Raw genomic sequence first — 47,816 nt, 5'->3', positions numbered from 1 at the left:
GATTTAGGTTTGGTCTTTTAGCGATCATTGCTGTTTCGTTCTTTAACAATCTGGAAGAAGTAAAGATTATTTATTGATCGGTTTGCCGTAAAAAGTAAATCGATGGGTAATGATTGTATGTATCAACAAACAAGCAACAACGTTGTACTTTCTTATCCCTGTAGCGCTCTTTGTTCACTTAGGTAGACAGAGGCTAACGTTATAGGGACAAGCGAATAAGTGCACATGGTGGATGCCTTGGCGATTACAGGCGATGAAGGACGTAGTAGCTTGCGATAAGCTGCGGGGAGTGAGCAAACACACTTTGATCCGCAGATTTCCGAATGGGGCAACCCACCCTTTTAGGGTATTGCAACCTGAATACATAGGGTTGCAAGGCGAACGCGGCGAACTGAAACATCTAAGTAGCTGCAGGAAAAGAAATCAACCGAGATTCCCAAAGTAGCGGCGAGCGAAATGGGAAGAGCCTGTACGTGATAGTCGGACCGATAACAGAATCCTCTGGAAATAGGAGCCATAGTGGGTGATAGCCCCGTATGTGAAATTGGACCGGTGATACTAAGCGTACGACAAGTAGGGCGGGACACGTGACATCCTGTCTGAATATGGGGGGACCATCCTCCAAGGCTAAATACTCGTAATCGACCGATAGTGAACCAGTACCGTGAGGGAAAGGCGAAAAGAACCCCGGAAGGGGAGTGAAATAGATCCTGAAACCGTGTGCATACAAACAGTAGGAGCGGACTTGTTCCGTGACTGCGTACCTTTTGTATAATGGGTCAGCGACTTACATTCAGTGGCAAGGTTAACCATATAGGGAAGCCGTAGAGAAATCGAGTCCGAATAGGGCGATCAGTCGCTGGGTGTAGACCCGAAACCAAGTGATCTACTCATGGCCAGGATGAAGGTGCGGTAACACGCCCTGGAGGTCCGAACCCACTAATGTTGAAAAATTAGGGGATGAGCTGTGGGTAGGGGTGAAAGGCTAAACAAACTTGGAAATAGCTGGTTCTCTCCGAAAACTATTTAGGTAGTGCCTCAAGTATCACCATCGGGGGTAGAGCACTGTTATGGCTAGGGGGTCATTGCGACTTACCAAACCATTGCAAACTCCGAATACCGATGAGTGCGAGCTTGGGAGACAGACGTCGGGTGCTAACGTCCGGCGTCAAGAGGGAAACAACCCAGACCGCCAGCTAAGGTCCCAAAGATTGGCTAAGTGGAAAACGAAGTGGGAAGGCTAAAACAGTCAGGATGTTGGCTTAGAAGCAGCCATCATTTAAAGAAAGCGTAATAGCTCACTGATCGAGTCGTCCTGCGCGGAAGATGTAACGGGGCTAAGCCAGTCACCGAAGCTGCGGATATATGCACATCCTTCAAGCACATTCAATCGAAGTGGAAAGCGTGGACGATACTTACTTGCGTAGCAAGTTAGTAGAGGCCAAAGCGCTGTGTACATCGAGTTGCAAGTTGAGAGTGTGTTTTAAGGATGTGCATATATGGTAGGAGAGCGTTCTGTAAGCCTGCGAAGGTGTCTTGTAAAGGATGCTGGAGGTATCAGAAGTGCGAATGCTGACATGAGTAGCGATAATGGGGGTGAAAAGCCTCCACGCCGTAAGCCCAAGGTTTCCTGTTCAACGTTCATCGGAGCAGGGTGAGTCGGCCCCTAAGGCGAGGCAGAGATGCGTAGCTGATGGGAAGCAGGTTAATATTCCTGCACCGTCGTATGATGCGATGGGGGGACGGATCGCGGAAGGTTGTCCAACTGTTGGAATAGTTGGTTTTTGGCTCATAGAAGGCGCTTAGGCAAATCCGGGCGCGTAATTCAAGGGGTTGAGACGAGTGCACTCGTGCATGAAGCAATCGGAAGTGGTTCCAAGAAAAGCCTCTAAGCTTCAGTCATACGAGACCGTACCGCAAACCGACACAGGTGGGCGAGATGAGTATTCTAAGGCGCTTGAGAGAACTCGGGAGAAGGAACTCGGCAAATTGGTACCGTAACTTCGGGAAAAGGTACGCCCCGGTAGCTTGACTGGTTTACTCCAGAAGGGTGAAAGGGTTGCAATAAACTGGTGGCTGCGACTGTTTAATAAAAACACAGCACTCTGCAAACACGAAAGTGGACGTATAGGGTGTGACGCCTGCCCGGTGCTGGAAGATTAAATGATGGGGTGCAAGCTCTTGATTGAAGTCCCAGTAAACGGCGGCCGTAACTATAACGGTCCTAAGGTAGCGAAATTCCTTGTCGGGTAAGTTCCGACCTGCACGAATGGCGTAACGATGGCCACACTGTCTCCTCCCGAGACTCAGCGAAGTTGAAATGTTTGTGATGATGCAATCTACCCGCGGCTAGACGGAAAGACCCCATGAACCTTTACTGTAGCTTTGCATTGGACTTTGAACCAATCTGTGTAGGATAGGTGGGAGGCTTTGAAGCGGGGACGCCAGTTCTCGTGGAGCCAACCTTGAAATACCACCCTGGTTTGTTTGAGGTTCTAACCTTGGTCCGTTATCCGGATCGGGGACAGTGCATGGTAGGCAGTTTGACTGGGGCGGTCTCCTCCTAAAGTGTAACGGAGGAGTTCGAAGGTACGCTAGATACGGTCGGACATCGTGTTGATAGTGCAATGGCATAAGCGTGCTTAACTGCGAGACTGACAAGTCGAGCAGGTACGAAAGTAGGACATAGTGATCCGGTGGTTCTGTATGGAAGGGCCATCGCTCAACGGATAAAAGGTACTCTGGGGATAACAGGCTGATTCCTCCCAAGAGTTCATATCGACGGGGGAGTTTGGCACCTCGATGTCGGCTCATCACATCCTGGGGCTGTAGCCGGTCCCAAGGGTATGGCTGTTCGCCATTTAAAGTGGTACGTGAGCTGGGTTTAAAACGTCGTGAGACAGTTTGGTCCCTATCTGCCGTGGGCGTTGGAAATTTGAAGGGGGCTGCTCCTAGTACGAGAGGACCGGAGTGGACGAACCTCTGGTGTACCGGTTGTCACGCCAGTGGCATTGCCGGGTAGCTAAGTTCGGAAGAGATAACCGCTGAAAGCATCTAAGCGGGAAACTTGCCTTGAGATGAGATTTCCCAGAGCCTTGAGCTCTTTGAAGGGTCGTTCGAGACCAGGACGTTGATAGGCTGGGTGTGGAAGTGCAGTAATGCATTAAGCTAACCAGTACTAATTGCCCGTACGGCTTGTCCCTATAACCTTAGCAGGTACAGAGGATAAGACAGTACAACGTTGCGTGTGTGTTGATACCATTCATTACCCCAATCTTTGCTTCTTCCAGATTCAGGCTTTGTCGCTCCACCGAGGACAAACGCCAGTACAAGTTATGCCTGATGACCATAGCAAGTTGGTCCCACCCCTTCCCATCCCGAACAGGACCGTGAAACAACTTTGCGCCGATGATAGTGCTGCAACCAGTGTGAAAGTAGGTTATCGTCAGGCTTGTTATTCGCAGTAGAAAAACACCCCGCCAGCAATGGTCGGGGTTTTTTTTCGTCTGCAGCTTGCATGCCGCCAGATCAACAGATCAAAAAACAGATCAAAAAAAAGCCCTGCGCTGCGCGCAGGGCCGCATCGATTTACCAAGCAGATCAGAAGTGGTAAGCCACTTTGACCACGCCGTAGTTCACGCCACTGTTTGGCTTTTTGTAGCCGCCGTTCGAAAAGTGCTGGATCTTGGCGCTGACCTCCCAGTTGTTGTCGAACACATAGCCGATGCCGGCATGGTCGCCAAACTGGAAGTGGGTCGACAGGCGGTTGTCGTCGTTGTTGTACAGCTTCGAGAGCATGTGCACGCCGATGCCGGCTTCGGCGTAGAAGCCGCGCTTGCTGGTGTTTTCAAAGCGGAACACTGGCGTCAAGCCCAGGTCCCACAGCTTTTGATGCTGGCCAGGAACATTTTTGTAGCTCTTGCCGTCCCAGCCGCCAATGCTGGCATCCCAGTAACCGCTCAGCTGGGTGCCGTTCGACACAAACCAGGCTTTGTCCCAGTTCGAGGTGACGCCGGCGCGCACCATCTGGATTTTCACGCCCTTGGCGTATTCGCCATAGACGGAGTCGATCAGCTTGTCGTCAGCGGCAAAGCTGGAGCTGGCGGCCATCAGCGCGGTCACAGCCGCAGCGAGGGTGAGGAGATTCTTCTTGAAGAACATAGAGGCTTTCATCGTAAAATTGGCCGTTAGGCTTGTCTTGTTTGCACAGGCATGCGTTTTGCTGCCATTCTCGCCACTCGATACTCAGAGGTTCAATTGACATTTTCTACAAAAATCACATTTCTCGGTACTGGCCTGATGGGGGATCCAATGGTCCGGCGCCTGCTGCAGGCGGGTTATTCTGTCACAGTTTGGAATCGTACGCACAGCAAGGCCCAGGAATTGCGCGCGGCCGGGGCAAATGCGCCCGCATTGCTGCTTGACGCCGTCGCGGGCGCGCAAATCGTCATCTCGATGCTGGAAGCGGGCCCTATCGTGGCGCAAGTGCTGGAAGACGCCTTGCCAGCCATGGCGCCAGCCACATTGTGGGTCGACATGAGTTCCACCAAACAGTCGGAAGCGCAGCAATTCCATGCGGCGCTGCGGGCGGCGGGTCACTCTTTCATTGATGCGCCCGTTTCGGGCGGCGTGGGTGGTGCGCAGGCTGGCAGCCTGGCCATCATGGCCGGCGGCAGCGCCGAAGACTATGACAAAGTGGCCGCTATTCTCACCGCCATGGGACGACCAACCCTGGTAGGACCCGCCGGCAGCGGCCAAGTCGCCAAGCTGTGCAATCAATTGATCGTGGGCGCCACCCTCAATATCGTGGCAGAAGCCTTGCTGTTGGCCCAGGCGGCCGGCGCCGATGCGGCGGCCGTGCGCACGGCGATCCGCGGCGGATTTGCCGAGAGCCGTATCCTGGAAGTGCACGGTCAGAGGATGCTGGAGCGCAATTTCGTCGCCGGTGGCCAGGTGAAAAGCCAGATCAAGGACATGCACAATATTCTTGCCGCCGCCGAGGCAGCGAACATCCGCTTGCCGGTGACGCAACTGGTCACCCGGCGTTATGAATCCATCGCCGAGACCCATGCGACGGCCGACCACGCCGCCGCCTTGCTGGCCCTGGAAGCCATCAATCCCGGCCAGCGGCTGGGAAGCGGCCCCGATAAACTCAGTTAGCTTAGGCCAGCGGCAAGCTCGTTTCTGCCAGCTTGACCCAGAAGCTCGCGCCGATCGGCAGCAGGTTGTCGTTGAAATCGTAGCTGCCATTGTGCAGCACGCATGGACCCAGGCCATGGCCGCCATCGCGGTGGTCGCCATCGCCGTTGCCGATAAAGATGTAGCAGCCGGCTTTTTCCTGCAGGAAGAACGAAAAATCTTCCGCGCCCATGGTGGGCTCGACGTTGTCATTGACCTTGTCGGCGCCGACCACCTGTTTCATCACTTCCACGGCAAATGCGGTTTCTTTCGCATGGTTGACCAGCGGCGGATAGTTGCGCTTGAAGTTGAATTCCACTTCGGCGCCAAAGGCGGCCGCCGTATGCACGGCGATGTCGCGCATGCGCTCTTCGATCAGGTCCAGCACCGGGGTGTTGAAGGTGCGCACGGTGCCGACCAGACTGGCGTTGTCCGGGATCACATTGGTGGCGCTGCCGGCGTGGATTTGCGTGATCGACAGCACGGCCGTGTCGAGCGGGCTCTTGTTGCGGGTGATGACGGTTTGCCAGCTTTGCGCGATCTGCACGGCCACCATCACCGGGTCGATGCCCTTGTGGGGCTGCGCCGCATGGGCGCCCTTGCCTTTGACGGTGACGTGAAATTCATTGCTCGATGCCATCATGGGCCCGGCCACCACGCTCAGGGTGCCGGCGGCGGCGCCTGGCCAGTTGTGCATGCCGTAGATGGCGTCCATCGGGAACTGCGTAAACAGGCCGTCGGCGATCATTTCGCGCGCGCCGGCGCCGCCTTCTTCGGCTGGCTGGAAGATCACATACACGGTGCCGTCGAAATGGCGGTTATGTGCCAGATGGTGGGCGGCGCCCAGCAGCATGGCCGTGTGGCCATCGTGGCCGCAGGCGTGCATCTTGCCCGGATGGCGCGAGGCGTGTTCAAAGGTATTTATTTCCTGCATCGGCAGGGCGTCCATGTCGGCGCGGATGCCGATGGCGCGCTTCGAGCTGCCGTTGCGGATAATGCCGACCACGCCGGTGCGGCCCAGCCCGCGCACGACGGGAATGCCCCATTCGGCCAGCTTGGCGGCGACGACGTCGGAGGTGCGCTGTTCTTCGTAGCATAATTCCGGATGGGCGTGCAGGTCGCGGCGGATACGTCGCAGCTCGGATTGAAACGCCAGGATGGGTTCAACTAGTTTCATCGTATTCTCCTGTAGATGCAGGCGGGCATCAGTGTACGGCACGCCGGGACGGGCACGTTTGATCGAAAACATACGCGCGTATGGGCCATTGTAGCCCGTGTCCTGCTTCCAGATCCAGCGCACAGGCCGCTGGCGGATCCGTCGCTGGCTGACAGCGGCGCGATGGTTTACAGTATCGGTTTTCCCCGACACTTTTTGGACTGCACCATGACCACCACACAAGTGCGTGCGACCTGCCCGCTCGACTGCCCCGATACCTGCGCCTTGCTGGTGACGGTAACCGACGGGGTGGCGACAAGCGTCAAGGGCGATCCCGACCATCCGACCACGGCCGGCGTGCTGTGCACCAAGGTATCGCGCTTTACGGAGCGCACCTATCATGCGGACCGGCTGCTGCACCCGCTGCGCCGCGTGGGCAAGAAGGGCGAAGGCAAGTTCGAGCGCATCAGCTGGGACGAAGCGCTCGACATTATCGCCGCGCGCCTGGCACCGATCACGGCGCGCAACCCGCAGGCGATTTTGCCGTACAGCTACTGCGGCACCATGGGCCTGGTGCAGGGCGAGTCGATGTCGTCACGCTTTTTCAACCAGCTCGGCGCCTCCCTGCTCGACCGTACCATCTGCGCCTCGGCCGGAGCCACTGGCTACCGCTACACGGTGGGCGCGACGATCGGCACGGACATGGAACAGTTCCAGAACGCCAAATTGATCATAATCTGGGGCGGCAATCCGATTGCCTCCAACCTGCATTTCTGGATGCGGGCCCAGGAAGCCAAGCGCAATGGCGCGACACTGATCGCGATCGACCCCTACCGCTCGCTGACGGCCGAGAAATGCCACCAGCATATCGCCTTGTTGCCCGGCACCGATGCGGCGCTGGCCCTGGGGCTGATGCATGTGCTGATCGACGAAGACCTGGTCGACCACGACTATATTGCCCAGTACACCCTGGGTTACGAAGCGCTGAAACAGCGCGCGCTGGAATGGACGCCCGAGCGCACGGCCGAGGTATGCGGCATCAGCGCCACGGAAGTGATCGAGCTGGCGCGGCTGTACGGGACGACCTGCCGCAGCGGTGACGGCGTGGCGATTCGCGCCAACTACGGCGTGCAGCGGGTGCGCGGCGGGGGGATGGCCGTGCGCAATATCGCCTGCCTGCCGGCGCTGACGGGCGCCTGGCGCCACGCGGCCGGCGGCATGCAGTTGTCGAGCTCGGGTTCCTTCCCCGTCAACCGCAAGGCGCTGCAGCGGCCGGATTTACTGAAGGGCGCGCCGCGCACCATCAATATGAGCACCATCGGCGACGACCTGCTGAAAGAAACCTCGGCCGCATTCGGCCCGCAGGTGGAAGCCGTGATCGTCTACAACTCGAACCCGCTGGCGGTGGCGCCCGATTCGTCGAAGGTGGCGCAGGGTTTTGCGCGCGAGGATCTGTTTACCGTCGTGCTCGAGCACTTCCAGACCGATACCGTCGACTATGCCGATATCGTGTTGCCAGCCACCACCCAGCTCGAGCACGTGGACGCGCATTCCACTTATGGCCATCTGTACATGATGGCCAACAATGCCGCCGTGGCGCCGCTGGGCGAAGCGAAAGCCAATACGGAAATTTTCCGTCTGCTGGCGCAGCGCATGGGCTTTGACGATCCGTGCTTCCAGGACAGCGACGACGCGCTGGCGGCCCAGGCGTTTGACGCCAGCGATGCGCGCGCTGTGCATTTCGACTGGGAATCGCTGAAACGGACGGGCTGGCAAAAACTGGCGATGCCCGACGCGCCGTTTGCCCACGGTGGTTTTGCCACGCCCTCGGGCAAGTGCGAGTTTTATTCGCAAGCCATGCTGGACGCCGGTCTCGACCCGCTGCCCACGTATATTGCGCCGTATGAATCGCCGGCCAGCAACCCGGAACTGGCGGCGCGCTTTCCGCTGGCGATGATTTCGCCGCCGGCGCGCAATTTTTTGAATTCCACGTTCGTGAACGTGAAAAGCCTGCGCGCGGCCGAGGGCGAACCGCACCTGGACATGCATCCCGATGATTGCAGCGCGCGCGGCATTGCCGTGGGCGACATGGTGCGCATCTTCAACGACCGTGGCAGTTTCGTGGCCAAGGTGCGCGTGACGGACAAGGCGCGGCGCGGCCTGGTGGTGGGCTTGTCGGTTTGGTGGAAAAAGCTGGCCAGCGACGGCAAGAACGCCAATGAAGTGACCAGCCAGCGCCTGACCGACATGGGCCGCGCGCCGACTTTCTACGATACGCTGGTCGAAGTGGAAAAGGTCGCCTGACATGGCCCGCATGCCCGCCACCGCAGTGCCGGGCATGCTGTGCCTGCTGCTGCTGGGCGGCTGCATGCAGCTGCGCTATTACACGCAGGCGGCGCAAGGGCAGTATGCGCTATGGTCGTCCGCGCGCCCGATCGATGCCTGGTTGAACGACCCGATCACCGAGCCGCGCCTGAAAGCGCGCCTGCACAAGGCGCAGCAGATCCGCCAATTTGCCGTGACCGAGCTGGGCCTGCCCGACAATGGCAGCTATAAAACCTACGCTGCGTTGCAACGCCCCTTCGTGCTGTGGAATGTGGTGGCGACCCCGGAGCTGTCGCTGCAGCCGCTGCAATGGTGTTTCCCGATCGCCGGCTGCGTCACCTATCGCGGCTATTATGACAAGAGCGAGGCGCAAGCCTATGCCGACCAATTGCGCGCCGAACACTACGATGTACAGGTGGGCGGCGTGCCGGCGTATTCCACCCTGGGCTGGTTTGACGATCCGCTGTTGTCGACCTTTATCAACTACACCGACGCCGAACTGGCGCGCATGATCTTTCACGAGCTGGCGCACCAGGTGGTGTATGTGCCCGGTGACTCTGCCTTCAATGAGTCGTTTGCCGTCGCCGTGGAAGAGGCCGGCGTGCAGCGCTGGCTGGCGCACGATGGCAATGTGGCCTTGCAAGCTGCCTATCTGCAATACACGAGCCGGCGCCAGGATTTCTTGACCCTGCTGCGCAAATACCGGGCGCAACTGGCTGCGCTGTATGCCAGCGATGTGCCGGACGCGGACAAACGCGTGCGCAAGGCGCTGGTGTTTGCCGCCCTGCAAGACGAATACCAGCTTCTGAAGCAGCACTGGGGTGGATATGCCGGCTATGACCGCTGGTTCGAGCAGCCTTTGAGCAATCCTCATCTTGCTTCGGTAAGCACTTACGATCAATTTTTGCCGGCCTTTAAAAAATTGCTGGAAGAAAAAAAGAACTTTCGTGCTTTTTATGCTGCAGTGCACACAATGTCTCTGCTGGACCAGTCCGAGCGTCGTCGTCGGCTGCAGCACAGCCTGCCCCGTGACCCGTAAAGATTGTCAGCTTCACCAAGCCTGCAGTTGCTGCCACGCCGGATTTGATATGCTGCATTGCAACATAAAATACCCCTGGAGTTCCTGTTCTAATACTGCTGAAAGCGCTTGCATGGAAGCCGTGCGCCCGATAGCATCGCGTTAGCGGCATCGAGCAATTGCTCGTCAGAATGCTCATCATGACTGCAGGACAGCGTATCCGCAGCAGTAATCAGCGCCGGCCAGGCAGGCCAGCTCCCCGTGATTATTCGAGACAAGAGGCACAGCATGGAAAAAATTTGGCTGAAGTCATATCCGCCCGGCGTCCCCGCCGAGATCGATCCTGATCAATATCGTTCGCTGGTGCACTTGCTCGAAGAAGCGTTTCAAAAATATGCGGATCGCCCTGCCTATGTCTGCATGGACAAATTCCTGAGCTATGCCGAACTCGACACCTATTCGCGGCAACTGGGCGCCTTCCTGCAAAGCCGGGGCCTGAAGAAAGGCGCGCGCGTCGCGCTGATGATGCCCAATGTGCTGCAGTATCCGGTGGCGATCGCGGCCGTGCTGCGTGCCGGCTACACGGTGGTCAATGTCAATCCGCTGTACACGCCGCGCGAGCTGGAACACCAGCTCAACGATTCGGGCAGCGAAGCGATCATTGTGCTGGAAAACTTTGCCCATACCCTGGAGCAAGTGCTGAGCAAGACGGTCGTGAAACATATCATCGTCGCCAGCATGGGCGAGATGCTGGGCGGCGTGAAAGGCATGCTGGTCAATTTCGTGGTGCGCAACGTCAAGAAGATGGTGCCCGCTTATTCGCTGCCGAACGCGATGCGCTTCAAGAGCGCGCTGTCGCACGGCAGCCGCATGAAGCTCACTCCCGTCGAGCTGCATATCAATGAGCCGGCGTTTCTGCAATACACGGGCGGCACCACCGGCGTGTCGAAAGGCGCCACGCTCAGCCACCGCAACGTCATCGCCAATGTGCTGCAGACCGAAGCGTGGTCGTCGGCCGCGCTCGACCCGGACAACAAGGAACAGTTGACCATCATCTGCGCCTTGCCGCTGTACCATATCTTTGCGCTGACGGCCTGTGCGCTGTGGGGCACGCGCCTGGGGGGCCTGAATGTGCTGGTGCCGAACCCGCGCGATATTGCTGGCCTGATCAAGGAACTGGGCAAGTACAAATTCAACCTGCTGCCGGCCGTCAACACGCTATACAACGCGCTGGTCAATCACCCCGACTTTGCGCGCCTCGATTTCTCCGGCCTGAAAATTGCCAATGGCGGCGGCATGGCGGTGCAAAAATCGGTCAACGACAAGTGGCAGCAGGTGACGGGCGTGGCCATCATCGAAGGCTATGGCCTGTCGGAAACCTCACCCGTGGCCACCTGCAACCGCGCCGACAGCACGGCGTTTTCCGGCACCATCGGCCTGCCGATTCCGTCGACCGAAATCGCGATTCTCGACGATGATGGCAATGAAGTAGGGCTGGGCCAGGCGGGCGAAATCGCCATCCGTGGCCCGCAAGTGATGAGCGGCTACTGGAACCGTCCCGATGAAACGGCCAAGGTCATGACGTTTGACGGCTACTTCAAGTCGGGCGACGTGGGCATCATGGACGAGCGCGGCTATGTGAAAATCGTCGACCGCAAGAAGGACATGATCCTGGTGTCCGGCTTCAATGTGTATCCGAACGAACTCGAAGGCGTGATTGCGGCCCACCCGGGCGTGCTCGAATGCGCCTGCGTGGGCGTGCCCGACGAGCACTCGGGCGAAGCCGTGAAAGTGTTTGTGGTGCGCAAGGACCCGAACCTGACGGTGGAGACCCTGATGGCGTATTGCAAAGAACAATTCACGGGCTACAAGCGGCCGAAATTCATCGAATTCAGGGATGAACTGCCGAAGACCAATGTGGGCAAGATTTTGCGCCGCGCCCTGCGCGACGAGCCGAAAGCAGTGGCCTAAACACCGGGAGGCGCCAGGGCGGCGCGTCCCTTCACAGATAAAGATGAGGCAAGATGGACAAGATTTGGTTGAAGTCATACCCGGACAGCGTGCCGCACGAGATCGATTGCACGCAATACCGTTCCGTCACGCATTTGCTGGAAGAATCGTTCCAGAAGTACGCGGACCGCAATGCTTTCGTGTGCATGGATAAATTCCTCACCTACCGCGAGCTCGACAAATTGTCGCTGCAGATGGGCGCCTGGCTGCAAGGCAAGGGCCTGTCGCCCGGCGCGCGGGTGGCCATCATGCTGCCCAACGTGCTGCAGTATCCGGTGGCGATGGCGGCGATTCTGCGCGCCGGCTATACGGTGGTCAACGTCAATCCCCTGTATACGCCGCGCGAATTGCAGCACCAGTTGGTCGACTCGGGCAGCGAGGCCATCATCGTGCTGGAAAACTTCGCCACCACGGTCGAACAGGTGCTGGCGCACACCCAGGTGAAACATGTGATCGTCGCCACCATGGGCGACTTGCTCGGTGGCCTGAAAGGCACTATCGTCAATTTCGTGGTGCGCAAAATCAAGAAAATGGTGCCGGCCTTCAAGCTGCCGGGCGCCATCGGTTTTAACAAGATGCTGGCCGAAGGCGCGCGCATGCAGTTGACGCCGGTGCAGCAGGGCCATGACGATATCGTCTTCCTGCAATACACGGGCGGCACCACGGGCGTATCGAAAGGCGCGATGCTGCTGCACCGTAACGTGATCGCCAATGTGCTGCAAAACGAGGCGTGGCTGGCGCCGGTGATGACGAAAGAGATGCGCGCCACCTCGATGGGTTTCGTGTGCGCTTTGCCGCTGTATCACATTTATTCGCTGACGGTCAGCGCGCTGATGGGCATGCGCCTGGGCGGCCTGAACGTGCTGGTGCCGAACCCGCGCGACATTCCCGGTTTCGTCAAGGAACTGGCCAAGTACAAGATCGTCGTCTTCCCGGCCGTCAATACCCTGTACAACGCCTTGCTCAACAATGCCGACTTCGCCAAGCTCGATTTTTCCAGCTATAAAGTGTGCAATGGCGGCGGCATGGCCTTGCAGCGCAATGTGGCCGAGCGCTGGCTGAAAGTGACCGGTTGCCCGCTGATCGAAGGCTATGGCATGTCGGAAACTTCGCCGGTCGTCACCGGCAACCGCGTCGACATCACCGAATTTACAGGCACCATCGGCATGCCGATTCCGTCGACCGACGTGGCGATCCTCGACGACGATGGCGTCGAAGTACCGCTGGGCCAGCCGGGCGAAATTGCCGTGAAAGGCCCGCAAGTGATGGCCGGCTACTGGCAGCGCCCCGATGAAACCGCGAAATCGATGACGGCGGACGGTTACTTCAAGACCGGCGACGTCGGTATCATGGATGAGCGCGGCTATGTGCGCATCGTCGACCGCAAGAAAGACATGATCATCGTCTCGGGCTTCAATGTGTATCCGAACGAGGTGGAAGAGGTGGTTTCTTCCTGTCCCGGCGTGCTCGAATGCGCTTGCATCGGTGTGCCCGACGGCAATTCCGGCGAAGCCGTGAAAGTTTTTGTGGTGCGCAAGGATCCCAACCTGACGGTGGAGCAGATCCGCGAGCACTGCAAGCATGAATTGACGGCCTACAAGAAACCGAAATACATCGAGTTCCGCGATGAACTGCCGAAGACCAATGTCGGCAAGATCTTGCGCCGTCAGTTACGTGACGAGAAAAAGGTTGCCTAGACTGCTGACAAGGTTGTGTCCGCCGCCAGCTTCCGTTTTGGCCTGGCGGGCAGGCCGAAGCAGGCGCGCAGCCAGCCCACCTTGCCGATCACCAGCGAGGTCCCCAGCCAGCAGATCAGCACGGTGCATGAGAGTATCAATGCCGGTTCGATCAGCGGACCGAGCCGCAGCGGCACCAGCCAGTAGGCGAGCAGCACGATCGCGCTCTGGTGCAGGATGTACCACGGGTAGACGGCTTGCCGGGCCCACGGCAGCCAGGCAAACGGGCGGTTGAGCAGGGCGTGCGACCAGCCCAGGATGGTGCAGATGGCCAGCCACATGTACAGATTACGCATCGGCCAGGAGCCGATCGAGGCCCAGGTCAGCAGGTTTTCCGAATATATCAGGTCAAAGCCGATATAGGCGGCAAACGCGCACGGCGCCAGCAGCAGCGCATGCCAGCGCAGCCGTGCCAGTTCCTGCCACAGGCCCTTGTCATTGCCCAGCCACCAGCCGTACAAATACATGGTGAAATAGATGGCGTGCGCATACCAGTCTTTGACCAGCGCATGGGTTTCCGGATAACGCAGTTTCAGGAAGACGGTGGCCGCCAGCGTCGGCAGGGCAGGCAGCGCCAGCAGGCGCCAGCCGCGCAGGCCGGTGAATATCGGCCTGATCCTGGCCAGCACCGGTTGCAGAGCCACCAGCACGATGGTGTACAGCAGCAGATACACCAGATACCACAGATGATTCCAGGTAAAACTGGTTTTCCAGCCCGAAAAGGCGCCGGCCGGCCAGGCGTGGCGGCCAAAATAATCCAGCAGGAACTGTCCATAGCCAGGTTCGACCAGGCCATTGCTGACGCCTTCGCAATAAGGTTGCAGCGGCACCACCACCAGCACCCCAAACAGCAGCGGCAGCAGCAAGCGCCTGACCCGGCGCCACAGGAAGGCGCCGCGCGATGTTTGCGTCATCATGGCGCAGGACACGCCTGAAATGATGAAGACGATCTCCATGCGCCAGCGGTTGATGAATACCATCGGGAAATTCAATGTTTCCGTCAGGTAGCTACTCTTCATGTGGAAGTCGGCACCAGCCAGGTACAGCATGGCCGTGTGATAGACGATCAGCAGGCTGAAGACCAGAAAGCGCAGGGCGTCGATATCGTGCCGGCGGGTGTCGGGAGTCATGGTGGCTACGCTGTCAAGTGAAGGAATGCCCAGCTTAGGCAGGACGCCAGGACTCCACCAGCGAAAAGTGACCAATTGCCGGCTGTTTGTGACAAGCGGTGGTCCCGGGGACGGCCGAGAAACCTTACAATCATGCAACTCATTTATCGCCAGAGACCATGCGCCTGTCTTCCACCGATCTGCTGCAACGATATCAACGCTGGCGCGGTGTGGCCGAGCCCGGTTTCTGGATCGTCCTGTATCTGCTGCAAACCTCGCTCAACTGCTGGATCAGTTGGCTTGATCGCGTACGCACCCATGTCCAGACACCGTTGTGGGAAGTGGCGGTTTGGGAGTGGAGCAGCAACCTGGTGTTGCTGGCGCTGGTCCCGGTGGTGATTTTTGCCAACCAGCTGCGCCCCTTGCACCTGGTATTCCAGCGCCAGAACCTGCGCTGGCACCTGGCGGCGTCCGTCATCTACAGCCTGGCGCATGTGCTGGCGATGGTGGCGCTGCGCAAACTGGCCTACTGGAGCTGCGGCAGTGATTACGATTTTGGTGACTGGTGGCAGGAACTGCCGTATGAATATGTCAAGGATGTGCGTACTTACTTCTCGATTCTGCTGTTTATCGGCTTTTACCAGTTGCTGCTGATGCGCTGGCAGGGCGAGGCGACATTGCTTGGCGAGCCGGACCAGGGACCGGCGGTGGAGCCGGTCGCCCAGCCCGAGCGTTTTCTGGTGCGCAAACTGGGCAAGGATTTTTTGCTGCCGGCGGCGGAGATCGAATGGATACAGGCCTGGGGCAACTATGTGAACCTGCATGTGCGCGGCCACGACTACCCATTGCGCTCGACCATGGCGGCCATCGAACGGCGCCTCGACGCCACATGCTTTGTGCGCGTGCACCGCAGTTATATCGTCAACCTCGCTTTTGTGAAAAGCATCGCGCCGCTGGAATCGGGCGACGCGCGCGCCATGCTGGCGACCGGTGGCGAAGTGCCGGTCAGCCGGCGCTACCGCGACGCCCTGAAAAAAGTTGCGATGGCCTGATCAGCTTTGCAAGCCGGCCTTGCCGTCCAGGACGCTGAAGCTGGCCACGGTGGCGATGTTTGATGCGCTGTCGCGCACATTGTCCAGGCCCTGGAACCAGGCGGAGGTTTTGGCCGGCGTGATCTCCATCAGCATATAGCCGCGCTTGTCGCTGCGCCCGTAACGGATATGCGGATTCATCGCCACGTAGTCGTCGGTGCGCGACTGCGGGCGCGAACTCGAGGTGATCGAGGTGCCGCAGAATTCGGTGGCCAGCACCGGATTGGCGCGCGAGATGGGACGCATGGCGTCGCGGCTCAGTTCGTTGGCATAAAACGTGTGTACGTCGCCCGACAGTACCAGTGGATTGCGCGCGCCGCTGCCGTGCAAGGCATCGAACAGGTGCTGGCGCGCCACCGGATAGCCATCCCAGCCATCGGTCCAGATCCGTTCGTCGCCGGGGCGGGTGACCGGCACCTGGCTCGATTGTGCCATCAGGGTCTGCTGCGCCAATATATTCCAGCGCGCGGGCGATTTTTTCAGACCCTCCTCAAGCCAGCGTTCTTGCGCGGCGCCCAGCATGGTGCGCTCCGGCTTGCGCAAGTCAAGGCAGGCGCGGGTGGTGACGGAATTGGAGCCACCCCGGTACGGCTTGGGGCAGGCATGGTGGGCGCGGTACTGGCGGTCGTCGAGCACGTGGAAGCGCGCCAGGCGGCCCCAGTCGTAGCGCTGGTAGATGCGCATGTCGACAAAACCGCGCCGGCCCAGCGGCAGCAGGCGCAGCGGCATATGTTCATAGAAGGCCTGATAGGCGGCCGCGCGGCGCTGCAAAAAGGTGGGCGTGAGCAGCTCGTCGCGCTCGTTGCCGTAGTCATTGGCCACCTCATGGTCGTCCCAGGTGACGATCCACGGCGCCACCCGGTGCGCGCCCTGCAAATCCGCATCGCTTTTATACTGTGCATAGCGGGCGCGGTACTGTTCCAGATTGAAACTCTCGTCGCGGCGCACGGCCCGTTGCGGATGCTGTAGCTGGTAGGCGCCCCACTCATAGATATAGTCGCCGAGGAAGGCGATCAGGTCCGGCGCGGCCGCAGCGATATGCCGGTGCGCCGCATAGCTGCCGAATTCCCAGTGCTGGCACGAAGCGACCGCCAGTTTCAACGATGCCGGCATGGAAGAGGGCGCTGGCGCCGTGCGCGTGCGCCCGACCGGGCTGACGGCGTCGCCAAAAATGAAACGGTAGCAGTACCAGCGCCCGGGTTCGAGACCGGTCACGTCGACATGCACGCTGTGCGCCAGTTCCGGCGAGGCCATGGCCTGGCCCTTGGCGACGATGTGCCGGAAGGCCTCATCGTCGGCCACTTCCCAGCGCACGGCCAGGGCAATGGCCGGCGTGGCGGATGCCTGCAGCGGATCGTAGTTGATGCGTGTCCAGATCACCACCGCGTCGGGCAGGGGCGAGCCGGAAGCGACGCCCAGCGCAAACGGATAGCCGGCGCCGTTCATCCTGGTGGCCGTGCTGGTGCCGGAGCCGGCCAGCGCGCTGCCGGCCGCTGTCAGCGCGGCGATGCGTGCAGCGCTGGCGAGAAAAATGCGGCGCTGGCTATCCATGAGGCAGGCTATTGCGACAGCAGGGTTTCGATCGGCGGCACCTGGCGCGGCTTGCGGTCCGAATCGGTGGCGACGTAGATCAGGGTCGCTTCCGTGACCTTGACGATGCACGCTTGCAGGCGGTTTCGCTCGGCATACACTTCCACGTTGACGGTGATCGAGGTATTTCCCACTTTGACGATCTCGGCGTAGAACGACAGCAGATCGCCGACGAACACGGGGTTTTTGAAGACGAAGGAGTTGACGGCAATCGTCGCAACCCTGCCGTTGGCGCGCCGGGTGGCCGGCAGCGAGCCGGCGATATCGACCTGGGCCATGATCCAGCCGCCGAACACATCGCCGTAGACATTGGCGTCCGCAGGTGCGGGCATCATGCGCAGTTCGGGCATTTTGCCGGCGGGCAGGCCGGAGGCGAGGCAATTGTCGGGGCGTGCTGGGGAGGTGCTCATCGTTTATTCTCATGAAGGGCTACAATTGCCCTGATTGAACCATAAAAAACCGACCTTCGCCATGCGCCGCTCCCAGACTCCCCCCCCACCTCGCTCGCCCGCCGCCGCCAGCCGCAGCGATTTCGCCACCCTGAAAACCTTGCTGCCCTATTTATGGGTCTACAAATGGCGCGTGCTGCTGGCGCTGCTGTGCCTGGTCGGCGCCAAGCTGGCCAATGTGGGCGTGCCATTGATTTTGAAAAAGCTGGTCGACGCCATGAGCGTGACAACCTCGCACCCGCAGGCGCTGCTGGTGTTGCCCGTCGCCCTGCTGGTGGCCTACGGTTTATTACGTGTCTCGACCACCGTGTTTACCGAGCTGCGCGAATTTTTGTTTGCCCGCGTCACCCAGCGCGCCGTGCGCACCATTGCGCTGCAGGTGTTCCGCCACCTGCATGCGCTCTCCTTGCGCTTTCACCTGAACCGCCAGACGGGCGGCATGACGCGCGATATCGAACGCGGCACGCGCAGCGTCGGCTCGCTGATTTCCTACACCCTGTTCAATATCCTGCCGACGCTGGTGGAAATCACCCTGGTGCTCGGTTACCTGGTGCTGCATTACGACATCTGGTTTACCGTCATCACGGCGGTGGCGCTGGTGTCGTATATCGCCTTTACCGTGCTGGTGACGAACTGGCGCACGCACTTCCGGCGCACCATGAACGATCTCGATTCCAAGGCGAACACCAAAGCCATCGACTCGCTGATCAACTACGAGACCGTCAAGTATTTTGGCAATGAAGACTACGAGGCGCGCCGCTATGACGAGGGTCTGCAGCGCTATGAATCGGCGGCCGTCAGGTCGCAAACCTCGCTGTCCCTGCTGAACACGGGCCAGTCGCTGATCATCGCCACCGCCGTCACCCTGATTTTGTGGCGCGCGACGGTGGGCGTGATCGGCGGCAGCATGACCCTGGGCGACCTGGTGCTGGTCAACGCCTTCATGATCCAGCTGTATATTCCGCTCAATTTCCTGGGTGTGATCTACCGCGAAATCAAGCAAAGCCTGGCCGACATGGAGCGCCTGTTTTCACTGCTCGACGAGAACCGCGAAATCGCCGATACGCCGCAAGCCAGGCCGCTGGTCACGCACGGCGCGGCGGTGCGCTTTGCGCACGTCGATTTCAGTTATGAAGCCAAGCGCCAGATCCTGTTCGATGTCGACTTCCAGATTGCCGCCGGCACTACCACGGCGGTGGTCGGCCACAGCGGTTCGGGCAAGTCGACCCTGTCTCGCCTGTTGTTCCGCTTCTATGAAGTCAACGACGGCAGCATCACCATCGACGGCCAGGATCTGCGCGCCATCACCCAGGACTCGCTGCGCGCGGCGATCGGCATCGTGCCGCAAGATACCGTGCTGTTCAACGACACCATCGAATACAACATCGCCTACGGCAAGCCGGGCGCCAGCAAGGAGGCCATCGTGGCGGCGGCCAGGGCGGCGTCGATCCACGACTTCATCGAAAGCCTGCCGGACGGTTATCAATCGATGGTGGGCGAGCGTGGCTTGAAACTGTCGGGCGGCGAAAAGCAGCGCGTGGCAATTGCCCGCACCTTGCTGAAAGACCCCGCCATCCTGATTTTCGACGAGGCCACCTCGGCGCTCGACTCGAAAGCCGAACAGGCGATCCAGGCGCAGCTGAAGGACATCGCGAAGAACCGCACGACCCTGGTGATTGCCCACCGCTTGTCGACGGTGGCCGACGCCCAGCAGATCCTGGTGCTGGACCACGGCCGCATCGTCGAGCGGGGCACGCATCCGCAATTGCTCGCTGCCGGTGGCCTGTATGCGCAGATGTGGCAGCGCCAGCAGGCGGGCCAGCGCGATGAAGAGGAAAGTGACAGCGATGCATTGAGCCTGGCCAAATAAGTGCGTCGCCGTAAAACAGTAGGAAAAATGCTACAGCGATGGCACTTCGCTGGTGCGCCGCGTCCCTATTCCGGTGAAACTGATTGTCAATCGAAGAAAAGGGCTGGTATGGTGCGGGAAATGAAATAAAATCAATCCATTGGTGGTATTGACACCCCAGTTGTTTCGTCCAGGCCCGGCCTGGTTTGTCTGCTCAGGAGAATCTATGAAATTGACCAAAATTATTGCAACACTGCTCAGCGTCGGCGTCATCGGCAGCATGTCGCCAGCCCAAGCCCAGGAATTGACGGGCACCTTGGCCAAAATCAAAAAAGCCGGTTCCGTCACGCTCGGCGTACGCGACGGCTCGGTACCGTTTTCCTATCTCGATGACAAGCAGCAGTACCAGGGCTATTCCATCGACCTGTGCATGAAGGTCGTCACGGCCCTGCAAAAACACCTGGGCCTGAGCGAACTGAAAGTGGTGATGAGCCCTGTCACCTCGGCCAACCGCATCCCGCTGATGGCCAACGGCACCATCGACCTCGAATGCGGTTCGACCACCAACAACCTGGAGCGCCAGCAGCAGGTCGCGTTCGCGCCGACCATGTTCGTGATCGCCAATCGCTTGCTGGCCAAGAAATCGTCGAACATCAAGAGCCTGGAAGACATGCGCGGCAAGACCCTGGTCGCTACCGCCGGCACCTCGACCGTCAAGCAGATGACGATCCTGAACAAGGAAAAAAACCTGGGCATGAACATCGCGATCGCCAAGGACCATCCTGAATCGTTCCTGATGCTCGAAACGGGCCGCGCCGTGGCCGAAACCAACGACGACATCCTGCTCGCCTCGCAAGTGGCCAACTCGAAAAATCCGGGCGACTACGAGATCACCAAGGAAGCCCTGTCGGTCGAGCCGTACGGCATCATGATGCGCAAGGGCGACCCGGCGTTCAAGAAAGTGGTCGACGATGCGTTGACGCGCCTGTACAAGAGCGACGACATCAACCGTATTTATGCGAAATGGTTTACCTCGAATATTCCGCCTAAAAACATCAACCTGAATTTCCCGATGCCGCCGCAATTGAAAGCGGTCTTCGCCAACCCGACCGATTCGGGCGATCCGGCGGCCTACGCGGCCGTGCCGGAAGCGCAAAAGGCGTCGGACAAAAAGAAAAAATAACAGGACTGCGTGAAAAACCGGGAGGCGCGAGCCTCCCGTTTCATTTTGCGTGCGGCGGCCAGCCTGCTGGCCGCCGTCTGATGGCTGCATGGGAAGGATCAACATGAATTACAACTGGAATTGGCGCATCTTCTGGGAGACTTCTCCCGACGGTGTCAGCACATATATGGACACCTTGTGGTCCGGCCTGACCTGGACCCTGGCCACCGCCGGCGCGGCCTGGATCATGGCGTTGATACTGGGTCTGGTGATCGGCACCATTCGCACCCTGCCCAACAAATGGGTGGTCGGTGTCGCCAACGCCTATGTCGAATTATTCCGCAACGTGCCTCTGCTGGTGCAGATGTTCTTGTGGTATTTCGTGATGCCGGAATTGCTGCCGGCCGACCTGGGCAACTGGATCAAGTCGCTGCCGAACGCGCCGTTCGTCACGGCCGTCCTGTGCCTGGGCTTTTTCACCTCGTCGCGGGTGGCGGTGCAGGTCACTACCGGCATCGAAGCGCTGCCGCGCGGGCAAAAACTGGCCGGCACGGCGCTGGGATTGACCCTGCCGCAAACCTACCGCTTCATCTTGCTGCCGATGGCCGCGCGCGTGATCATGCCGCCTTTGACCAGCGAATTTTTGAACATCATCAAGAATAGTTCCGTGGCGTTGACCATTGGCCTGGTCGAACTGACGGCCAGCGCGCGCGCCATCCAGGAGTTTTCCTTCCAGGTGTTCGAAGCGTTTTCGGCCGCCACCATCATCTACGTCGCCGTCAACCTGCTGGTGGTGGTCCTGATGGCGCTGATCGAGAAAAAGATCGCCATCCCCGGCTTTATCGTCGCCGGCAGCAAATCGGGAGGACACTGATATGTTCGGTAATTTCGACTTCGATGTCATCTCGCGTTCCTGGGTCTACCTGTTCCAGGTTGGCATGCTGTTTACTCTCAAGCTGACGGCGCTGGCGATGGTCGGCGGCATCGTGCTGGGCACCTTGCTGGCGCTGATGCGCCTGTCGAGCAGCCGCATCCTGTCGACTGTGGCGTCGAGCTACGTCAACCTGATACGCTCGATTCCGCTGGTGCTGGTGATCTTCTGGTTCTATTTCCTGGTGCCGTATATCGCCGCCTGGATCATCGGCGCCGACGAACCGGTCAAGGTGGGCGCGTTCTCGTCGGCCCTGATCACCTTCATCCTGTTCGAGGCGGCGTATTACTGCGAGATCATGCGCAGCGGCATACAGTCGATTCCGCGCGGCCAGGTCTGGGCCGGCCAGGCGCTGGGCATGAACTATTACCAGACCATGGTCAATATCGTGCTGCCGCAGGCGTTCCGCAACATGATCCCGGTGCTGCTGACGCAAACCATCGTGCTGTTCCAGGACGTGTCGCTGGTGTACGTGCTGTCGATCCCCGATTTCGTCGGCGCCGCCTCGAAAATTGCCCAGCGCGATGGCCGCCTGGTGGAGATGTATGTGTTCGTGGCCGTCGTGTATTTCGTGCTGTGCTATGCCCTGTCGTTCCTGGTCAAGCGCCTGCAAAAACGCGTCGCCATTATCCGTTAATCCTGGCAGCCCGGTGCTGACGTCTACAGAAAGAAAATGATGATTGAACTGAAAAATGTAAGCAAATGGTATGGCCACTTCCAGGTACTGACCGACTGCAGTACCGAAGTGTCGAAGGGTGACGTGATGGTCATCTGCGGCCCTTCGGGTTCCGGAAAATCGACCCTGATCAAGACCGTCAACGGCCTCGAACCGATCCAGAAAGGGCAGATCATCGTCGACAATATCGCCGTCAACGATGCGAAGACCAATCTGTCGAAACTGCGCGCGCGCATCGGCATGGTGTTCCAGAACTTCGAGCTGTTCCCGCACCTGAGCATCCGCGAAAACCTGACCATCGGCCAGATCAAGGTGTTGGGCCGCAGCGCCGACGAAGCCAACGCCAAGGGCCTGAAATACCTGGACCGCGTGGGCCTCTTGTCGCAGCAGGACAAGTTCCCCGGCCAGCTGTCGGGCGGCCAGCAGCAGCGCGTGGCGATCGCCCGCGCGCTGTCGATGGACCCGATCGCCATGCTGTTCGACGAGCCGACCTCGGCGCTCGACCCGGAGATGATCAACGAAGTGCTCGATGTGATGGTCGGCCTGGCACAAGAGGGCATGACGATGATGGTCGTCACGCACGAAATGGGCTTTGCCAAGCGCGTGGCCAACCGCATCGTCTTCATGGACCAGGGCAAGATCATCGAAGACTGCAGCAAGGATGAGTTCTTCACCACCACGCGCTCGGACCGCGCGCGTGATTTCCTGGCGAAAATCATTCACTGAGTTTTCTCTCCTCGTTAAAAGCGGCCGGCATCCACCGGCCGTTTTTGCGTGTGCACCCGATTAACGGCGCGCTTGCGGCTGGTAAAATGGCGCCATCCGCCATCACCGCCCGAGAGCTGCTGCCATGTCCACACCCGATCACACCGCTTCCTCCATCACCATCGCCCGTCCCGACGACTGGCATTTGCACCTGCGCGACGGCGCCGTGATGGCCAGCGTGCTGCCGCACAGCGCGCGCCAGTTCGGCCGCGCCATCGTGATGCCGAATTTGAAGCCGCCCGTCACCACCACCGCCGACGCCGCCGCCTACCGCGAGCGCATCCTGGCCGCCGTGCCGGAAGGCGTCAGTTTCGACCCGCTGATGGTGCTGTACCTGACGAATAACACCTCGCCCGACGAAATCCGCCGCGCGCAGGACAGCGGCATCGTGCAGGCCGTCAAACTGTATCCGGCCGGCGCCACCACCAACTCCGATGCTGGCGTGACTGACCTGAAAAACTGCTACAAGGTGCTCGAAGTGATGCAGGAAGTGGGCATGCCCTTCCTCGTGCACGGCGAAGTGACCGACCCCGAGATTGATATTTTTGATCGCGAAGCCGTCTTCATCGAACGCGTGATGCGCCCGCTGCGCAGTAGTTTCCCGGCCCTGTCGGTGGTGTTCGAACATATCACCACCAAGGACGCGGCGCAGTACGTGGCCGAGGCCGAAGGCCCGATCGCCGCCACCATCACCGCGCATCACTTGCTGTACAACCGCAACGAGATTTTCAAGGGCGGCATCCGTCCCCATTACTATTGCCTGCCGATCCTGAAGCGCGAAGAACACCGCCTGGCCCTGATGACGGCGGCCGCCAGCGGCGACGAACGCTTTTTCCTCGGCACCGACTCGGCGCCGCATGCGCAAGGCGCCAAGGAAATGGCCTGCGGCTGCGCCGGCTGCTACACGGCCCTGCACGCGATGGAGCTGTATGCCGAAGCGTTCGAACGCGCCGGCGCGCTCGACAAACTGGAAGCGTTCGCCAGCTTCCACGGCCCGGCCTTCTACGGCCTGCCGCGCAATACCGATACCATCACCCTGAAACGGGAAAGCTGGACCTTGCCGGACTCGCTGCCGCTGGGCGAGAACCACGTGATTCCGCTCAACGCCGGCGAGCAGATCAACTGGAAGATGGTGTAAGCGGCCATGCTGCCATCGATAGACTGGACCCGGCCCTGGTACGCCACGGTGCTGCCGGCGCGGGGGCGGCTGGACTTGCAGCGCCATGCGGTCATCGAAGCGTTGAATCTGCAGGCGCGCGCGCTGGACCTGCGCAACCCATCTGGCCTGCCGCTGGGCTTTGTGCCGCAAGCGGACTTGCCCGAAGGCGTGGCGTATGAAGCGTTTATCGGTGCCACCGGCGGCGTGCCCACGCGCGACAATCTGCACGACTTTTTCAACGCCCTCGTCTGGCTCACTTTCCCGCTGATCAAGCGGCAATTGAACGCCTTGCAGGCGGCGCAGATCGCCTTGTCGGGTGTCGGCAAATCGCGCGGGCCGGCGCGCGATGGCGCGACGATTTTTGACGAAAATTCGGCGCTGCTGGTGCTGCGCGACAGCCAGGCCGGCCATGCGCTGGACGCAGCCTTGCGCGCGCATGACTGGCAGGGCGTGTTTGTCGACCAGCGCGCACAGTTTGGCGCCAAAGGCGACGCCGACGTCTGGCTGTTCGGCCACGCGCTGATGGAAAAACTGGTGGCGCCCTACAAGGCCATCACGGCGCACACGCGCGTGGTGTTTGCCGGTGACGACTACTTTGCGCTGGACGACAGGGAACGGCGTGTCTGGCTCGATGCAAAAGTGGCGCATGACCTGGCGCAACAAGGCTTGAGCACGGCCGATTTCACGCCCTTGCCGGTGCTGGGCATTCCCGGCTGGTGGCCAGAACAGGATGCGCGGTTTTATGGCGACACGGCGGTTTTCCGCCCGAAGCGCAAAGCCGCATGAAAACCAACACAGCGCAGCAGCGCGAAAGGACCGGCATGGAGCAGGTGATACGGTGGGGCATACTCGGTACCGGCAAGATCGCGCAGTCGATGGCGGCGGCCTTGGGCGAGCTGCCCGGCGCGCAGCTGGCGGCGGTGGCGTCGCGCAGTCTTGAGAGCGGCCAGCGGTTCGGCGCACAGTTTGGCATCGAACGTTGCCATGATTCCTGCCAGGCGCTGGCCGACGACGCCGGTGTCGACGTGATCTATATCGCCACGCCACATACCCTGCATGCGCAAAACGCCCTGATGTGCCTGGCCGCGGGCAAGCATGTGGTGTGCGAAAAGCCGTTCACCATGAACGCGCGCGAAGCGCAAAGCGTGATCCAACTGGCGCGCGAAAAAAAGCTGTTTTTGATGGAAGCCATGTGGAGCCGCTTTCTGCCGGCGGTGCAGGAAGCGCGGCGCCTGATCGCCAGCGGCGCCATCGGCCAGGTCCAACAACTGCAGGCCGATATCGGCTTTGTCGCCAGTTTTCCGCCCGAGCACCGCTTGCTCAACCCGCTGCTTGGCGGTGGCGCGCTGCTCGACATCGGCATCTATCCGCTGTCGATGGCCGCCTTCTTTCTCGGCCCCGTCACGCAGGTGCAAACCCTGGCCGAAATGGGGCCGACCGGCGTTGACGAGCAGGCGGTGTTCAGCCTGCTGCATGAAGGCGGCGGCAGTTCGTCCTGCGCCTGCAGCATGCGCGTCTTGAGCCCGACCGAACTGACCATCACCGGCACCCTGGGCCGCATCCGCCTGCCGGGCCGCTTCTACAAACCCGATCACCTGATCGTCGAGCCCATGCACGGCGAGCGCCGCGTGGTGGCCGCTCCCTTTATCGGCAATGGCTACACGCACGAAGCGCTCGAAGCGATGCGCTGCATCCGCGCCGGGCTGCCGGAAAGCGATGTGATGCCGCACGCGGAAACGCTGGCGCTGATGAAAGTGCTCGACACCATGCGCGAGCAGGTCGGGCTGGTGTACGACGCTGACCGCAGGGTGGCGCCATGAATGCCGCTACACGCCCGAGCCTGAAAACCGTGCTGATCGCCAGCGGCGTGGTCCTGACGCTGGCGATGGGCGTGCGCCATGGCCTCGGTTTCTGGATGCAGCCGATCTCGCAAGCCAATGGCTGGACGCGCGAAACCTATTCGCTGGCGATGGCCCTGCAAAACCTGATGTGGGGCGTCTTTGGACCGTTCGCCGGCATGGCGGCCGACCGCTATGGCACCATGCGCGTGGTGATCGTCGGCGCCATCAGCTATATGGCCGGCCTGGTCTGGATGGCGCTGGTGACGGAACCGACCCTGTTCATTATCGGCTCGGGCGTGTTCATCGGTCTGGCGCTGGCGTGCACGGCGTTTGGCGCCATCAGCGGCATCGTTGGGCGCAGCGCGCCGCCCGAGCAGCGCTCGTGGGCCTTCGGCATTTCGTCGGCGGCGGGGTCGTTTGGCCAGTTCCTGATGATGCCGATCGAGCAGCAGCTCATTTCCGCCATCGGCTGGCAAAACGCCTTCTTTACGCTGGCCGCGCTGGTGGTGGCGGCCATGGTCCCGATGGCCTTCTGGCTGCGCGAGCCGCCCGCCACGCATCTTGGCGGCGCGCAGCAAAGCATCGGCGAAGCCTTCGGCGAGGCGATCGGCAACCGTTCGTTCTGGCTGCTGCTGGCCGGCTATTTCGTGTGCGGCTTCCAGCTGGTCTTTATCGGCGTGCACTTGCCGGCGTATTTGAAAGACCAGGGCCTGATGAATCCGAATATCGCGGTGACGGCGCTGGCGCTGATCGGCCTGTTCAATATTTTCGGCTCCTACTACGCGGGCAAGCTGGGCGGCAAATTCGCCAAGCGCCATCTGCTGTCGGCGATCTACCTGGCGCGCGCGGCCGTCATTGGCCTGTTCCTGCTCGCGCCCCTGTCGGCCTGGTCGGTGTACCTGTTCGCCGCCGGCATGGGCGTGCTGTGGCTGTCGACGGTGCCGCTGACGAACGGCATTATCGCCGGCATCTTCGGCGTCAAGCACCTGTCGATGCTGGCCGGCATGGTCTTCTTTTCGCACCAGGTCGGCAGTTTTCTGGGCGCCTGGCTCGGCGGCTTTTTGTACGAGCGCATGGGCAATTACAGCGCCGTGTGGCTCATCACCATCGGCCTGGGCCTGCTGGCGGCCCTGATCAACCTGCCGATCGACGAGCGCGCCGCGCCGCGCCCGGTGGCGGCGTCATGAGCACGCGGCGCACATGGCTGTGGCGCATGGCCGGCGCGGTGGTGCTGGCCGCAGTGTTCATGGCCTATTTGCGGCCAGACTTCATGCTGGACCTGGCCAATCGTTTCTGGATATGTTTGTAGATTGTAAGTCTGATGAAAAAACCTTCTGACCACGGCATCATGGCGTTTACTGCCGACGATGTCGCCACCTGTTTCGATAGCGGCACCCTGAGCCGCGGGCGCGGCTATGCGCAGCGCGGCATGGTGCGTTCTGTTAAGGTCGAGGGCGACGCCATCAAGGGCAAGGTCAGCGGCAGCAGCGGGCAAAGCTACCGGCAAACCATACGCATTGCGCCCGCCGCGCGCGGGGTGCGTGTCGAGGGCGATTGCAGCTGTCCCATGGATTACAACTGCAAGCATGTGGTGGCGGTCTTGCTGCGCTACCTGGAACTGGCGCCGCCGCCGCCCACCGCCATGGCCGCTGACGGCACGCCGCCACAGCTCGCTTCCTGGTTAAAAAAAATGGCGCAGGCTATCGCCACCAAGCCGGCCATCAGAAGCGCAGGCGCCACGGCGCAAGCCATGTACCGGCTGGTGTATGTGCTGATGCCCAATCCTGCCGGTCGTCTGGATCTGTTGCTGTGCCGGGCTCGCCTGCGCGGGGGAGGTGCGATCGCATCGGCCACGGTGCTGGCCAATCTGCATGACATTCGCCATTATCCGCCCGCCTACATGACGCAGGAAGACCGTTATGCGGCACATCTGTTCTTCCTGCTGCGTGGCAGCATGGAATTTTCCAGTGCCGTGGCGGAAGTACGTGGCGCCATCGGTGCCGAATTGTTGCAGCGTTTGCCTCAAGAGCAGCGCCTGTTTCGCGCTGCCACGCACGAGGACCTGAAAAATGGGCAGCTGACGCCGTTGTTGGCGGCCGAGACGCGCAAGGCGTACCTGGCCTGGGCCGTGCAAGAAGACGACAGTGTGATGCTGCGCTGGCACACGGACGATGGCGCGCCGTTCGACCATGTCCTGGCGACCCAGCCTGCGCTATACGTGCGGGGGGCGGACATCGGACCGCTGGCCTTGCCGGACAGCCTGGCCAGCATGGCGCCTCAGGAATTGCAGGTGCTGGTGGCCAGCGCGCCGCGCGTGGCCGGCAAACAGCGCGCCTTGCTGGCGCGCGAGCTGGCGTCGCAGGGACTGGAGCAGGCGATTGCACCACCACCGCCCTTGCGCAAGATCGTCCGCAGCGACATCGCGGCACGTCCTTTCCTGTTGCTCGGCAGCGTGGACAGCGATACCGCTGGCGCGCCGCCGCACGATTTCGCGCTGCTGGCGTTTGATTATGATGGCCTGCGCGCGTCCGCCGACACGGCGCAAAAACTGCAGCGCCATGGCGCCAGCGGCAAGGAGACGATCACGCGCGATGCCGCTGCGGAAAAGATGGCCATGGCCACTTTGCAAGCGCTGGGCTTTGCCGCCGCCGCCACCGCCTCGCCGCTGCATGCGATGGCCGGCGTGCTGCAACTGCCGGACGAAGCGGCCTGGATCGATTTCGCGGCGCAGGGCGTGCCGGCCTTGCGCCAGCAGGGCTGGCTGGTCGACTACGGCCCCGGCTACCGCTACGACCTGGCGGCGATCGATGACTGGTATGCCGACGTGGCCGAGGAGGGCGACGGCGGCAACGCCTGGTTCGAGCTGGAACTGGGCATCGTGGTGGACGGCCAGCGCGTGCCCTTGCTGCCGGTGCTGCTGCAACTGATACGCGCGGCGCCCGACAACTTCAATGCGCAGGCGCTGGCCCTGCACGACGATGCCGGGCACCTGATGGCCAGCTTGCCCGGCGGCGCCACGGTGGCGCTGCCGTGGCGCCGCGTCAAGCCGATTTTGCATGCCTTGGGCGAACTGTATTTCAAGGACCGCATCGGCGCCGGCATGCGCCTGCCGGTGCTGGACGCGGCGCGCCTGGCCGAACTGGAAGCCGGGGCGCAGCTGCGCTGGACCGGCGGCGAGCGGCTGCGCCAGCTGGGCGCGAAGTTGCGCGCGTTCGACGGCATCGCCCAGGTGGCCGCGCCGGCCGGCCTGCAAGCGTCGCTGCGTCCTTACCAGGCCGAAGGCGTGGCGTGGATGCAGTTCCTGCGCGAGTACGGCTTGGCCGGCATCCTGGCCGACGACATGGGGCTGGGCAAAACCATCCAGACCTTGTGCCACATCCTGCTGGAAAAAGAAGCGGGACGATTGATCGCGCCGGCGCTGGTGGTGGCGCCGACCAGCTTGATGGGCAACTGGCAGGCCGAAGCAAAGCGCTTTGCGCCCGGCTTGCGGGTATTGCTGCTGCACGGCGCGCAGCGGGCGCAGCACTTCGACACGATGGGGCGATACGATCTGGTGCTGACCACCTACGCGCTGCTGCCGCGCGACGAGGAAACGCTGCGCGGCCAGCGCTTCCATCTGCTGATTCTCGATGAATCGCAATATATCAAGAACAGCCGCTCCAAAGCGGCGCAAACGGCCGGCCTGCTGCAGGCCACGCACCGCCTGTGCCTGACCGGCACGCCGCTGCAGAATCACCTGGGCGAGCTGTGGTCGCAGTTCCATTTTCTGATGCCGGGGCTGCTGGGCGACGAAAAAAGCTTCAATGCCGAATTTCGTAAACCAATAGAAAAACTGGGCGACAGCGCGCGCAACGCCTTTTTGATACGCCGCATCAAGCCTTTCCTGTTGCGCCGCACCAAGGACAAGGTGGCCAGCGACTTGCCGCCCAAGACAGAGATGGTGCGTGAAGTCGAACTGGCCGGCGCCCAGCGCGACCTGTACGAAACGGTACGCCTGGCGATGGATGCGAAAGTGCGCGCGGCGATTGCCGCCAAGGGCCTGGCGCGCAGCCAGATCGTGATCCTCGACGCCTTGCTCAAGCTGCGCCAGGTCTGCTGCGATCCGCGCCTGCTGGCCGGCGCGGTTAAAAAGGGCGCGGCGCCGTCGGCCAAGCTGGCCGAATTGATGGACATGCTCGAGTCCCTGCTGGACGAAGGGCGCAAGGTGCTGGTGTTTTCGCAATTTACCAGCATGCTGGCGCTGATCGAAGCGCAGCTGCGCGAGCGCGCCATTGCCTACGCCCTGCTGACCGGCGAGACGCGCGACCGCGCAGCGCAGGTCGACGCATTCCAGCAGGGCGCCGTGCCGGTTTTTCTGATCAGCCTGAAAGCGGGCGGCGTGGGCCTGAACCTGACGGCCGCCGATACCGTCATTCACTACGACCCCTGGTGGAACCCGGCGGCCGAAAACCAGGCCAGCGACCGCGCCTGGCGCATTGGCCAGGACAAGCCGGTGTTCGTCTACAAGCTGATCGCCCGGGGCACGCTGGAAGAAAAAATCCAGGACATGCAGCGCCGCAAGGCCGAGCTGGCCGATGCGGTGCTGGCCGACGGTCCGGCGCAGACGCTGGCCGTCACGCAGGACGACTTGCAGGCGATTTTCGCGCCCTTGCCGATGCATTGATTACACCAGCTGGCTACACCTTCAAAAACTCTTCCTTGTTACCGAGCCAGCGCGCCAGGTGCGCTTCCACGGTGGCGGCGCTGGCGGGCGTGGTGGCGCGCAGCAGCTCGTGCGCCACGTCGCGCGCCTGGTCCACCAGCCACTGGTCGGTTTCCAGGTCGGCGAAGCGCAGCATGGCCTGGCCGGACTGGCGCGCGCCGAGAAATTCGCCGGGGCCGCGGATTTCCAGGTCGCGGCGCGCGATTTCAAAGCCGTCCGTGGTTTCGCGCATGGTCATCAAACGCTGGCGCGCCACGCCGCCCAGCGGGCCCTGGTACAGCAGCAGGCAGACGCTGGCGGCCGTGCCGCGACCGACGCGCCCGCGCAGCTGGTGCAACTGCGACAAACCAAAACGCTCGGCGTGCTCGATCACCATCAGGGAGGCGTTCGGCACGTCGACGCCCACCTCGATCACGGTGGTGGCCACCAGCACGTGCAGCTGGCCGGCGATAAATGCGTCCATCACTTCCTGTTTTTCGGCCGGCTTCAGGCGGCCGTGCACCAGGCCTACCTGCAGCGCGGGCAGCGCCTCGGCCAGCATCATGTGGGTGTCGGTGGCCGTTTGCAGCTGCAGCGCTTCCGATTCCTCGATCAGCGGACAGACCCAGTACACCTGCCGGCCTTCCAGCGCGGCCGCATACACGCGGGCGATCACTTCGTCGCGCCGGTTCTGGTCGATGGCGCGCGTGACGATCGGGCTGCGCCCGGGCGGCAGCTCGTCGATCACCGACACTTCCAGGTCGGCGTAATAGGTCATGGCCAGGGTGCGCGGGATCGGCGTGGCCGACATCATCAGCTGGTGCGGCACGGCCGCGCTGTCGCCCTTGTTGCGCAGGGTCAGGCGCTGGCCGACGCCGAAGCGGTGCTGCTCGTCGACGATCACCAGGCCCAGTTTCGAGAACTGCACGTTGTCCTGGATCAGCGCATGCGTGCCGATCACCAGCTGCGCCTCGCCCGATTCGATCAGGGCCAGCGCCGCCGTCTTTTCCTTCTTTTTCAGGCTGCCCGTCAGCCACGCCACCTTCACGCCCAGCGGCTCCATCCAGGCGGCGATCTTGCGAAAGTGCTGCTCGGCCAGGATCTCGGTCGGCGCCATCAGCGCGGCCTGGTAGCCGCTGTCGATGGCCTGTGTGGCCGACAGGGCCGCCACCACCGTCTTGCCGCTGCCCACGTCCCCCTGCAGCAGTCGCTGCATCGGATACGGCTGGCGCAGGTCGGCGCGGATTTCGTCGAGCACGCGCGCCTGCGCGCCGGTCAGCCGGAACGGCAGCGCGGCCTGGAATGCATGGGACAGGCTGCCGACGAACGGCAGGGCGGCGGCGCCCTTCGAGCGGCGCGCGTACTGGGCGCGTTTCAAGGACAGCTGCTGGGCCAGCAGTTCATCGAACTTCATGCGCACCCAGGCCGGGTGCGAGCGGTCCATCAGCGCGCTTTCGTCGATCTGCTGCGGCGGATAGTGCAACAGCCGCACGGCCGCCTGGAATGGTGACAGCTGCATCTGGCGCAGCAGGGAGTCGGGCAGGGTGTCGGTCCAGTCGATGCGCTTCATCGCCTCGGCAATCTCGCGGCGCAGCACGTGCTGCGACAGGCCTTCGCCGGACGGATAGACGGGCGTCAGGGCAGTCGGCAGCGGCGCGCCTTCATTGACCACCTTGTAGACCGGATGGACCATCTCGGCGCCGAAAAAACCGTGCTTGAGCTCGGCGCGTGCGCGCACCCGCGTGCCTTCGGCCAATTGCTTGACCTGGCTGCCGTAGAAATTCATGAAGCGCAGCAGCAACTCGCCCGTCTCATCGGCGATGGTGACGAGCAATTGCTTGCGCGGCTTGAAGCTGACCTCGCACCGGGTGACCACGCCTTCGACCTGCCACGACTCGCCACCATGCAAACAGGCATCGCGTATCGTGTAGATCCTGGTTTCGTCTTCGTAGCGCATCGGCAGGTGCAGCACCAGGTCCATATCGGTGTGCAAGCCCAGCCTGGCCAGCCTGGTTTCCGTGCTGACCACTTTTTTGACGGCTTTGGGCTTGGGCGCGGGCTTCGTTGCTGGCGGTAGATCTTGCTTTTGATCAGGCATATAAGAGATTTTGCTGCCGCTAGCGTAAAATAGAGGGTTGTCCGGCACACCCCGTGCGTACCGCGCAGACAATCTTGCGGCGGATTATTGTAATGCCTGTATAGGCGCACAGTATAGTGCCACACGCCGCATTGCGCACTCCTAATCATTGTTACGTACTTTTCAAGCAAAACGCATGTATTCGCTTTCCGATTTCGATTTCAATTTGCCGCAAGAAAATATTGCGCAAACTCCTTTGGCCGAGCGCAGCGCTTCGCGCCTGTTGCACCTGGACGGCGACGCCGTGGTCGACCGCCGCTTTGCCGATATCGTCGATCTGCTGCAGGCCGGCGACCTGCTGGTGATGAACGACACGCGCGTGTTGAAGGCGCGTTTCTTTGGCGTCAAGGAAAGCGGCGGCAAGATCGAGGCCCTGGTCGAGCGCGTGCTCGACGAGCGCACCGTGCTGGCCCAGGTGCGCGCCTCGAAGTCGCCGCCGCCGGGTTGCCGTATCCGCCTGGCCGACGCCTTTGACGTCACGGTCGGCCAGCGCGCCGGCGAATTTTTCACCTTGCACTTCGAAGCCGATGTGTTCGAACTGATTGAAGCGCATGGCCGCCTGCCGCTGCCGCCGTATATCGAGCACGACGCTGACGCCTTCGACGAAACGCGTTATCAAACCGTGTTCAACAAGGTGCCGGGCGCGGTGGCCGCGCCGACGGCCGGCCTGCATTTCGACCAGGCCCTGCTCGACCAGCTGAAAGCGAAGGGCGTCAACTTCGCCTACGTGACCTTGCACGTGGGCGCCGGCACCTTCCAGCCGGTGCGCACCGAAGTGCTGGCTGAGCACAAGATGCATACCGAGTGGTACACCATGCCGCAGGAAACGGTGGACGCCGTGCGCGCCACGCAGGCGGCCGGCCGCGACGTGGTGGCTGTGGGCACCACCAGCCTGCGCGCGCTGGAATCGGCCTCGCAAGGCGGGCAGTTGCAAGCGGGCAGCGCCGACACGGCCCTGTTCATCACGCCCGGCTATGCATTCAAGACCGTCACGCGCCTGATCACCAACTTCCATTTGCCCAAGTCGACCCTGCTGATGCTGGTGTCGGCCTTTGCCGGCTATGAACCGATCCGCCGCGCCTACGCGCATGCGATCGCGCAACATTACCGTTTCTTCAGCTATGGCGACGCGATGCTGCTCACCACGCAATCGCGCGCTGCGTTGAATATCACCCCTTCCGTGAAAGACTGACATGCTGGAATTTACCCTACTCAAGACCGATACAAGCGGGTTGACCCACGCCCGCCGCGGCACCTTGAAACTGAACCACGGCGTCGTGCAGACGCCGATCTTCATGCCAGTGGGCACTTACGGTTCCGTGAAAGCCATGTCGCCGCTGGAACTCAACGAGATCGACGCGCAGATTATCCTTGGCAACACGTTTCACCTGTGGCTGCGCCCCGGTAATACCGTGATGGAAAAATTCGGCGGCCTGCACGGCTTCATGGGCTGGAACAAGCCGATCCTGACGGACTCCGGCGGCTTCCAGGTGTTTTCCCTGGGCGCCATGCGCAAGATCACGGAAGAGGGCGTGCATTTCAATTCGCCGATCAATGGCGACAAATTGTTCCTGTCGCCGGAAGTGTCGATGCAGGTGCAGCGTGTCTTGAATTCCGACATCGTGATGCAGTTCGACGAATGCACGCCCTATGAAATTGCCGGCCGCCCGGCCACCCTTGAAGAAGCGGCCAAGTCGATGCGCATGTCGCTGCGCTGGGCGCAACGCTCGAAGGACGAATTCGAGCGTGGCGAAAACCCGAACGCGCTGTTCGGCATCGTGCAGGGCGGCATGTTCGAAATGCTGCGCGACGAGTCGCTGGCCAGGCTCGAAGAGATCGATTTCCCCGGCATCGCCATCGGCGGCCTGTCGGTGGGCGAGCCGAAGGAAGACATGATGCGCATGCTGGCCCACGTCGGCCCGCGCCTGCCGGCCAACAAGCCGCACTACCTGATGGGCGTCGGCACGCCGGAAGACCTGGTGGCCGGTGTTTCGAACGGCATCGATATGTTCGACTGCGTGATGCCGACCCGTAATGCGAGGAATGGCTGGCTGTTTACGCGTTTTGGCGATATCAAGATCAAGAACGCCAAGTACAAGGAAGACCAGGCGCCGCTCGACGAAACCTGCGGCTGCTACGCCTGCCGCAACTTTTCGCGCGCTTACCTGCACCACCTGCACCGCTCCAAGGAAATTCTCGGCGCGCGCCTCAATACCATCCACAACCTGCATTACTATCTGGACCTGATGCGCCAGATGCGCGAGGCGCTCGATGAAGACCGTTTCCACGCATTTACCGTGCAGTTCCATGCAGAACGCGCACGCGGAACTTAAGAATTGCTTAGAACCCGCCTCACACCGGCCTGCTCGCATGATTTCTGTCTTGCCGCTTGGTTTGGGGCGGGAAAGCATTGCATAATGCCTTTTTAGCCCCATTTGAAGCTGCCATGCCTGCATTTGGGCAGAGTGGACGACAGCCGATGCTAGAATACAGCGCTATTTTTCCAAACTGATTAGAACTGGAGTCACCGTGTTTTTCATTTCCAACGCTTACGCGCAAGCCCCTACCGATGCCCTGGGCCTCGGCGGCAACCTGACCAGCTTCTTGCCGCTGGTATTGATGTTCGTGGTCATGTATTTCCTGATGATCCGCCCACAGCAAAAACGCGCCAAAGAACAACGGGCGATGATGGACGCGCTGGCCAAGGGTGACGAAGTCGTTACCTCCGGCGGCATGCTGGGCCGTGTTGTCAAGGTAGTGGACGCTTACGTCACCATCGAAGTGGCCAGCGGCACCGAAATCATGGTGCAGAAGAGCTCCATTACCACCTTGCTGCCAAAAGGCACCCTGAAGGCGCTGTAATTACTGTCGTCATGATGTGATACGGGCGGCTACCCGCCGCCCGATGTGCTGCCTTCGACGCCTCCGACGCTCAACACTGAACGCTGAATCAATATGAATCGCTATCCTGCCTGGAAATACATCCTTATCGCCGTCGCCCTGTTGCTGGGTGCACTCTATACGGCGCCCAATTATTTCGGTGAATCACCGGCGTTGCAAGTCACCAGCGGCAGGTCGACCGTCAAGGTAACGAGCGACCTGATGACGCAAGTCGGTCAGATATTGACGAAAGAAAGCATCAAGTCGGAAGGTGTCACCATGGATGGCGCCGGCAATCTGGCCTCCGTGCGCGTGCGTTTCGCCGATCCCGATACCCAGTTCAAGGCAAAACTGGTGCTGGAAAAGGATCTGAACACCGACGCCAGCGACCCCGCGTACATCGTGACGGTCAACCTGCAAGCCAATACCCCGATGTGGATGCAGAAACTGCATGCCTTGCCGATGTTCCTGGGCCTGGACTTGCGCGGCGGCGTGCACTTTTTGATGCAGGTCGATTCGAAAGCCGTGCTGACCAAGAAAGTGCAGGGCATCCAGTCCGCTTCGCGCAGCATCCTGCGTGACAAGAATATCCGCCACGCCGGCATCGACCGCGTGGGCGACAGCATTGAAATCAATTTCCGTGACGCCGATACGCGCCTGAAGGCAAAAAATGCCCTGTCCGACCAGATGAGCGAACTGACGTTTGCCGATACCGGCGCCGGCAGCGACCTGAAACTGGCCATCACCCTGAAACCGGCGGCCCTGAAAGCCACCATCGATGAAGGCGTCAAACAGAATATTTCGACCCTGTCCAAGCGCGTCAACGAGTTGGGCGTGGCCGAGCCGCTGATCCAGCAGCAAGGTCCCGACCGCATCGTGGTGCAGTTGCCGGGCGTGCAGGACGTGGCTCGCGCGAAAGCCATCATCGGCCGCACCGCCACCCTGGAAGTGCGCCTGGTCGACGAGACCATCGTGCCCGGTACCGAGCTGTCGAGCGCAATTCCGTTCAACTCCGAACTGTTCACCGTCGGCAAGGGCGTGCCGGTCGTGCTGTCGAAAGACGTGATCCTGACGGGCGACTATATCTCCAGCGCCACCGCCAGCTTTGACCAGAACCAGCAGGCGGCCGTGTCGATCGACCTGAACGGCGACGGTGGCCGCAAGATGCGCGAAGCGACCCGTGAAAAAGTCGGCAAGCGCATGGCCATCGTGCTGTTTGAAAAAGGCAAGCCGGAAGTCTTGTCGGTCGCCACCATCCAGCAGGAACTCGGTTCGCGCTTCCAGATCACCGGCATGGGCGGCGCCGAAAACGCCAACGAACTGTCGCTGCTGCTGCGTTCGGGCGCCTTGTCGGCGCCGATGACGGTCATCGAAGAACGCACCATCGGACCGCAACTGGGCGCTGAAAATATCGCCAAGGGCTTCCACTCGACCTTGTATGGCTTTATCGCCATCGCCATCTTCATGATCGCCTACTACATGCTGTTTGGCGCTTTCAGCGTGCTGGCCCTGGCCTCCAACCTGTTGCTGCTGATCGGCCTGCTGTCGATGATCCAGGTCACCCTGACCTTGCCTGGTATTGCCGCCATTGCGCTGGCGCTGGGCATGGCGATTGACGCCAACGTGCTGATCAATGAGCGTATCCGTGAAGAACTGCGCGCCGGCAGCACGCCGCAGGCGGCCATTTCCGCCGGTTTCGACCGCGCCTGGGCCACGATTCTCGATTCGAACGTGACCACCCTGATCGTCGGCCTGGCGCTGCTGGCCTTCGGCAGCGGTCCGGTGCGCGGCTTCGCCGTCGTGCATTGCCTGGGCATCCTGACCTCGATGTTCTCCTCCGTCTTTGTGTCGCGCGGCGTGGTCAACCTCTGGTATGGCCGCAAGAAAAAGCTGACCGGCCTGTCGATCGGCACGGTCTGGGTACCGGGCACCAGCAAGTAAGCGGCGCCCCGGCCCTGCCTACATAGCGTCAACAGCGATAGCGTCCGGTGGCCATGCCGCCGGACGCACAGAACAGAACTCAGAGGATTTCATGGAATTTTTCCGGATCAAAAAAGATATTCCCTTCATGCGCCATGCGTTGATTTTCAACGTGATTTCGGCGCTGACCTTCGTGGCCGCCGTCTTCTTCCTGTTCCACAAGGGCTTGCACCTGTCGGTCGAGTTCAAGGGCGGCACGGTGATGGAGGTCAAGTACCCCAAGGCCGCCAACCTGGAAAGCATCCGCAGCACCCTGATCAAGATGGGCTATGAAGAGCCCGGCGTGACCAGCTTCGATACGGCGCGCGACGTCATGATCCGCCTGCCGGTGGAAAAAGGCGTGTCCGCCGCCAATACCTCGCAGCGCGTGTTCGACGCCCTGTGCAAGGTCGAGCAGGGCGCGACCAAGGGCATCGATACCGTTACCGACAAGGGCGAGCACGTCATCAAGAGCGCCTGCATGGACGCGGCCGGCAATGAAGCGGTGTTGCTGCAAAAGGTCGAATTCGTCGGCCCGCAAGTGGGCGAGGAACTGGCGCAGAACGGCCTTAACGCACTGGTAATGGTTGTCGTGTTTGTAATGATCTACCTGGCCGTGCGCTTCGAATGGAAATACGCCGTCGCGGCGATTATTGCCAACCTGCACGACGTGGTGATCATCCTGGGCTTCTTCGCCTACTTCCAGTGGGAATTCTCGCTGACGGTGCTGGCGGCGATCCTGGCCGTGCTCGGCTATTCCGTCAACGAATCGGTGGTGATCTTTGACCGTATCCGCGAAAACTTCCGCAAGCAGCGCAAGGCCTCCGTGCATGAAGTGATCGACAGTGCGATCACCAGCACCATTTCGCGTACCATCATCACCCACGGCTCGACCCAGATGATGGTGTTGTCGATGCTGGTCTTCGGCGGCCAGACCCTGCACCATTTCGCGCTGGCGCTGACCATCGGCATCTGCTTCGGCATTTACTCGTCGGTGTTCGTGGCGGCGGCGATCGCCATGTGGCTGGGCGTGAAGCGCGAAGACCTGATCAAGCCGGTCAAGGAAAAAGACGAAACCGACGGCGCCGTGGTGTAAGCCGGTTTCAGTACCCCGAACCATCAGAACGGTCGCCGCAGGTGGCCGTTTTTTTCAGGTGAGCGCATCATGAGCCGCAGCGGCCGCTTGTTTCTATTGATGGACGCCATGCGCGCCAAACGGGTGCCGGTCACGGCGGCCCAGCTGGCGCAGCAGCTCGGTGTTTCCGAACGCACGATCTACCGCGATATCCAGACCCTGGCCGAGCTGGGCGCGCCGCTGCAGGGCGAGGCCGGCGTCGGCTATCTGCTGCGCCGCGGCACCTTCTTGCCACCGCTAATGTTCGATGCCGATGAACTCGAAGCGCTGGTGCTGGGCGCGCGCTGGGTGCGCCGCCAGGGCGATGCGGCGCTGGCGCAGGCGGCCAGCGCCGCGCTGGCAAAAATCGCCGCTGCCTGTTCAAGTGATCGGCGCGACTTGCGCGACAGCATCGCCGAGACCAGCTTGTGGGTGCCGCTGGGCCGGGCGGCCGATGCCGACGCTGCCGCCGACCGCTTCGTGCAGCCGGTGCGCGAGGCGATCCGCCATGAATGCAAGCTGACCCTCGCTTACCAGGACGAGCACGGCAGCGCCACCGCGCGCACCGTCTGGCCGTTCGCGCTGGCCTATTTCGAAGGCAAGCGCCTGCTGGCCGCCTGGTGCGAATTGCGCGGCGACTACCGCCATTTCCGCATCGACCGCATCGCCAGCGTGGACAGCGGCGAACGCTATCCGAAGCGGCGCCACGAGCTGCTCGGCGTGTGGCGCAAGATGTATGATATCGAGCCGGAAAGTTAACTTGCTTAGCTTTTTCTGCTGACAAAAACTGTCAGTGCCGGCTCTTACCATGGTGGCTTCTTCACTGACCGGAGCCATGATCATGCGCCTGTATCACAACCCCATGTCGTCCAACGCCCGCCGTACCCTGATGACGGCGATCCACCTTGACCTGCCGGTGGAACTGGCCGAAGTCGACCTGATGAACATGGACGACCGCCGCCGCCTGGCCGAGCTCAACCCCAACGTCAAGGTGCCGGTGCTGGCCGATGGCGCCTTTTTGCTGTGGGAGTCGTGCGCCATCATGCAATACCTGGCCGGCAAAGCGCCGGGCCAGACCGTGTATCCCGAAGAACCCCAGGCGCGCGCCGACATCGACCGCTGGATGTTCTGGTGTGCCCAGCACTTCGCGCCCGCCATTGGCGTATTGACGTGGGAGCGGGCCTGGAAGGGCATCACGGGCGGTGGCGACGCCGATCCGCTGGAGGTGGCGCGCGGCGAGCGCGAACTGACCGAATGCGCGCTGGTGCTCGACCATCATCTGGCCGGGCGCAGCTGGGTCTGCGGCAACAACGTCAGCCTGGCCGACTTCGCCCTGGCCGCACCGATGATGTACAGCGAGAAGGTGGCATTGCCGCTGGCGCAGTATGCACACCTGCAAGCCTGGTTTGCCAGAGTGCAGCAGCTGCCGGCCTGGCAGCAGACCAATCCGCTGTGGTAAGGCGATCGTGTCGCTTTAAGTGCGCCAACGCACGGAGCGTGCGCGAGGGCGGACATAAGATGGTACTGTCTCTTTCAGGACATCCCTAGCTTTGGACTTTACCCGCTTTCGAGCGGGTTTTTTTTTGTGCCGCTTGAAAAGTTGATAACTGCCTGCATTTAGGCAACACACATTGACCGACCAGGACCGCCATGTTCACGTTCCGCCATCCCCAACCCTTGCTCGGCACAAAGGCGATTGCCACCTTGGTGGTACAGCAACGGCAGCGCACGCCGGCGATCGACAAGCATGTATTGATTGTCGAGACTGCCAAGCCGTTACCGGCGCCAGTGGCGCCGGTGACGAAGGATTAATGCACCAGCACATGCAGCAGCGACTGCACTTCCTCGTCGGCGTCGGCCAGGATGTTCGAGAGCGTCTCCTGGCCGCCGATCAGGCAGTCGATGCCGCGCGCGGCGCGGGCCGAGCGCACGGCAATGGCGGCCGGGTTTTCGTTGAGCGGTGAGGCAACGGGGGCCAGGTCGTTGGCCAGCAGCAGGGTGTCGCCCAGCGACTCGGGCGGAATGGCGCGCATGCCTTCCCACAGCGAGGCGATGGCGCCCATCACCGCTTCCGGTACTTTCAGCTTGGTCAGCACGCCCTGGCCGATGGCCTGCTCGCCATATTCGATCCATTCCTGCGGTTCGCCATCGAGCAGACCCGGAAACTCGGCCGCGCGCGCGAGCAGATAAAAGCCGCCTACTTCATGCATGATGCCGGCAAACAGCGCCGTATCGGCGTCGACACGGGTGACGCGCCGCGCGATCACCTGCGACAGCGCCGCCACATGGGCCGTGTGCTCCCATAGCTGGGCCGCCTTGGCCTGCAGTATGGGGTCGGTGATGGTGCTGCCCAGCTGGCGCACGATCAGCGCGGCCACCACCGATTGCAAGGTGCGCACGCCGAGGCGCTGCACCGCATTGCGCACGCTGGTAATGTCGACGCCGGAACGGTTGAAGGCGGCCGAATTGGCGATCGCCACCGTGCGCGCGGCCAGCAGCGGGTCGGCCTGCACCAGCTTGGCGGCCGCTTCGATATGGCAATCGGGATCGGCCAGCGCCTGCTGCAGCTTGAGCGAAGCGTTCACGTTGGCGGGGAAAGTGAGCTCGCCACGGCCAGCTGATGCGGCGATACTTTTAAAGGCGTCGAGTCTGTTCATCGAAAAAATTATACTCGCAATATTTCTGTGCGGAACTTTTTCAACTTGATTTTTTCGCAAACATGCCATTTTTAGCAAGCAAGCGCCTGATCCATGCAACATGGCCATGCCGCACCCGGCGTGCCATGGCCATGTTGCAAGCCTTACGGTTTACAACACTTCACTGAAAATGGCGTCGCAGCCTTCGACCAGTTCGTCGCTGTCTTCCAGTTCATCCGTCAGGCCCAGGTCGAACAATTCCTCGACCGCGTTCATGAAACTGTTGTGCTTGGTGGCGCCGATCAGGCGGTAGATTTCGCCGTCTTCGTTGCGGATGCCGATGATCAGTTTTTCCTGGCGTACCAGTTCCGGCGTGCTGGCGTTGAGCAGCAGGTTGCCGATGATGTGTTTATCGAAATGTGCAGGTTTTTTGCCGTCGAGCAGGGAGGTTTTCAACTTGGTTTCCTTTGATATATTCAGATGCTTGCTTGATGAGTTTTCAGCTGTGGCCGTTTGCAATGGCCTGTTTCAGTCCCGCCAGGGTGGTTTCCAGTCGAACGAAATCGTCTTCGGTATAGCCGTCAAACAGGCGTTGCCCTTGCGTGGTGAGCTTGGGGAACACGTCATGAAACACTTGCTCGCCTTCACAGCTCAGGCGCACGAAATAGGAACGCTTGTCGCGCGGGCAGCGTTCGCGCCGGACCAGTCCCTTTTGTTCCAGCCGCTCGATCACCCCCGTCAGCGTGCCCTTGGCAATCAGGGTTTTCTGCCCCAGTTCCTTGTAGGACATGCCGCAAGTATTGCCCAGCGTGGCGATAATGTCGAACTGCGCATGCGTCAGGCCGTACTGGCGCACGAAGTCGCTCGAAAACCGTTCGAAGCCTTGCATGCACTCAGCCAGCAGCCGGATACTTTTTAAATATCGTTCACCCATAGGCCGTGATTATAGCCTTGTGGCCCGCTTTTTTCCGGTGCGCCAAACGCGTGGCATCATGGCGGACTCGGCGCCCCACGGCTCGGCGCCCCCGCTGGGCGCCCCCAAACTCCGGTATCATGTCCGCACTCCAGCTTAGAGCCGACTGCGCCCGCCGATGTCCTTTGCCAATCTCTCCCGTATCGGCCTCGATAAACCGTTGCGTTTGCTGCTGATCCATGCCGGCGACGCCGAGTCGATCACCTGGGCCGGCCTGGTGCAGCCGCTGCGCCTGTGCGCGCGCGCGCTGGGCCCGCAGGCGCTGCAACTGGAGATCCTCACCCCCGAACAAGCGGCTATCCAGGTCGGCCACTGGCATCTGGCGCTGCTGGTGGCCGATGAAACCGAGGCTCCGCTGCCAGCCGAACTGTGCCGCGCCGTGATCGAACGCTGCCGCTCGGCGCCGTTCTGGGGCGGCGTGGGCGCGGCCGTGCTGTGGCTGGCCGACGCCGGCGTGATGGACGGCGTGCGCATCGCCCTGCCATGGGCGCTGTATGCCGATGCTGAGGCCAAGGCCGAGCGCGCCATCCTGACGCCGCACCTGTTCGATATCGACGGTCCTCATATCACCTGCTGCGGCGGCGCGGCCAGCATCGATTTTTCGCTGACCCTGATCGACACCATTTTCGGCGCCGATGCCCAGGCCCTGGTCAAGGAAGCGCTGTGCGTGGACAAGGTACGCGGCAAGGAAGAGCGCCAGCGCGTGGCCCTGCAGGCGCGTTTCGGCGTGCTGCAACCGAAACTGTCCGAGGCCGTGACCTTGATGGAAACCAATATCGAGGAACCGCTGTCAACCGACGATATCGCCAGCCTGGTCGGCCTGTCGCGGCGCCAGCTCGAACGCTTGTTCAAGCAATACCTGGGCAGCCTGCCGTCGCGCTACTACCTGGAGTTGCGATTGCAGCGCTCAAGGCAACTATTGCTCGATACACACTATTCCATCGTGCAAGTCGGCCTGATGTGCGGCTTTTCATCGGGATCGCACTTTTCCACGGCGTTCGGCACCCTGTTCGGCAATACGCCACGCGAAGAGCGGCAACGCAAATTGATGCCGCCAGGCTAGATGCCGCTAGGGTTTTCCTGTGATGAATTGTGAAAATCCTTGTCGCAGATTCAAAAGAGTTTTAGCATCCCGCTTTTTATAATGCAGGTCACGCGCAGCTGTCGTAGCTGCGGGAGTACCTAACATATTGATGGGGAATGCTATGAATGCCAAGCTTGATTCGACCGTAACGGCTCGTCCAGTCACCCGCGAAACCTATGATCAGGTTCTCGTTCCCACTTACGCTCCGGCCGCCATGGTGCCCGTGCGCGGCGCCGGCCTCGACCTGTGGGACCAGTCCGGCAAGCATTACCTCGATTTCACCTCGGGCATCGCCGTCAACAGCCTCGGCCACTGCCATCCCGCGCTGGTGGAGGTGCTGACCAAACAGATCAATACCCTGTGGCACCTGGGCAATGGCTATACCAACGAGCCGGTGCTGCGCCTGGCGCAAGCGCTGACCGAAGCGACGTTTGCCGACCGCGCGTTTTTCTGCAACTCGGGCGCGGAAGCCAATGAAGCGGCGCTGAAACTGGCGCGCAAATATGCGCACACCAAATTCGGCGCGCACAAGTCGCGCATCATTTCCTGCTTCAGCTCCTTCCACGGCCGCACCTTGTTTACGGTGTCCGTCGGCGGCCAGTCCAAGTACACGGAAGGCTTCGAGCCGCTGCCGCCATCGATCGACCATATCGCCTACAACGATATCGAAGCGGCGCGCGCCGCCATCGGTGACGATGTGTGCGCGGTGATCGTCGAGCCGGTGCAAGGCGAAGGCGGCGTGGTGCCAGGCAATCCTGAATTCCTGAAAGAATTGCGCGCGCTGTGCGACAAGACCGGCGCCCTCCTGATTTTCGACGAAGTGCAATGCGGCATGGGCCGTACCGGCGCGCTGTTCGCCTACATGGGCTACGGCGTGACGCCCGATATCCTGACCGCCGCCAAGGCGCTGGGCAATGGCTATCCGATCGGCGCCATGCTGACCACCGAGGAACTGGCGCAAACCCTGAACGTCGGCACCCACGGCACCACCTATGGCGGCAACCCGCTGGCCACCACGGTGGCGTTGAAAGTGCTGGAAACGATCAATACGCCAGCGTTTCTGGCACGTGTGAAAGAGGCCAGCGTCAACACCATCGCCATGCTGGAGGGCCTGGTCAACGACTATCCGCAAGTATTTTCGGTGGTGCGCGGCAGCGGTTTGCTGCTGGGCCTGGTCGTCAGCGACGCCTGGAAAGGCCGCGCGAAAGACATCCAGAAGGCGGCCGAAGCGCAGGGCCTGATGGTCTTGATCGCCGGCATGGACGTAGTGCGCCTGGCGCCGGCGCTGATCGTGTCGGACCAGCAGATCGCTGAAGCGGGCCGTTTGCTGCGCGCCGGCATCGACGGCCTGCTCAAGGCGTAAGCCCAGGCGCGCGACCTCGCCCTCTTCACCGGCCCGCCGCCTTTGCCGCGGGCCGGCCTGGTTTTACCCTGCATTGAAGGAGTCTCCATGTATGTTGTCCGTCCGGTAGAAATTGCGGATATCGCAGCCCTTGAAGCGCTGGCCGCGATCACCATGCCGGGTGTCCATACCCTGCCGAAGACGCGCGAGAAAATCGCCGCTTCCGTCGAGCGCTCCATCGCCTCGTTTGCCGCCCATGTCGATATCCCCAGCGAAGAATCGTATTTGTTCGTGCTCGAATCGCTGGCGGACAAAAGCCTGCTCGGCACGGCCGCCATCTTCGCCTCGGCCGGCTCGAACGGCACCTATTTTTCCTTTCGCAACGACGTCATCCAGCAGGTCTCGCGCGACCTGAACATCAGCCACAGCGTGCATGCGCTGACCCTGTGTTCCGAGCTGACGGCGTACTCGCAATTGTCCGGCTTCTATGTGCGCAACATGGAACAGGCGGGCCTGGAAGCGGCGCTGCTGTCGCGCGCGCGGCTGCTGTTTGCGGTGCTGGCGCCGCACCGTTTCGGCGACCGCTTTTTCGTGCCGCTGGCCGGCATCACCGATGGCAACGGCCAGTCGCCATTCTGGGATGCGCTGGGCCGCAAGTTCTTCCAGATGGATTTTCTCGATGCCGAAAAAGTCATCGGCGGCGCGCGCAACCGCACCCTGATCGTCGAACTGATGCCGCATTACCCGGTCTACGTGCCGCTGCTGCCGGGCGACGCACAGGCTGCCATGGGCCAGATCCATCCGAGCGGCGAACTGGCCTTCAACCTGCTGACGGAAGAAGGCTTCGAAGCCGACGACTACATCGATATTTTCGACGGCGGCCCGATCCTGCAGGCGCACAAGAATTCGCTGCGCTCGTTTACGGGGTCGATCACGCGCCGCGTGACGGCCGGCGTCACGCCCAGCCGCACCGGCCTGAAAGTCAATTATGCGATCGCCTCGGGCGCCGAGCGCAATTTCCGCGCCGTGACGTTTGTCTGCGATGCGCTCGAAGCGCAAGATACGGTGGGCCTGCCCGCCGACCTGCTCGAAGCGCTGGCGGTGTCCGCCGGCGACAGCGTCATCTGCGTCCGCATCTAAGGGAGACCACCGCATGCTAGTAGTTCGCGCCATTAACGCCTCCGATCTCGACGCCCTGTACGGCCTGGCCAGCCAGGTCGGCACCGGCATGACCACCCTGAAACCGGACATGACCATGCTCGGTGATCGCTTGGGCGTAGCCTGCGCCTCGTTTGCCGAAACCATCCCGCCCGAAAAACGCGACTACATGTTCGTCATGGAGGATACCGACTCGGGCCGCCTGGCCGGCGTGTGCGCGATCAAGGGCGCGGTCGGCCTGGACGAGCCGTTTTATAACTACCGCATCGGCACCCTGGTCCATTCCAGCCGCGAGCTCGACGTGTTTACGCGCATGGAAACGCTGTACCTGTCGAACGACCTGACCGGCAGCACCGAACTGTGTTCGCTGTTTTTGCACCCCGATTACCGCAGCGGCAACAACGGCAAGCTGCTGTCGAAAAGCCGCTTCCTGTTCATCGCCCAGTTTCCGCATCTGTTCACGGAAAAGCTGATTGCCGAGATGCGCGGCTACCAGGCCCAGGACGGCAGCTCGCCGTTCTACGAAGGCCTGGGCCGCCACTTCTTCAAGATGGATTTTCACCACGTCGACGACCTGACCAGCCTCGGTAAAAAATCGTTCATCGCCGAGCTGATGCCGCGCCAGCCCATGTACGTGGCCTACCTGCCCGACGAGGCGCAAGAGGTGATCGGCAAGGTCCACCTGAGCACGGCGCCAGCGCGCCGCTTGCTGGAACAGGAAGGCCTGCATTTCGAGGGTTACGTTGATATTTTTGACGCCGGCCCGGTGCTGCAGGCGCGCGTGTCGGAACTGCGCGCCATGCGCGACAGCCTGCCGGCCGTGCTCGAAGCGCAAGGCAGCGGGCAGGCCTGCGCGCTGCCGGCCGATGCCGAGCCCTACCTGGTGTCGAACACCGACCTGAAAGATTTCCGCATGATCGTCACCGACGCCATGCCGCAAGGCGGCAAGCTGGCATTGCATGACGATGAACTGCACTTGCTGCGCTGCCGGCACGGCGACACCGTGCGCACGCTGTCACTCAACCCGAGGAAGCATACCCATGTCTGAACAATTCAATGCGGCAGCCGCCCTGTCGAACTTTATCAACGGCGCCTGGTTGCCCGGCAGCGGCGCCGAACTGCTGACCATCGACCCGTCCAGCGGCCGCCAGACCTGGGCCAGCCTGGCCGCCACGGCCAGCGATGTGGAACAGGCCTGCCTGGCCGCCCGCGCCGCCTTTGACGGCTGGGCCGACACGCCAGTCGACGAGCGCATCGCCACCTGCGTGCGCTTTCGCGACCTGCTCAAGACCCATGCCGAAGAACTGGCCTTGTTAATCTCGGAAGAAGTGGGCAAGCCGCTGTGGGAGTCCCGTACGGAAGTGGCCACCATGGCCAACAAGATCGACATCTCGGTGCAATCGTACAATGCGCGCACCGGCGTCACGCAAAGCACCATCGCCGATGGCGACGCGGTGCTGCGCCACCGCCCGCATGGCGTGTTCGGCGTGTTCGGCCCGTACAATTTTCCCGGCCACCTGCCTAACGGCCATATCGTGCCGGCCCTGATCGCCGGTAACACCATCGTCTTCAAGCCCAGCGAATATGCGCCGCGCACGGCCATCAAGACCGTGCAGCTGTGGCAGCAGGCCGGCCTGCCCGATGGCGTGATCAATCTTGTCAACGGCGCGCGCGATACCGGCGTGACCCTCGGCGCCAACGCCATGCTCGACGGCGTGCTGTTTACGGGTTCCTGCCAAACTGGCGTCTCGTTGCACCGCCAGTTCGGCGGTCAGCCGGGCAAGATGCTGGCGCTGGAAATGGGCGG

At 61.4% G+C, this 47,816-nt stretch carries 39 protein-coding genes and 2 rRNA genes (1 of these 41 cut by a window edge); 32 read left to right on the top strand and 9 right to left on the bottom strand.

Features of this window, described 5'->3' with window-relative positions:
* The first annotated feature begins 205 nt into the window (after positions 1-205).
* Both CD932_RS09070 and rrf read left to right on the top strand, forming a co-directional pair.
* Positions 206-3,203, top strand: a 23S ribosomal RNA gene (locus CD932_RS09070).
* A 135-nt stretch (positions 3,204-3,338) separates the two neighbouring features.
* A 5S ribosomal RNA gene (rrf, locus tag CD932_RS09065) occupies positions 3,339-3,451 on the top strand.
* A 149-nt stretch (positions 3,452-3,600) separates the two neighbouring features.
* On the opposite strand, the gene CD932_RS09060 is transcribed toward rrf, so the two are convergent.
* Positions 3,601-4,173, bottom strand: a complete 573-nt coding sequence (locus CD932_RS09060; RefSeq protein WP_254926534.1) for an acyloxyacyl hydrolase — start codon at positions 4,171-4,173, stop codon at positions 3,601-3,603.
* A gap of 39 nt (positions 4,174-4,212) precedes the next feature.
* On the opposite strand from CD932_RS09060, the gene CD932_RS09055 reads away from it, so the two are divergent.
* Positions 4,213-5,160, top strand: a complete 948-nt coding sequence (locus CD932_RS09055; RefSeq protein ID WP_094442351.1) for an NAD(P)-dependent oxidoreductase — start codon at positions 4,213-4,215, stop codon at positions 5,158-5,160.
* A gap of 1 nt (position 5,161) precedes the next feature.
* Here the strand turns inward: CD932_RS09055 and CD932_RS09050 are convergent, their stop codons facing one another.
* Positions 5,162-6,355 carry a M20 aminoacylase family protein gene (locus CD932_RS09050; protein WP_094443553.1) on the bottom strand — a complete coding sequence of 398 codons (1,194 nt, stop codon included), beginning with the start codon at positions 6,353-6,355 and terminating at the stop codon, positions 5,162-5,164.
* 207 nt (positions 6,356-6,562) lie between these two features.
* On the opposite strand from CD932_RS09050, the gene CD932_RS09045 reads away from it, so the two are divergent.
* The 4 genes from CD932_RS09045 to CD932_RS09030 all read left to right on the top strand — a co-directional run bounded on the left by CD932_RS09045 (position 6,563) and on the right by CD932_RS09030 (position 13,384).
* The gene (locus CD932_RS09045; protein ID WP_094442350.1) at positions 6,563-8,638 is read left to right on the top strand and encodes a molybdopterin-dependent oxidoreductase; all 2,076 of its coding nucleotides are present in this window, start codon (positions 6,563-6,565) and stop codon (positions 8,636-8,638) included.
* Between the two features lie 10 nt (positions 8,639-8,648).
* Positions 8,649-9,698, top strand: a complete 1,050-nt coding sequence (locus CD932_RS09040) for an aminopeptidase (protein WP_254926533.1) — start codon at positions 8,649-8,651, stop codon at positions 9,696-9,698.
* A 267-nt stretch (positions 9,699-9,965) separates the two neighbouring features.
* Positions 9,966-11,648 carry a long-chain-fatty-acid--CoA ligase gene (locus tag CD932_RS09035; protein WP_094442348.1) on the top strand — a complete coding sequence of 561 codons (1,683 nt, stop codon included), beginning with the start codon at positions 9,966-9,968 and terminating at the stop codon, positions 11,646-11,648.
* A gap of 53 nt (positions 11,649-11,701) precedes the next feature.
* Positions 11,702-13,384 carry a long-chain-fatty-acid--CoA ligase gene (locus tag CD932_RS09030; protein ID WP_094442347.1) on the top strand — a complete coding sequence of 561 codons (1,683 nt, stop codon included), beginning with the start codon at positions 11,702-11,704 and terminating at the stop codon, positions 13,382-13,384.
* On the opposite strand, the gene CD932_RS09025 is transcribed toward CD932_RS09030, so the two are convergent.
* Positions 13,381-14,553, bottom strand: a complete 1,173-nt coding sequence (locus CD932_RS09025; RefSeq protein WP_094442346.1) for an acyltransferase family protein — start codon at positions 14,551-14,553, stop codon at positions 13,381-13,383. The two genes, CD932_RS09030 and CD932_RS09025, sit on opposite strands and share 4 nt — an antisense overlap.
* 158 nt (positions 14,554-14,711) lie before the next feature.
* Here CD932_RS09025 and CD932_RS09020 point away from each other — a divergent pair, with 158 nt between their 5' ends.
* Positions 14,712-15,584, top strand: coding sequence for a LytTR family DNA-binding domain-containing protein (locus CD932_RS09020; protein WP_094442345.1), 873 nt, complete (start codon positions 14,712-14,714; stop codon positions 15,582-15,584).
* Here the strand turns inward: CD932_RS09020 and CD932_RS09015 are convergent, their stop codons facing one another.
* Together CD932_RS09015 and CD932_RS09010 are read right to left on the bottom strand one after the other, a co-directional pair.
* The gene (locus tag CD932_RS09015; RefSeq protein ID WP_094442344.1) at positions 15,585-17,174 is read right to left on the bottom strand and encodes an alkaline phosphatase; all 1,590 of its coding nucleotides are present in this window, start codon (positions 17,172-17,174) and stop codon (positions 15,585-15,587) included.
* Positions 17,175-17,182: 8 nt separating this feature from the next.
* On the bottom strand, positions 17,183-17,623 hold the full coding sequence (locus CD932_RS09010; protein ID WP_094442343.1) for an acyl-CoA thioesterase: 441 nt from the start codon (positions 17,621-17,623) through the stop codon (positions 17,183-17,185).
* Between the two features lie 61 nt (positions 17,624-17,684).
* Here CD932_RS09010 and CD932_RS09005 point away from each other — a divergent pair, with 61 nt between their 5' ends.
* The 11 genes from CD932_RS09005 (at position 17,685) to CD932_RS08960 (ending at position 30,708) form a co-directional block, all read left to right on the top strand.
* A complete protein-coding gene (locus CD932_RS09005; protein WP_094443552.1) occupies positions 17,685-19,532 on the top strand; it encodes an ABC transporter ATP-binding protein/permease in 1,848 nt (615 codons plus the stop codon).
* A 205-nt stretch (positions 19,533-19,737) separates the two neighbouring features.
* A complete protein-coding gene (locus CD932_RS09000) occupies positions 19,738-20,694 on the top strand; it encodes an amino acid ABC transporter substrate-binding protein (RefSeq protein ID WP_094442342.1) in 957 nt (318 codons plus the stop codon).
* Between the two features lie 103 nt (positions 20,695-20,797).
* Complete coding sequence (locus tag CD932_RS08995; RefSeq protein ID WP_094442341.1) at positions 20,798-21,547, top strand: amino acid ABC transporter permease; 750 nt, start codon at positions 20,798-20,800, stop codon at positions 21,545-21,547.
* Position 21,548: 1 nt separating this feature from the next.
* On the top strand, positions 21,549-22,241 hold the full coding sequence (locus CD932_RS08990) for an amino acid ABC transporter permease (protein ID WP_094442340.1): 693 nt from the start codon (positions 21,549-21,551) through the stop codon (positions 22,239-22,241).
* Between the two features lie 39 nt (positions 22,242-22,280).
* Positions 22,281-23,006 carry an amino acid ABC transporter ATP-binding protein gene (locus CD932_RS08985; RefSeq protein ID WP_094443551.1) on the top strand — a complete coding sequence of 242 codons (726 nt, stop codon included), beginning with the start codon at positions 22,281-22,283 and terminating at the stop codon, positions 23,004-23,006.
* 124 nt (positions 23,007-23,130) lie between these two features.
* Positions 23,131-24,183: a dihydroorotase gene (gene pyrC / locus CD932_RS08980; protein WP_094442339.1), complete on the top strand. Its 1,053-nt coding sequence runs from the start codon at positions 23,131-23,133 to the stop codon at positions 24,181-24,183.
* Positions 24,184-24,189: 6 nt separating this feature from the next.
* On the top strand, positions 24,190-24,990 hold the full coding sequence (locus CD932_RS08975; protein WP_094442338.1) for a DUF3025 domain-containing protein: 801 nt from the start codon (positions 24,190-24,192) through the stop codon (positions 24,988-24,990).
* A gap of 35 nt (positions 24,991-25,025) precedes the next feature.
* On the top strand, positions 25,026-26,024 hold the full coding sequence (locus tag CD932_RS08970) for a Gfo/Idh/MocA family protein (protein WP_094443550.1): 999 nt from the start codon (positions 25,026-25,028) through the stop codon (positions 26,022-26,024).
* Entirely contained in the window at positions 26,021-27,232 is a 1,212-nt protein-coding gene (locus CD932_RS08965) for an MFS transporter (protein WP_094442337.1), read from the top strand. Before CD932_RS08970 ends, CD932_RS08965 begins: the two co-directional genes overlap by 4 nt.
* Positions 27,229-27,354, top strand: coding sequence for a hypothetical protein (locus CD932_RS29300; protein WP_254926532.1), 126 nt, complete (start codon positions 27,229-27,231; stop codon positions 27,352-27,354). Before CD932_RS08965 ends, CD932_RS29300 begins: the two co-directional genes overlap by 4 nt.
* Before the next feature lie 12 nt (positions 27,355-27,366).
* On the top strand, positions 27,367-30,708 hold the full coding sequence (locus tag CD932_RS08960; protein WP_254926531.1) for a DEAD/DEAH box helicase: 3,342 nt from the start codon (positions 27,367-27,369) through the stop codon (positions 30,706-30,708).
* Positions 30,709-30,721: 13 nt separating this feature from the next.
* On the opposite strand, the gene recG is transcribed toward CD932_RS08960, so the two are convergent.
* Positions 30,722-32,824: an ATP-dependent DNA helicase RecG gene (recG, locus tag CD932_RS08955; RefSeq protein WP_094442336.1), complete on the bottom strand. Its 2,103-nt coding sequence runs from the start codon at positions 32,822-32,824 to the stop codon at positions 30,722-30,724.
* Positions 32,825-32,999: 175 nt separating this feature from the next.
* Between recG and queA the strand changes: the two genes are divergently transcribed.
* The 8 genes from queA (at position 33,000) to CD932_RS28745 (ending at position 40,628) form a co-directional block, all read left to right on the top strand.
* A complete protein-coding gene (queA, locus tag CD932_RS08950) occupies positions 33,000-34,055 on the top strand; it encodes a tRNA preQ1(34) S-adenosylmethionine ribosyltransferase-isomerase QueA (RefSeq protein WP_094442335.1) in 1,056 nt (351 codons plus the stop codon).
* A 1-nt stretch (position 34,056) separates the two neighbouring features.
* Complete coding sequence (tgt, locus tag CD932_RS08945) at positions 34,057-35,196, top strand: tRNA guanosine(34) transglycosylase Tgt (protein ID WP_094442334.1); 1,140 nt, start codon at positions 34,057-34,059, stop codon at positions 35,194-35,196.
* A gap of 196 nt (positions 35,197-35,392) precedes the next feature.
* On the top strand, positions 35,393-35,725 hold the full coding sequence (yajC, locus tag CD932_RS08940; RefSeq protein ID WP_094442333.1) for a preprotein translocase subunit YajC: 333 nt from the start codon (positions 35,393-35,395) through the stop codon (positions 35,723-35,725).
* A gap of 93 nt (positions 35,726-35,818) precedes the next feature.
* On the top strand, positions 35,819-37,684 hold the full coding sequence (gene secD / locus CD932_RS08935) for a protein translocase subunit SecD (RefSeq protein ID WP_094442332.1): 1,866 nt from the start codon (positions 35,819-35,821) through the stop codon (positions 37,682-37,684).
* A 91-nt stretch (positions 37,685-37,775) separates the two neighbouring features.
* Positions 37,776-38,798 (top strand): protein translocase subunit SecF, encoded by a 1,023-nt coding sequence (gene secF, locus CD932_RS08930; RefSeq protein WP_094442331.1) that lies wholly within the window; start codon positions 37,776-37,778, stop codon positions 38,796-38,798.
* A 69-nt stretch (positions 38,799-38,867) separates the two neighbouring features.
* Complete coding sequence (locus CD932_RS08925) at positions 38,868-39,575, top strand: YafY family protein (protein WP_094442330.1); 708 nt, start codon at positions 38,868-38,870, stop codon at positions 39,573-39,575.
* Between the two features lie 49 nt (positions 39,576-39,624).
* Entirely contained in the window at positions 39,625-40,275 is a 651-nt protein-coding gene (locus CD932_RS08920; RefSeq protein ID WP_254926530.1) for a glutathione S-transferase family protein, read from the top strand.
* A gap of 191 nt (positions 40,276-40,466) precedes the next feature.
* Positions 40,467-40,628: a hypothetical protein gene (locus CD932_RS28745; RefSeq protein WP_176460917.1), complete on the top strand. Its 162-nt coding sequence runs from the start codon at positions 40,467-40,469 to the stop codon at positions 40,626-40,628.
* Here CD932_RS28745 and CD932_RS08915 read toward each other — a convergent pair.
* The 3 genes from CD932_RS08915 to CD932_RS08905 form a co-directional block, all read right to left on the bottom strand.
* Positions 40,625-41,473: an HDOD domain-containing protein gene (locus CD932_RS08915; protein WP_094442329.1), complete on the bottom strand. Its 849-nt coding sequence runs from the start codon at positions 41,471-41,473 to the stop codon at positions 40,625-40,627. The genes CD932_RS28745 and CD932_RS08915 overlap by 4 nt on opposite strands.
* Positions 41,474-41,623: 150 nt before the next feature.
* A complete protein-coding gene (locus tag CD932_RS08910) occupies positions 41,624-41,908 on the bottom strand; it encodes a hypothetical protein (RefSeq protein WP_065307102.1) in 285 nt (94 codons plus the stop codon).
* Between the two features lie 43 nt (positions 41,909-41,951).
* On the bottom strand, positions 41,952-42,341 hold the full coding sequence (locus CD932_RS08905) for a MarR family winged helix-turn-helix transcriptional regulator (protein WP_094442328.1): 390 nt from the start codon (positions 42,339-42,341) through the stop codon (positions 41,952-41,954).
* Positions 42,342-42,543: 202 nt separating this feature from the next.
* On the opposite strand from CD932_RS08905, the gene CD932_RS08900 reads away from it, so the two are divergent.
* The 5 genes from CD932_RS08900 to astD all read left to right on the top strand — a co-directional run.
* Positions 42,544-43,488, top strand: coding sequence for a GlxA family transcriptional regulator (locus CD932_RS08900; protein ID WP_094442327.1), 945 nt, complete (start codon positions 42,544-42,546; stop codon positions 43,486-43,488).
* A gap of 142 nt (positions 43,489-43,630) precedes the next feature.
* Positions 43,631-44,872 carry an acetylornithine/succinylornithine family transaminase gene (astC, locus tag CD932_RS08895; RefSeq protein ID WP_094442326.1) on the top strand — a complete coding sequence of 414 codons (1,242 nt, stop codon included), beginning with the start codon at positions 43,631-43,633 and terminating at the stop codon, positions 44,870-44,872.
* Between the two features lie 87 nt (positions 44,873-44,959).
* Positions 44,960-45,991 (top strand): arginine N-succinyltransferase, encoded by a 1,032-nt coding sequence (locus CD932_RS08890; RefSeq protein ID WP_094442325.1) that lies wholly within the window; start codon positions 44,960-44,962, stop codon positions 45,989-45,991.
* A 13-nt stretch (positions 45,992-46,004) separates the two neighbouring features.
* On the top strand, positions 46,005-47,057 hold the full coding sequence (gene astA, locus CD932_RS08885) for an arginine N-succinyltransferase (protein ID WP_094442324.1): 1,053 nt from the start codon (positions 46,005-46,007) through the stop codon (positions 47,055-47,057).
* Positions 47,050-47,816 carry the 5' portion of a succinylglutamate-semialdehyde dehydrogenase gene (gene astD / locus CD932_RS08880; RefSeq protein WP_094442323.1) on the top strand. 724 nt of this gene lie beyond the right edge of the window, so the window shows 767 of its 1,491 coding nt (coding positions 1-767); the start codon lies at positions 47,050-47,052; its stop codon lies beyond the right edge, outside the window. Before astA ends, astD begins: the two co-directional genes overlap by 8 nt.

Origin of the sequence: Janthinobacterium sp. PC23-8 (genome assembly GCF_002250505.1) — a bacterium.
Lineage (GTDB): Bacteria > Pseudomonadota > Gammaproteobacteria > Burkholderiales > Burkholderiaceae_D > Janthinobacterium.
This window is presented reverse-complemented; position numbering and strand designations above follow the sequence as displayed.

Bases quoted from the DNA above. Each gene is read 5' to 3' on its own strand.
- CD932_RS09060 (WP_254926534.1), bottom strand. From the start codon at position 4,173: ATGAAAGCCTCTATGTTCTTCAAGAAGAATCTCCTCACCCTCGCTGCG.
- CD932_RS09055 (WP_094442351.1), top strand. From the start codon at position 4,213: ATGCGTTTTGCTGCCATTCTCGCCACTCGATACTCAGAGGTTCAATTG.
- CD932_RS09050 (WP_094443553.1), bottom strand. From the start codon at position 6,355: ATGAAACTAGTTGAACCCATCCTGGCGTTTCAATCCGAGCTGCGACGT.
- CD932_RS09045 (WP_094442350.1), top strand. From the start codon at position 6,563: ATGACCACCACACAAGTGCGTGCGACCTGCCCGCTCGACTGCCCCGAT.
- CD932_RS09040 (WP_254926533.1), top strand. From the start codon at position 8,649: ATGCCCGCCACCGCAGTGCCGGGCATGCTGTGCCTGCTGCTGCTGGGC.
- CD932_RS09035 (WP_094442348.1), top strand. From the start codon at position 9,966: ATGGAAAAAATTTGGCTGAAGTCATATCCGCCCGGCGTCCCCGCCGAG.
- CD932_RS09030 (WP_094442347.1), top strand. From the start codon at position 11,702: ATGGACAAGATTTGGTTGAAGTCATACCCGGACAGCGTGCCGCACGAG.
- CD932_RS09025 (WP_094442346.1), bottom strand. From the start codon at position 14,553: ATGACTCCCGACACCCGCCGGCACGATATCGACGCCCTGCGCTTTCTG.
- CD932_RS09020 (WP_094442345.1), top strand. From the start codon at position 14,712: ATGCGCCTGTCTTCCACCGATCTGCTGCAACGATATCAACGCTGGCGC.
- CD932_RS09015 (WP_094442344.1), bottom strand. From the start codon at position 17,174: ATGGATAGCCAGCGCCGCATTTTTCTCGCCAGCGCTGCACGCATCGCC.
- CD932_RS09010 (WP_094442343.1), bottom strand. From the start codon at position 17,623: ATGAGCACCTCCCCAGCACGCCCCGACAATTGCCTCGCCTCCGGCCTG.
- CD932_RS09005 (WP_094443552.1), top strand. From the start codon at position 17,685: ATGCGCCGCTCCCAGACTCCCCCCCCACCTCGCTCGCCCGCCGCCGCC.
- CD932_RS09000 (WP_094442342.1), top strand. From the start codon at position 19,738: ATGAAATTGACCAAAATTATTGCAACACTGCTCAGCGTCGGCGTCATC.
- CD932_RS08995 (WP_094442341.1), top strand. From the start codon at position 20,798: ATGAATTACAACTGGAATTGGCGCATCTTCTGGGAGACTTCTCCCGAC.
- CD932_RS08990 (WP_094442340.1), top strand. From the start codon at position 21,549: ATGTTCGGTAATTTCGACTTCGATGTCATCTCGCGTTCCTGGGTCTAC.
- CD932_RS08985 (WP_094443551.1), top strand. From the start codon at position 22,281: ATGATTGAACTGAAAAATGTAAGCAAATGGTATGGCCACTTCCAGGTA.
- pyrC (WP_094442339.1), top strand. From the start codon at position 23,131: ATGTCCACACCCGATCACACCGCTTCCTCCATCACCATCGCCCGTCCC.
- CD932_RS08975 (WP_094442338.1), top strand. From the start codon at position 24,190: ATGCTGCCATCGATAGACTGGACCCGGCCCTGGTACGCCACGGTGCTG.
- CD932_RS08970 (WP_094443550.1), top strand. From the start codon at position 25,026: ATGGAGCAGGTGATACGGTGGGGCATACTCGGTACCGGCAAGATCGCG.
- CD932_RS08965 (WP_094442337.1), top strand. From the start codon at position 26,021: ATGAATGCCGCTACACGCCCGAGCCTGAAAACCGTGCTGATCGCCAGC.
- CD932_RS29300 (WP_254926532.1), top strand. From the start codon at position 27,229: ATGAGCACGCGGCGCACATGGCTGTGGCGCATGGCCGGCGCGGTGGTG.
- CD932_RS08960 (WP_254926531.1), top strand. From the start codon at position 27,367: ATGAAAAAACCTTCTGACCACGGCATCATGGCGTTTACTGCCGACGAT.
- recG (WP_094442336.1), bottom strand. From the start codon at position 32,824: ATGCCTGATCAAAAGCAAGATCTACCGCCAGCAACGAAGCCCGCGCCC.
- queA (WP_094442335.1), top strand. From the start codon at position 33,000: ATGTATTCGCTTTCCGATTTCGATTTCAATTTGCCGCAAGAAAATATT.
- tgt (WP_094442334.1), top strand. From the start codon at position 34,057: ATGCTGGAATTTACCCTACTCAAGACCGATACAAGCGGGTTGACCCAC.
- secD (WP_094442332.1), top strand. From the start codon at position 35,819: ATGAATCGCTATCCTGCCTGGAAATACATCCTTATCGCCGTCGCCCTG.
- secF (WP_094442331.1), top strand. From the start codon at position 37,776: ATGGAATTTTTCCGGATCAAAAAAGATATTCCCTTCATGCGCCATGCG.
- CD932_RS08925 (WP_094442330.1), top strand. From the start codon at position 38,868: ATGAGCCGCAGCGGCCGCTTGTTTCTATTGATGGACGCCATGCGCGCC.
- CD932_RS08920 (WP_254926530.1), top strand. From the start codon at position 39,625: ATGGTGGCTTCTTCACTGACCGGAGCCATGATCATGCGCCTGTATCAC.
- CD932_RS28745 (WP_176460917.1), top strand. From the start codon at position 40,467: ATGTTCACGTTCCGCCATCCCCAACCCTTGCTCGGCACAAAGGCGATT.
- CD932_RS08915 (WP_094442329.1), bottom strand. From the start codon at position 41,473: ATGAACAGACTCGACGCCTTTAAAAGTATCGCCGCATCAGCTGGCCGT.
- CD932_RS08905 (WP_094442328.1), bottom strand. From the start codon at position 42,341: ATGCAAGGCTTCGAACGGTTTTCGAGCGACTTCGTGCGCCAGTACGGC.
- CD932_RS08900 (WP_094442327.1), top strand. From the start codon at position 42,544: ATGTCCTTTGCCAATCTCTCCCGTATCGGCCTCGATAAACCGTTGCGT.
- astC (WP_094442326.1), top strand. From the start codon at position 43,631: ATGAATGCCAAGCTTGATTCGACCGTAACGGCTCGTCCAGTCACCCGC.
- CD932_RS08890 (WP_094442325.1), top strand. From the start codon at position 44,960: ATGTATGTTGTCCGTCCGGTAGAAATTGCGGATATCGCAGCCCTTGAA.
- astA (WP_094442324.1), top strand. From the start codon at position 46,005: ATGCTAGTAGTTCGCGCCATTAACGCCTCCGATCTCGACGCCCTGTAC.